57 protein-coding genes, 1 pseudogene and 1 riboswitch (1 of these 59 running past the window's edge) are annotated in these 57,671 nt (G+C 32.6%); of the genes and pseudogenes, 13 read left to right on the forward strand and 45 right to left on the reverse strand.

The annotated features are described in order from the left end of the window. Positions 1 to 88 precede the first annotated feature (88 nt). The 6 genes from K292_RS17200 to K292_RS0112740 form a co-directional block, all read right to left on the reverse strand. Positions 89 to 661: a flagellar hook-basal body protein gene (locus K292_RS17200; RefSeq protein ID WP_051280734.1), complete on the reverse strand. Its 573-nt coding sequence runs from the start codon at positions 659 to 661 to the stop codon at positions 89 to 91. 13 nt (positions 662 to 674) lie between these two features. After that, positions 675 to 1,454 (reverse strand): sigma-70 family RNA polymerase sigma factor, encoded by a 780-nt coding sequence (locus K292_RS0112720; protein ID WP_027400135.1) that lies wholly within the window; start codon positions 1,452 to 1,454, stop codon positions 675 to 677. A gap of 17 nt (positions 1,455 to 1,471) precedes the next feature. Continuing rightward, positions 1,472 to 3,526, reverse strand: coding sequence for a flagellar biosynthesis protein FlhA (flhA, locus tag K292_RS0112725; RefSeq protein WP_027400136.1), 2,055 nt, complete (start codon positions 3,524 to 3,526; stop codon positions 1,472 to 1,474). Positions 3,527 to 3,538: 12 nt separating this feature from the next. Then, positions 3,539 to 3,931 (reverse strand): flagellar basal body rod protein FlgB, encoded by a 393-nt coding sequence (flgB, locus tag K292_RS0112730; RefSeq protein ID WP_027400137.1) that lies wholly within the window; start codon positions 3,929 to 3,931, stop codon positions 3,539 to 3,541. A gap of 292 nt (positions 3,932 to 4,223) precedes the next feature. Beyond that, positions 4,224 to 7,835 (reverse strand): S-layer homology domain-containing protein, encoded by a 3,612-nt coding sequence (locus K292_RS0112735; protein WP_027400138.1) that lies wholly within the window; start codon positions 7,833 to 7,835, stop codon positions 4,224 to 4,226. A gap of 102 nt (positions 7,836 to 7,937) precedes the next feature. After that, on the reverse strand, positions 7,938 to 8,669 hold the full coding sequence (locus tag K292_RS0112740) for a flagellar brake protein (RefSeq protein ID WP_027400139.1): 732 nt from the start codon (positions 8,667 to 8,669) through the stop codon (positions 7,938 to 7,940). A gap of 102 nt (positions 8,670 to 8,771) precedes the next feature. On the opposite strand from K292_RS0112740, the gene K292_RS0112745 reads away from it, so the two are divergent. The 13 genes from K292_RS0112745 (at position 8,772) to fliB (ending at position 21,323) form a co-directional block, all read left to right on the forward strand. After that, on the forward strand, positions 8,772 to 10,823 hold the full coding sequence (locus K292_RS0112745) for a chemotaxis protein CheA (RefSeq protein ID WP_027400140.1): 2,052 nt from the start codon (positions 8,772 to 8,774) through the stop codon (positions 10,821 to 10,823). Between the two features lie 73 nt (positions 10,824 to 10,896). Further along, positions 10,897 to 11,367, forward strand: a complete 471-nt coding sequence (locus tag K292_RS0112750) for a chemotaxis protein CheW (RefSeq protein WP_027400141.1) — start codon at positions 10,897 to 10,899, stop codon at positions 11,365 to 11,367. A gap of 26 nt (positions 11,368 to 11,393) precedes the next feature. Beyond that, complete coding sequence (locus tag K292_RS0112755; protein ID WP_027400142.1) at positions 11,394 to 12,197, forward strand: CheR family methyltransferase; 804 nt, start codon at positions 11,394 to 11,396, stop codon at positions 12,195 to 12,197. Between the two features lie 47 nt (positions 12,198 to 12,244). After that, positions 12,245 to 13,279, forward strand: coding sequence for a protein-glutamate methylesterase/protein-glutamine glutaminase (locus K292_RS0112760; RefSeq protein ID WP_027400143.1), 1,035 nt, complete (start codon positions 12,245 to 12,247; stop codon positions 13,277 to 13,279). Positions 13,280 to 13,393: 114 nt separating this feature from the next. Beyond that, positions 13,394 to 13,702 carry a hypothetical protein gene (locus K292_RS0112765; RefSeq protein ID WP_027400144.1) on the forward strand — a complete coding sequence of 103 codons (309 nt, stop codon included), beginning with the start codon at positions 13,394 to 13,396 and terminating at the stop codon, positions 13,700 to 13,702. A gap of 2 nt (positions 13,703 to 13,704) precedes the next feature. Further along, positions 13,705 to 14,181 carry a flagellar export chaperone FlgN gene (gene flgN / locus K292_RS0112770; RefSeq protein ID WP_027400145.1) on the forward strand — a complete coding sequence of 159 codons (477 nt, stop codon included), beginning with the start codon at positions 13,705 to 13,707 and terminating at the stop codon, positions 14,179 to 14,181. A 37-nt stretch (positions 14,182 to 14,218) separates the two neighbouring features. After that, positions 14,219 to 15,769, forward strand: coding sequence for a flagellar hook-associated protein FlgK (gene flgK, locus K292_RS0112775; RefSeq protein WP_027400146.1), 1,551 nt, complete (start codon positions 14,219 to 14,221; stop codon positions 15,767 to 15,769). A gap of 19 nt (positions 15,770 to 15,788) precedes the next feature. Beyond that, positions 15,789 to 16,808: a flagellar hook-associated protein FlgL gene (gene flgL, locus K292_RS0112780; protein ID WP_027400147.1), complete on the forward strand. Its 1,020-nt coding sequence runs from the start codon at positions 15,789 to 15,791 to the stop codon at positions 16,806 to 16,808. Between the two features lie 45 nt (positions 16,809 to 16,853). Then, positions 16,854 to 17,456 carry a DUF6470 family protein gene (locus K292_RS0112785; RefSeq protein ID WP_027400148.1) on the forward strand — a complete coding sequence of 201 codons (603 nt, stop codon included), beginning with the start codon at positions 16,854 to 16,856 and terminating at the stop codon, positions 17,454 to 17,456. A gap of 11 nt (positions 17,457 to 17,467) precedes the next feature. After that, the gene (gene fliW, locus K292_RS0112790; RefSeq protein ID WP_027400149.1) at positions 17,468 to 17,908 is read left to right on the forward strand and encodes a flagellar assembly protein FliW; all 441 of its coding nucleotides are present in this window, start codon (positions 17,468 to 17,470) and stop codon (positions 17,906 to 17,908) included. A gap of 4 nt (positions 17,909 to 17,912) precedes the next feature. Continuing rightward, a complete protein-coding gene (gene csrA, locus K292_RS0112795) occupies positions 17,913 to 18,146 on the forward strand; it encodes a carbon storage regulator CsrA (RefSeq protein ID WP_027400150.1) in 234 nt (77 codons plus the stop codon). Between the two features lie 167 nt (positions 18,147 to 18,313). Continuing rightward, a complete protein-coding gene (locus tag K292_RS0112800) occupies positions 18,314 to 19,951 on the forward strand; it encodes a flagellin N-terminal helical domain-containing protein (RefSeq protein ID WP_027400151.1) in 1,638 nt (545 codons plus the stop codon). Positions 19,952 to 20,033: 82 nt separating this feature from the next. Continuing rightward, positions 20,034 to 21,323, forward strand: coding sequence for a flagellin lysine-N-methylase (gene fliB, locus K292_RS0112805; RefSeq protein WP_027400152.1), 1,290 nt, complete (start codon positions 20,034 to 20,036; stop codon positions 21,321 to 21,323). A 73-nt stretch (positions 21,324 to 21,396) separates the two neighbouring features. Here fliB and K292_RS0112810 read toward each other — a convergent pair whose 3' ends face one another. From K292_RS0112810 to ftsH, 39 genes and pseudogenes are all read right to left on the reverse strand, one after another. Continuing rightward, the gene (locus tag K292_RS0112810; protein WP_027400153.1) at positions 21,397 to 21,723 is read right to left on the reverse strand and encodes an EscU/YscU/HrcU family type III secretion system export apparatus switch protein; all 327 of its coding nucleotides are present in this window, start codon (positions 21,721 to 21,723) and stop codon (positions 21,397 to 21,399) included. Beyond that, on the reverse strand, positions 21,710 to 23,128 hold the full coding sequence (locus tag K292_RS0112815; protein ID WP_027400154.1) for a hypothetical protein: 1,419 nt from the start codon (positions 23,126 to 23,128) through the stop codon (positions 21,710 to 21,712). Before K292_RS0112815 ends, K292_RS0112810 begins: the two co-directional genes overlap by 14 nt. Positions 23,129 to 23,131: 3 nt before the next feature. Next, positions 23,132 to 24,196: a flagellar biosynthesis protein FlhB gene (gene flhB / locus K292_RS0112820; RefSeq protein ID WP_027400155.1), complete on the reverse strand. Its 1,065-nt coding sequence runs from the start codon at positions 24,194 to 24,196 to the stop codon at positions 23,132 to 23,134. A gap of 33 nt (positions 24,197 to 24,229) precedes the next feature. Then, on the reverse strand, positions 24,230 to 25,000 hold the full coding sequence (gene fliR / locus K292_RS0112825; RefSeq protein WP_027400156.1) for a flagellar biosynthetic protein FliR: 771 nt from the start codon (positions 24,998 to 25,000) through the stop codon (positions 24,230 to 24,232). Between the two features lie 6 nt (positions 25,001 to 25,006). After that, positions 25,007 to 25,267 carry a flagellar biosynthesis protein FliQ gene (gene fliQ / locus K292_RS0112830; protein WP_027400157.1) on the reverse strand — a complete coding sequence of 87 codons (261 nt, stop codon included), beginning with the start codon at positions 25,265 to 25,267 and terminating at the stop codon, positions 25,007 to 25,009. Positions 25,268 to 25,286: 19 nt separating this feature from the next. Next, positions 25,287 to 25,946, reverse strand: a complete 660-nt coding sequence (fliP, locus tag K292_RS0112835) for a flagellar type III secretion system pore protein FliP (RefSeq protein ID WP_027400158.1) — start codon at positions 25,944 to 25,946, stop codon at positions 25,287 to 25,289. Positions 25,947 to 26,067: 121 nt separating this feature from the next. Continuing rightward, a complete protein-coding gene (locus K292_RS18980; RefSeq protein ID WP_051280736.1) occupies positions 26,068 to 26,427 on the reverse strand; it encodes a FliO/MopB family protein in 360 nt (119 codons plus the stop codon). Positions 26,428 to 26,455: 28 nt separating this feature from the next. Beyond that, on the reverse strand, positions 26,456 to 26,815 hold the full coding sequence (locus K292_RS0112845) for a response regulator (RefSeq protein ID WP_027400159.1): 360 nt from the start codon (positions 26,813 to 26,815) through the stop codon (positions 26,456 to 26,458). 30 nt (positions 26,816 to 26,845) lie between these two features. Beyond that, complete coding sequence (fliN, locus tag K292_RS0112850; protein ID WP_027400160.1) at positions 26,846 to 28,147, reverse strand: flagellar motor switch protein FliN; 1,302 nt, start codon at positions 28,145 to 28,147, stop codon at positions 26,846 to 26,848. A 17-nt stretch (positions 28,148 to 28,164) separates the two neighbouring features. After that, the gene (gene fliM, locus K292_RS0112855; RefSeq protein ID WP_027400161.1) at positions 28,165 to 29,166 is read right to left on the reverse strand and encodes a flagellar motor switch protein FliM; all 1,002 of its coding nucleotides are present in this window, start codon (positions 29,164 to 29,166) and stop codon (positions 28,165 to 28,167) included. Positions 29,167 to 29,201: 35 nt separating this feature from the next. Next, a complete protein-coding gene (locus K292_RS17210) occupies positions 29,202 to 29,984 on the reverse strand; it encodes an OmpA/MotB family protein (RefSeq protein ID WP_037373214.1) in 783 nt (260 codons plus the stop codon). A gap of 54 nt (positions 29,985 to 30,038) precedes the next feature. After that, positions 30,039 to 30,890: a motility protein A gene (locus K292_RS0112865; protein ID WP_027400162.1), complete on the reverse strand. Its 852-nt coding sequence runs from the start codon at positions 30,888 to 30,890 to the stop codon at positions 30,039 to 30,041. Between the two features lie 13 nt (positions 30,891 to 30,903). Continuing rightward, on the reverse strand, positions 30,904 to 31,116 hold the full coding sequence (locus tag K292_RS0112870; RefSeq protein ID WP_027400163.1) for a flagellar FlbD family protein: 213 nt from the start codon (positions 31,114 to 31,116) through the stop codon (positions 30,904 to 30,906). Between the two features lie 75 nt (positions 31,117 to 31,191). Further along, positions 31,192 to 32,091, reverse strand: coding sequence for a flagellar hook-basal body complex protein (locus K292_RS19360; RefSeq protein ID WP_027400164.1), 900 nt, complete (start codon positions 32,089 to 32,091; stop codon positions 31,192 to 31,194). Between the two features lie 75 nt (positions 32,092 to 32,166). Continuing rightward, positions 32,167 to 32,559 (reverse strand): TIGR02530 family flagellar biosynthesis protein, encoded by a 393-nt coding sequence (locus tag K292_RS0112880; protein ID WP_330364996.1) that lies wholly within the window; start codon positions 32,557 to 32,559, stop codon positions 32,167 to 32,169. A gap of 75 nt (positions 32,560 to 32,634) precedes the next feature. Beyond that, entirely contained in the window at positions 32,635 to 33,099 is a 465-nt protein-coding gene (locus tag K292_RS0112885; protein WP_027400166.1) for a flagellar hook capping FlgD N-terminal domain-containing protein, read from the reverse strand. 28 nt (positions 33,100 to 33,127) lie between these two features. Next, positions 33,128 to 34,432 carry a flagellar hook-length control protein FliK gene (locus tag K292_RS0112890; RefSeq protein ID WP_027400167.1) on the reverse strand — a complete coding sequence of 435 codons (1,305 nt, stop codon included), beginning with the start codon at positions 34,430 to 34,432 and terminating at the stop codon, positions 33,128 to 33,130. 56 nt (positions 34,433 to 34,488) lie between these two features. Continuing rightward, positions 34,489 to 34,929 carry a flagellar export protein FliJ gene (fliJ, locus tag K292_RS0112895; protein ID WP_027400168.1) on the reverse strand — a complete coding sequence of 147 codons (441 nt, stop codon included), beginning with the start codon at positions 34,927 to 34,929 and terminating at the stop codon, positions 34,489 to 34,491. Positions 34,930 to 34,952: 23 nt separating this feature from the next. Then, positions 34,953 to 36,290: a flagellar protein export ATPase FliI gene (gene fliI / locus K292_RS0112900; RefSeq protein ID WP_245570869.1), complete on the reverse strand. Its 1,338-nt coding sequence runs from the start codon at positions 36,288 to 36,290 to the stop codon at positions 34,953 to 34,955. After that, complete coding sequence (locus K292_RS17215; protein ID WP_051280738.1) at positions 36,262 to 37,059, reverse strand: FliH/SctL family protein; 798 nt, start codon at positions 37,057 to 37,059, stop codon at positions 36,262 to 36,264. Before K292_RS17215 ends, fliI begins: the two co-directional genes overlap by 29 nt. Continuing rightward, positions 37,043 to 38,053, reverse strand: coding sequence for a flagellar motor switch protein FliG (fliG, locus tag K292_RS0112910; protein WP_027400170.1), 1,011 nt, complete (start codon positions 38,051 to 38,053; stop codon positions 37,043 to 37,045). The genes K292_RS17215 and fliG overlap by 17 nt, the downstream gene beginning before the upstream one ends. Continuing rightward, positions 38,046 to 39,620, reverse strand: coding sequence for a flagellar basal-body MS-ring/collar protein FliF (gene fliF, locus K292_RS0112915; protein ID WP_051280740.1), 1,575 nt, complete (start codon positions 39,618 to 39,620; stop codon positions 38,046 to 38,048). Before fliF ends, fliG begins: the two co-directional genes overlap by 8 nt. 82 nt (positions 39,621 to 39,702) lie before the next feature. Then, positions 39,703 to 40,005: a flagellar hook-basal body complex protein FliE gene (fliE, locus tag K292_RS0112920; RefSeq protein ID WP_027400172.1), complete on the reverse strand. Its 303-nt coding sequence runs from the start codon at positions 40,003 to 40,005 to the stop codon at positions 39,703 to 39,705. A 21-nt stretch (positions 40,006 to 40,026) separates the two neighbouring features. Further along, entirely contained in the window at positions 40,027 to 40,464 is a 438-nt protein-coding gene (gene flgC, locus K292_RS0112925; RefSeq protein ID WP_027400173.1) for a flagellar basal body rod protein FlgC, read from the reverse strand. Between the two features lie 273 nt (positions 40,465 to 40,737). After that, positions 40,738 to 40,822, reverse strand: a riboswitch (cyclic di-GMP riboswitch). A 194-nt stretch (positions 40,823 to 41,016) separates the two neighbouring features. Next, positions 41,017 to 42,981 (reverse strand): elongation factor G, encoded by a 1,965-nt coding sequence (locus K292_RS0112930; RefSeq protein WP_027400174.1) that lies wholly within the window; start codon positions 42,979 to 42,981, stop codon positions 41,017 to 41,019. 173 nt (positions 42,982 to 43,154) lie between these two features. After that, positions 43,155 to 44,321, reverse strand: a complete 1,167-nt coding sequence (locus K292_RS0112935; RefSeq protein ID WP_027400175.1) for an RNA-guided endonuclease InsQ/TnpB family protein — start codon at positions 44,319 to 44,321, stop codon at positions 43,155 to 43,157. Next, a pseudogene (locus tag K292_RS18390) lies at positions 44,281 to 44,487 on the reverse strand (IS607 family transposase); the annotation flags it as partial. The pseudogene K292_RS18390 and the gene K292_RS0112935, both read right to left, overlap by 41 nt. Positions 44,488 to 45,093: 606 nt before the next feature. Further along, a complete protein-coding gene (gene sdaAA, locus K292_RS0112950; protein ID WP_027400176.1) occupies positions 45,094 to 45,966 on the reverse strand; it encodes an L-serine ammonia-lyase, iron-sulfur-dependent, subunit alpha in 873 nt (290 codons plus the stop codon). 51 nt (positions 45,967 to 46,017) lie between these two features. After that, on the reverse strand, positions 46,018 to 46,680 hold the full coding sequence (gene sdaAB, locus K292_RS17220) for an L-serine ammonia-lyase, iron-sulfur-dependent subunit beta (protein ID WP_037373215.1): 663 nt from the start codon (positions 46,678 to 46,680) through the stop codon (positions 46,018 to 46,020). Positions 46,681 to 46,781: 101 nt separating this feature from the next. After that, positions 46,782 to 48,176 (reverse strand): asparagine--tRNA ligase, encoded by a 1,395-nt coding sequence (asnS, locus tag K292_RS0112960; RefSeq protein WP_027400177.1) that lies wholly within the window; start codon positions 48,174 to 48,176, stop codon positions 46,782 to 46,784. 67 nt (positions 48,177 to 48,243) lie between these two features. After that, complete coding sequence (gene lysS / locus K292_RS0112965; RefSeq protein ID WP_051280742.1) at positions 48,244 to 49,794, reverse strand: lysine--tRNA ligase; 1,551 nt, start codon at positions 49,792 to 49,794, stop codon at positions 48,244 to 48,246. Positions 49,795 to 49,839: 45 nt separating this feature from the next. Beyond that, a complete protein-coding gene (gene greA, locus K292_RS0112970) occupies positions 49,840 to 50,313 on the reverse strand; it encodes a transcription elongation factor GreA (RefSeq protein WP_027400179.1) in 474 nt (157 codons plus the stop codon). 119 nt (positions 50,314 to 50,432) lie between these two features. Beyond that, positions 50,433 to 51,398 (reverse strand): tRNA dihydrouridine synthase DusB, encoded by a 966-nt coding sequence (dusB, locus tag K292_RS0112975; protein ID WP_037373216.1) that lies wholly within the window; start codon positions 51,396 to 51,398, stop codon positions 50,433 to 50,435. A gap of 18 nt (positions 51,399 to 51,416) precedes the next feature. Further along, a complete protein-coding gene (locus K292_RS0112980) occupies positions 51,417 to 52,226 on the reverse strand; it encodes a type III pantothenate kinase (protein WP_027400181.1) in 810 nt (269 codons plus the stop codon). Positions 52,227 to 52,323: 97 nt separating this feature from the next. Further along, the gene (locus K292_RS0112985; protein ID WP_027400182.1) at positions 52,324 to 52,734 is read right to left on the reverse strand and encodes a biotin/lipoyl-containing protein; all 411 of its coding nucleotides are present in this window, start codon (positions 52,732 to 52,734) and stop codon (positions 52,324 to 52,326) included. A 19-nt stretch (positions 52,735 to 52,753) separates the two neighbouring features. After that, on the reverse strand, positions 52,754 to 53,200 hold the full coding sequence (locus tag K292_RS0112990) for an OadG family protein (protein ID WP_027400183.1): 447 nt from the start codon (positions 53,198 to 53,200) through the stop codon (positions 52,754 to 52,756). Between the two features lie 17 nt (positions 53,201 to 53,217). Next, positions 53,218 to 54,759 carry an acyl-CoA carboxylase subunit beta gene (locus K292_RS0112995; RefSeq protein WP_027400184.1) on the reverse strand — a complete coding sequence of 514 codons (1,542 nt, stop codon included), beginning with the start codon at positions 54,757 to 54,759 and terminating at the stop codon, positions 53,218 to 53,220. 151 nt (positions 54,760 to 54,910) lie between these two features. Continuing rightward, positions 54,911 to 56,629: a glycerophosphodiester phosphodiesterase family protein gene (locus tag K292_RS0113000; RefSeq protein WP_207637178.1), complete on the reverse strand. Its 1,719-nt coding sequence runs from the start codon at positions 56,627 to 56,629 to the stop codon at positions 54,911 to 54,913. Positions 56,630 to 56,854: 225 nt separating this feature from the next. Beyond that, positions 56,855 to 57,671, reverse strand: partial view of an ATP-dependent zinc metalloprotease FtsH gene (gene ftsH, locus K292_RS0113005; RefSeq protein ID WP_027400186.1) — the final stretch only. Its footprint extends 1,259 nt past the window's final position; the window shows 817 of its 2,076 coding nt (coding positions 1,260–2,076); its start codon lies off the right edge, out of view — the gene reads right to left on this strand; the stop codon is at positions 56,855 to 56,857.

Genomic DNA, 57,671 nt, shown 5'->3' on the forward strand with positions numbered 1-57,671 from the left:
TGTGTACGCGAGGTGTACAAACTCCAATTTTTTTAATATTTATTTATTAAACATTATTGATTTTTCAACGTTAATAAGCATACTGTTTCTATATGTCATTATTTCGAAACATCCCTTCATTAATTTTCGAAAGTTGATTGTAATCATTAAAATCTACCACCTTAATTATACCTAATTCTTCACCTTCTTCTGAATATATAGTACCTGTACTGTCAACATTTATTTTATCCGTGTTAAGTAAAATAGGTCCGTTTTCTCCCATTACCCTACCCACATGCTGCAGGCTAAGATACCCTTCATCATCTAAAGTAAACGACCCATTTCTAGTATATAAGCTTCCTTCATCAGTTTGGATTTCAAAAAAACCCTTATCCACAATTGCGAAATCCAAAGGTCTGTCTGTTTCTTCAAAAACACCTTGTGTATAATTTGTTACCGATTCATCTATTGTTCTAATCATTGAAGAAGTATTTAACGGCTTACTGCCGCTCTTATCTTTATTCCCTGTTCTATATAAAAGTTCCTCCTGAAATGTTTTGGACACCAGAGTATCTCTTTTGTATCCAGGTGTTGATACATTTGCCATGTTATTACTTATAGTATTTAAATTCCTGTTCTGCGAAAGCATACCCGATGCAAGGGTATAAAAACCTTTTAACATTTTATTTTCCCTTCTAATCTTTAAAATAATTTTCTACATACAATCTTAACTTTCTCAACGCTGCAGCATGAATTTGTGAGATACGCGGCTCACTAACATCCATAACCCTTGAAATTTCTTTCATGCTTAGCTCTTTCCTGTAATATAAAGAAACAACCAATTGTTCCTTTTCCCTTAACGATTTTACTGCTTCATTCAATATTTCTGAAAGCTCATTTCTTTCTAAGTTTCGAGCCGGAATATGATCAGTCTGAGATTCTATAAGCTGATCTGAAATAAAATTTGTTTGAAGACTATCCATTAAAGTATCTAATGACAATAAATGATATAGATTTGTATCACCCAATGCTTTTAAATACTTGTCAAGGCTCATTCCTAAATAATCAGCAATTTCTTTATCCTTAGGATATCTGGCAAGCTTAGAAAACAATTCATTATATGCTTTGTCAATATCTTTACCTATCTTGCGCACACTCCTGGGAACCCAATCCTGCTTTCTTGCAATATCAATAATAGTTCCTCTTATTCTTAGAGAAGCATAACTTTCAAACTTTACATTTTTAGAGGCATCAAATTTATCTATTGCCCCCATTAAAGCTATAATTCCTTCATTAATCATATCTTCTATATCAGTAAAACTTACATAAACCCCTCTCATCTGCATAGCAATAGTTTTTACAATATAGCTATATCTAATTACTAGCTCTTGCTTAAGCTTTTCTTCTTTGGTCTCCCTATAAATCGAAAATAATTCCTCATTTGTTTTAGACTCTAATTCACTGGATAGAAGCATAAATCACCCTCACATTTTTAAACAACAATATTTCCTACTGCTTGAATTTGTATATTGTTTGCAATCTCTCCAAAAGATAGGACATACAAATTTGGATAAAATTGTTCAATCATTCTATAAAAATAAAGACGTATTACATTACTTGTTAAAATAATCGGAGCCTGTGATAGTTCGGTGAACTTAGGTAATTGCTCTTTCAATTGTCCGATAATGCTCTGCATCACATCAGGACTCATGGCTAAATATACTCCTTGTTCATTTCTTGTCAAACTTGATAAAATCGTTTTTTCTAATTCAGTATCAAGGGTCAATACTCTTAGCTGACCATTTTCACAAAATTTTCTCGTAATAGTACGTTTTAATGCCATTCTTACATTTTCTATCATAACATCCACATCATTAGTTGCTGCCGAAGAATCTATCAAACTCTCTAAAATTGTAACCAAATCCTTTATCGGTACGCCTTCTTTCAGCAGATTAAATAATACCTTTTGAAAATTTCCATAAGAAATTATATTAGGAATTGCTTCCTCAACTAACTCCGGAGAAATTTTCTTTGTATTTTCTATTAATTGCATAACTTCCGCCCTGGTAAGCAGCTCATGTACATTGCGCTTAATAGTCTCAGACAAATGGGTAAGCATAACAGATAATGGATCAATTACGGTATATCCGTATATTTCAGCCAAATCCTTTTTGTCCGATGTAATCCATTTGCTTGGAATACCATATGCAGGCTCTATCGTATCGATACCATCAATTTCACCAGTAGGATTAGGCGGTTCAAGGGCCAAATAATAGTCTACTAAAATCTCACCACTGCTTATTTCTTCTCCCTTAATTTTAATTACATATTCATTAGTGTTTAAAACTGCACTGTCTCTTAATCTGACAGATGGAACTACGAATCCCATTTCCTGCGCAAACTGTCTTCTGAATATAACAATTCTGTTTATTAAACTTCCTCCACTATTTTCATCTACTAAAGGTATTAGACTATAACCAAATTCCATTTCTATAGGTTCTACATTTAGCAACGAGTAAATATTGTTTACATCTTTAAAATATGAATCTTCATCAAATTCTTCCTGCTCATATTCTTGATTCACAATTTCATCTTCAACATTTTGCTTCTTCTCAGCACTTATTAACCTTATACCCAAAGAAATTAATATTACAGCAAGTATTATCGGCTGTACAGGAGGTGCTCCCGGAATGAATACCAAAAGTCCGATTATAACGCCCGATATTACCAAAACTCTAGGCTGTGATAAAAACTGTTTTGTTACATCCTGATTTAAATTACTCTCTGATACAGACCTTGTTACTATCATACCTGTTGCGGTGGATATAAGCAGTGCCGGTATTTGTGAAACAAGTCCATCTCCAATTGTAGCAATGGAATATACTTGCAGAACTTCAGAAAATGGCATATTACTTTGCACAATACCTATGATTGTACCTGCAACAAAATTAATCAAAGTAATTACGATTGCCATAATAGCATCGCCCTTTACAATCTTTGTTGCACCATCCATAGCCCCGTAAAAATCTGCTTCTTTTTCAATTTTATGTCTTCGTTCTCTAGCTTGTTCTTCTGTAATCAATCCGGAACTAAGGTCTGCGTCAATTGCCATCTGCTTTCCTGGCATAGCATCTAAAGTAAATCTGGCTGCTACTTCTGCAACACGTTCAGCTCCTTTAGTAATTACTATAAATTGTACCAATACAATTATTAGAAATATAATAACACCAACTACTACATTCCCCTGAAGTACAAAACTTCCAAAAGTTTTAATAACTTGACCCGCTTCACCCTGCTTAGTCAAAATCAATCTGGTTGAAGAAACATTAAGCGCAAGCCTAAACAAAGTGGTAATCAAAAGAAGCGATGGGAATATGGAAAATTCCAACGTTTCACTTATGTACATTGTAGTCAATAATATTATTAAAGATATTGTGATGCTAATAATAAACATCATATCTAATGCAAAAGGGTTAAGAGGAATTATTAATAACAAAACGACAATAATTACAAATATAGCCACAGTGTTACTAAATATTTTTTTCATTTATATCTCCGTTTATTCTCCTGTAATAACCATTCTAAGTCTTGTAAACTGATCAGAGATCTGATTTGCCATATATTGATACTGCAATTGGGTTCTGGCCAGTTCTACATTTTCCACATCAACATTTACATTGTTTCCATCCATTCTGATACTCTCATCGTCACTTTGATGTATCATCATTTTAGAATTTTGAATTTCCTTTGCAATATCACTGGATTTTGCAAATTGTCCGTTACCAAATTTTGAAAGATTACTTCTCAGTTCATCTTCAAACGTTACGTACTTTGCTTTGTATCCAGGAGTATCACCATTCGCCACATTTTCTGATATAACTCTTTGTTTCTGCCATAAAAAATCTAAGCTTTTTTGGCTTAAATTAATTGCATTATTGTTTAGCCAATCCATTAAGTTAACTCCCCTTCTTTTTTATATTTATAAATTTATATATAATTAATTAATTATACTATTTTTTTGACAAATAAACAACTGATTTTACATTATATTACTTTATTTTTCAAAATTTTTTTATAATTCTCATTAAAAAAGACCGAGATTATGAACTGACCCTCATAGGTTGGATTTTTAGGTCTAACCTACGGGGTTACATCATTGATCTGGTCTTTTTCATTTGAATATAAATATTCAAAATATTATATTATCGTATTTAAAACATTAAACATATACAAGTATTGATTTTCTATAAGAATCCAACCTCAAAATGTGCACTGTTAGGATCTTCCGTATCTATAGTAAAGTTCATAACTAATGGTCCTGCTTTATTTCCCGACTTGTCATAAATAGAATAATTAAAGCGAATACTTCCATTATTCACCATGTCAGTAAATTTAATAATTACACCTTTTACAGCACCATTTATATCAGTTGTGCTCTCTATACTATAACTACCTCCGGAAACTTGAAGTTTACTGTTTAATACAGCTTCCGTCAACGGCAGCAAATCTCCATTTTCAGTTTCTGTATAATATAAAGGTTTATTAAATGTAAGAGAAAGCTCACCGTCACACTTGTAAATACCTGAAGGAGAAGTTATATTCGTAATAATTGTATTTGCATATAATCCTAACGGTGTCTTATCAAGTGGTGTCATACTGGAAATAGAAACCACGTCGGAAGGATCTCCGAATTCTTTTTCAGCTACTGCATAAAAAGTATAGTATTTTTCAGTTTCCAATGAGCTGCATGAAATTTTCACCGATTTATATTTAGTTGATGTGACTTCTCCATAAGATACAGCTTTTGCATCTTCACTATTGTATTTATCCTTTATCTGCTGTGCCGTTGGCTCTGCTTTTCCTCCAGGGAAAGTTGTACCCTTAGGGTATACAATCCAATATATGGTTGCATCACTGTCAATGGTTGTAGACACTGTTACCGATCCATCATCCGAGCTGGCTACTCTTGGCCCATCAACAAATTCAGGAGTTGTAACAACAGTAGTGGAAACATCTTCTTTTTGCACATCAGAGAATTCCGGAGGATTTCCCTTTATAAGATAATATACTTCATAGTCCGTTGCCGGCTCCAACCCTTCTATGGATGTAACATACTTACTGTTTCCATACGGAATTTCTAAATTACCTATTTTACTTCCTGAAGGTCTGTAACTTCCGTTGATTATACTCAAAGCGCTTGGCGTAGATGAAACAGTACCTTTTTTAACTGCTAAATAATATAATGTTGCACTTTTATCTGCACTGGCAGTCAATTCAACTGAAGTTTCCTCGCCGCTGCAGTCAAAGAATTTCAAAGTAGGAACTACCGTATCTATAAAGTAAGCAGTACATTTAAAATTATCAGGTTTATTGATTTGATAAATCTTTCCTTCTTTTATCATTGAATCTAAATTTTCTTTTACACCTTTAACTATTACAGTAAGATTTTTATTAGTTCCTGCAATTCCTTTAGCACTTATATTAACATTCCGATTCCATGTATCTCTTTTTGTATTTCCTTCAACTTCTGTAAATGAAATATAGTATTCCTTTTCACTTAAGGAATTAAAATCATCAAATGAATAATTGCTGCCACCTCCTGCTTTATTTATAAAATATGCTATAGTATAAGGTTTCTCTTTCGGTAAGAAAAAGTTCCCTAATAATTTTTTACCGTTCTTGTCTTTCACATATAGATTAAAATAAACATCTGTATCTGATTCTAAAACAGTATCATAACATAATTCATCATTATCTGATTTTTCTTTTGGCTTTATTTGAAATGCTATATCTAAATTAGGATATGTGTCAGGGGCTTCTATCTCATTAAAAGTTATACTCGGTACCAATTCCGTAGTGGTAAATGTAAGTTTTTGTAATTTTGATTTATTGCCAGCGCTATCCTTCATAGCTATATAAAAATCATATGTGGTTTTATTTGATAAGCCGCTGATATTAAAAGTTGTTTCACTGCTTCCGCTGCATGATACAGTATTACCTTGCAAAGAACCCGAAACATTTTGTGCTAAGAGTTTATCAATTGTAGGTGCACTGGATTTTTCCGGCAAAAGTGCCCAATATGCAGTACAATTTTTTGATGGCAGAACACTTATTGTAGCACTATTCTTTGAAATGGATTTAGTCTTAGGGTATCCATTTTCAAAACTAAGAGGACTATTGTCTACAGTTTCAAAAGTATTTTTTTCTATATCTGAATCATCTTCTCTTAGATCTACTAATACTGCATATAATTTATATTCTACGCCTCCTTTAAGTCCTGATAGTTTAACGGTAACTTCCTTATCGTTTAAAATTCCCATATTACCGGATTTTGCAGCATTACTGCTGTTCAATTTAGTTAGATCATCTAATGAAACCGATCCATCTGTGGACTCTTTTAACATCCAATATACCTTCCCCGGCTTATTTACCTCAAACAGTACATCCGCAGAAGTGGCAGTGATTTCTTTAATTTTTGGATATCCGCTTTTAAATTTTGGTTTTAATGAATCTAATTCTGCATCCTGATTTGTCATTTTTTTCCCATTGATTGTTGTCGTAATTCCCGGTCTTATAATAATATTTTCAGGCAGCATAGAAATGTTTACATTATCTGAGTTTACTACTACTGAATCAACTTCTCCTTCACCTGTTACAGTAGTATTTGTATCAATAAACATCTCTTCTGTATCTGTATCTTTTTCAAGAAATACCTTTGATCCTGCACCAAGCTCATCTACAGTCAATCTGGAAATATAGCCTTTATGTAAGGAAAGAGAATTTCCTTCTCCCATAATTTTAATATCTTCAAAATCTCCTGAAAGTTCTAATTTTGTTCCGCTTTCCCCTTTTAAAATTATATCATTGAATGCAGAATCTCTGACATTTCCTTCTTCTAAATATGCATTGCTTTTTATTGTAGTCGTATTAATTGTAGTATCCCCTTCTGCTCTGAAGCTGATTTTCTTGCCAAAAACGGAATCTATAATAAGATGATTAATATTACAATCAGTGAGGACAACACTGTTTTCACCTACATTGCTTTCTCCTGTTCCGCTTACAATCAAGTCTCCTTCAACAGTAACATTTTCTAAACTAGTATATCCTAATCCAACTCCTGCTGTTATATACAAGTCACCTGCAACGTTTGTGTTTTTCAAACTTGCCCCAGACTGTATAACTGAAACATTTCCTTTAGTATACCCATAGCTGTTATATCCCCTATCTTTTACAATATATCCTGCAACTTCCGATAATACCTTAGCCATTTCACCACGCTTCATCTGGCCATTTGGTCTGAATGTATTATCAGGGTAACCTTTTATATAGTTCTTTTCTGCAGCAGCATTTATGTAATCCTTACTCCAGTTGCTGAAATTTCTGCTATCCTCAAATTCAAAGTTATCTTCATTTATTCCTTCAATTTTCAAAGCTTTGCAAAGTAATACAACAGCTTCCTCTCTTTTTAATAGTCCATCAGGATTTGCCTTATTTTTCCCCGAACCTTCAAAATATCCTTGTTTTGCGGCAATTGAAATATCATCAGCATACCATGCATTTTTATCTACATCTTTAAACTTCTTTACACCTTTTTCGGTATACCCAAAAGCTCTGTTAATCATAGCCACAAACTCAGCTCTTGTAATGGCGTTTTCCGGATAAAGTCTTCCATACGAATCACCCTTCATTACGTCTTGATTTACCAAGTTGTTTAAATACGTGCTTGCCCAGTGTTCAGAAGAAGCATAACTCTCCGAATCCCTGCCCATGTCAACAAATATCATACTTGTAAAAAAAACAACGGATAGAGTTACTGCCCCTATTTTTTTCATACATTCTTTGACTGTAATTTTCATTTTTTCTCACCCATCCTATTTGAAATTTAATATATTTACCTGATCAACACTATTACTAACATGTAATGTATCTACATTTATTATAATAACAATTTATTATAGTTACAATTTATTTTTTTCTTCATCTTTATTTTCTTCTTCTTTATTTTTTCCTTCATTTTCTTTTTCTTTATTTTTTTTCTTTTTATTTCCTAATTGAGTTTGAAATACAAACTGTCTTATAATGCTTTCCTGAGAAGCTTTCATATCAATAAATTGGCATCCATAAGAATATACATTATTTTTTTCCTTTGTTTCTCTTAGTATTTTCATTTCCAATATTATAGGAAAACGGCCTAAAGTAAAATCTGTTATTATATGATCCCCCACCTCTAAGTTTTCATTTTTACCCTCCGTTATAAAACATGCACCCCCTGCGCTGATATCTTTAAATCTAACAGGTATTTTAACAATAGCTCCATTATCCTTCGGTTCTTTTGAAACAGCTTCTACCACTTCAACATAATTAATACTCACTTTAAAATCTTTACGCCTTTGAACATGCTCCAAAAATTTTAAATGTTCAATATGTACACGTCCTTTTAATATATATCCTGCTCTTCCTGTATATAAAAGTATACCTTTATCATCATTGATTATATTTAATCTCACAGGACGGCCTTCTGTAAGAGTACCTTTTTTAGCCTCTGTAATATCAATATATATAATAGCTCTGTTTTTTTCTTCTTCAATTTTTAATAATTTTCCGGGGATTTTTTGAGTATCTGCATCATCAAGAATTAGTATTATCTGAGCCCCATCTAATTTATCCGTGTTCCTATTGCTTTCGTTCATTTAGTTTAATCCTTTTTTTTAAATTCTTTAAGCAGTAACGTTATTTTATTTTCCATTTTGTCGATATACTATTTGAGATAATTTTTAAGGTGGTGTAAAAATATGGATAATAGTATGGAAAATATGTTAGATATGTATCTCTTTGAAACAAACACTCTAATTGAACAATTGGATGAAATATTGCTAAATGCAGAAAAGGCTGAAAGTTTTACTGATGATGATATAAATGAAATATTCAGAATCATGCATACAATAAAAGGTTCTTCTGCAATGATGCAGTTTTCATCATTAATGAACATTGCTCACAGAATAGAGGATTTGTTCTTTTTCATTCGTGAAAATGGAATTCCTGAGAAACATCGTCTCGCATTGTTTGATCTAATGTTTCGTTCTAATGATAAATTAAAATCACAGATCAGTAAAATTGAAAACGACGAACCTCTCAATGATAATATCGACGATTTTATACAAGAAGTTAATACTTTTCTTGAAATATTTAAAGGCGATATTGAAAATCAAGAATCTGACTCTGAAAGTTCGTCCTTACCTGTCAGTAATGAAAACAACGATACACAGAATCAGTCTGATTCAAATAAACATTCTATTACAATTTTCTTTGACGAAGGAAGCGGCATGGAAAATTTAAGAGCTTTTATGTTGATAACTTCAATAAAAGAATGTTATTCAGATTTCAGTTATTATCCTGAAAATGTTGAAACTGATTCTTCTACCAGCGAATATATTTCAGAACATGGTTTTAAAATCAGTTTTTCAAATGATAAAAGCTTAGATGATGCAATTGCTATTATTAAGAGTTCCTTGAATATAAGAACATATGAAGTCTCAGAAATTGCTGAAGACAAAACGGAAGATATTAAAGAAGAAAAAGCAGCAGTTCCTTCTGTCAACAATACTGCAAATACATCAAAACAGAAGGTAAATACAAACACAAACAACGAATCAGCTCATAAAAAACAAAGTCTTATAAGCGTTAACCTATCAAAATTAGATAAATTGATGGATATTGTGGGAGAAATCGTTATTACCGAATCTATGGTAACTTCATCTCCTGAACTGCAGGATATAAAACTTGATAACTTTACCAAATCTGCACGTCAATTAAGGAAATTAACAGATGAACTTCAAGACACAGTTATGTCAATAAGAATGGTTCCTGTTTCCGGTGCATTTCAAAAAATGAACAGAATTGTTAGAGATATGGGACAAAGCCTTGGGAAAAATGCAAAACTTACTATTATAGGTGCGGATACTGAAGTGGATAAAACAATTGTGGACAGCATAGGAGATCCTATTATGCATATGGTAAGGAATTCCATGGATCACGGTCTGGAATCCAGTGAATCTGAAAGAACTGCTTTAGGCAAAGACCCTCAAGGTGAAATAACTTTGATGGCAGAGCATACTGGCAGTGAAGTTTTAATTTCCATAAGTGATGACGGCAAAGGAATCAATACAGAAAAAGTTCTTTCAAAAGCTAAGGAAAATCAACTGCTTGTAAAACCGGAAAATGAATATACAAAAAAAGAAATATTACAGCTTCTATTATTACCGGGCTTTTCCACAAAAGATCAAGTTACAGAATATTCCGGAAGAGGCGTAGGTATGGACGTTGTTAAAAAAAATATAGAAAAGGTAGGTGGGGTGGTAACCATTTCCAGCGAAGAAGGTCAAGGTACATGTACTACCTTTAAAATACCTCTTACATTAGCTATTGTAGACGGTATGGAAGTATCTGTAGGTTCATCTATTTTCACCATACCGATTATGAATATAAGACAATCATTTAAAGTATCACCTGAAGAAATTGTTTATGACGTGGACAGAGGAGCTATGATCCGCAAGATGGACAATTATTATCCTATTATTCGCATACATGAACTTTATCAATTAGAAACGAATATAACGGATATAACCGATGGAATAATGATTTGGGTTGAATCAGGAGATAAATCCTACTGCTTATTCGTGGACGAATTGAAAGGTGAACAACAAGTAGTAGTTAAACCTCTTCCTTCTTATTTGAATCAATTTAACATAAAAAATTCAGGTATTGCCGGCTGTACCATATTAGGTGACGGTAACATCAGTATTATTTTAGATATTTCAAATCTATATGATGCTGCGGTTTTCTAAAAGTCAGCAAATAATGTAAATTTAACTGTTTAATAAATATTTTTGTTAAACTTTTTATAGGAGGTTAATTGATATGGCAAATGAAATAGAAAGAGATACTTTGGACATTACAGATAATTCAGAGGCTCTAAACGATAACACAAAAAAATTCTTAACATTTCTTTCCGACGAACTCTACTTTGCAGTTGATATTGGATATGTAATAGAAATTATAACTTCATACAATATCACTCATCTGCCAAGAGTACCCGAATATGTAACAGGTATTATAAATCTCAGAGGGCAGATTATACCTATTGTTGATATTAGAATCCGTACAGGAAGGCCCCTTATTGAATATACTGATAAATCATGCATTATTGTCTTAGAAATAAACTCTATGATGATTGGAATAATAGTTGATGAAGTATCTCATGTTGTGGATGTTAAAACTGAAAATATTTCTCCATCACCTTCCAAAAATAAGCAAGAGCTCGTAAACGGAATCGCACGTGTGGATAGTACAGTAAACTTAATTTTAGATTGTGAAAGTCTAGTACAATAGTCAATTTTAATTTAGAGAGGTAGTATATGCTTGAAATAACACAAACAGATTTTTTGCGTCTTGTTAAATTTGTAGAAAAAAATTACGGAATTGACCTAAGCAAGAAAAAGCATTTAATTGAAGGCAGGTTGTCAAATTTTATAACAGACAAAGGCTTTGCCGATTTCAGCAGTTATGTTGATCATATTCTTAAAAAAAATACTGCTGATGTTCAGGAATTATTAAACCGTTTAACAACAAATCATACTTTCTTTATGAGAGAAAGTACGCACTTTGATTTCTTTAAAAATACAATTTTACCGCAATTTGAGCAAAAAAATAAAAATAAAGTACTAAGTATTTGGAGTGCAGGATGTTCTTCCGGTGAAGAACCTTATACCCTTTCAATGATTTTAGCCGACTACTTTGGGCCAAAATTTAGCCAATGGGATACACGTATACTAGCTACAGATATTTCGCAGAAAGTTCTTTCTCAAGCTAAAGAAGCAGCATACAGCGAAAACTCTATTGCAAATGTACCTGACAGCTGGAAAAAAAATTATTTTATGAAGTCTGGCACAAAATATACTATAGTTCCTAAAATAAAAGATAATGTAATATTTCGTATGTTTAATTTAATGGATCCTATTAAGTTTAAAATGAAATTTGACATTATTTTCTGTAGAAATGTAATGATCTATTTTGATCAGCCTACAAAAGATGCTTTAATAAACCGTTTTTATCATGCTACAAATAATGGAGGATACCTGCTGATTGGTCATTCAGAAACACTGAATCGTGAAAGTACACCTTATCAATATCTTATGCCCGCCACTTATAAAAAACTTTAATACGTTTAGCGCTTTTTAATTACAACTTTTAAAGGAGATAACTAGATATGAAAAAAGTTAAAGTTTTAGTCGTTGACGACTCAATTTTATTTAGAAAAGTTTTAATAGATCGTCTTTCCCAATATGATCATATAGAAGTGGTTGGGTATGCTACTGATGCTTTCGATGCTCAAGATAAAATTCCAAAATTAGACCCCCATGTTGTAACTCTTGATGTGGAAATGCCAAAGCTCAACGGTATTGAATTTCTAAAAAAAATGATGCCAAAAAGGCCCTTGCCTGTTGTCCTTGTCAGCTCTTTAAACATCAGTGTATTTGAAGCTTTGTCAGCAGGCGCTGTTGACTTTGTAAGAAAACCTTCAATGCAGGCACAAAATGCTGTAGATTTATTTATTTCAGAATTAGTAAGAAAAATTTCAATAGCTTCAGTTGCCAGAGTAAAAACCTCCAATACTGTAAAAGCTCAAACGATTATAACAAGCGATGCACTTAAAAGTACTGCGAAGTCCAACTCTATTGTAATTGCTATAGGAGCTTCCACAGGGGGAACAGAAGCTACTCTTACAGTTTTAAAAAATCTACCTGCAAATACACCAGGGATTCTTGTTACTCAGCATATGCCACCGGGTTTTACGAAAATGTATGCAGAAAGATTAAATAAACTTTGCGCTATGGAAGTAAAAGAAGCACAAAATGGTGATAAAGTCATACCAGGCAGAGTTTTAATTGCTCCGGGAGATGCTCATATGCGTTTAACCCGTACAGGAAATGAATATTTCGTAAGATGTGCACCGGGTGAAAAAGTAAGTGGTCACTGCCCTTCTGTAGATGTACTTTTTGATTCTGTAGCAAGTGTGGCTAGAGGTAATTCCGTTGGAATAATTATGACAGGTATGGGTAAGGACGGAGCAGCCGGACTTTTAAATATGAAAAAACAAGGTGCATATACCATCGGGCAAAGTAAAGAATCTTGTGTTGTATACGGAATGCCAATGGTAGCAAAAAATATAGGTGCAGTTGCAACTGAAGCACCTTGTGAAGAAATAGCTTCTATTCTAAAGCAGCATTTAAATAAATTATAATATAAAAATTTTTTTATATTATGCATAATGCTTTTAATATATATGACGATATATATTGTAGTAAGTTAAATATAAGTCAATAAAATATTACAATAACCTAAAGGGGTATTAACTATGAAAATTACATTAAATAATATTGTTTCTTCAAATAATGGAGAACATATAAAATCAAAAGCAATAGAAAAAAAAGAAACTGAGCAAAAGCAAAGTTATGATAAAATCACTATCGGAAATACAAGTGTGTGTGATTTACCTAAAAATCAATTTGTCAGTGTATTAAAAAACCATATTATGACGGAAGTAAAAACAGGTGCTTCCTCATATAAGCTAAATGATCTTTCTAATCAAATTGCTCTTGGAGAATACGACACTAATATTAATTCTGTAGTAAAAAGAATGATGCTTGACAGCGGGAAGGATTAGTTATGGATCAATTTGTACAATTTAAAAAGATTATAACGGAATATATTAAAATCTTAGATCAAATTATTATTTTAGAAAATAACAAGCTGAAAACTATTGCTGAAAACGATGTAAATTCATTAGATAAACTCATAAAGGACGAACAGGTTTATATTCTAAAACTTAAAGGCATAGATATAAAAAGAGAAAAACTTCAAAAAGAGATGAATATGGAAGATTTCTCCTTCAGTGAAATAATATCTGCAGCAGATGGTGATGAAAAGCAATTATTAAAATCTGATTATGAAGTACTTTTACGAAAAGCCGAAGAATTAAAAGCTGCTTCAGACAATTCGAAACTATCTATCGAATTAAATTTACATAAGATTGATTTGTTATTATCTAGTCTAAACAGTAATGCAGATTGTCAATATGTTTATGATAAGAACGGAACAAAACCAAATTTAAACACAAGCCATTTTGCATCAAAGAAGGTATAATACACTTACTAAAAACACAAGGAAATGGAGAAAGAAAATGATTAGATCAACTTTTTTTGGATTTACAACAGCCTTGAGTGGGCTAAGAGTCAGTCAGAGATCACTTGATGTCACAGGGCAGAACATAAGTAATATCAATACAGAAGGATATACAAGACAAAGACTGGATCTTTACAGCCAAATATCCGGAGGCATTGATGATAAATATACAACAAGACCTAACAATTCAATTGGTCAAGGAGTTGGCATTACTAAAGTAGAACAAATACGTAATCCATTTTTAGATGTAAGGTTCCGTCGTGAAGCATGCAAAGTAGGCGAAATAGATTCTAAACTTGCTACATTGAAAGATTTGGAATATGTTTTTGATGAAACAATGACGAAAGGTCTTGATAATCAAGTATCTGATTTTATAAAACAACTTCAATCCCTTTCCTCCAATACAGGCAATTCAGAATTCGACGGTATTGCAAAGGCTTCTGCAGAAGTATTGACAAAGCTTTTTAATCAATATGCAAATCAAGTAGAAACAGTTCGAAACCAACAAGAATATCAGCTTGACAAAGTTGATATTCCAAAGATAAACGATTTATTAAAAAACATTGCTGAAATAAATAAAAGCATCCGAAATAGTCAGCTACAAGGCAATCCAGCTTTGGAACTTATGGATACGAGAAATTTATATATTGATGAACTCTCCAATTATATGAAAATTGATGTTACATATACGCCTAATGAAATAGCACCCGGTGTTATTGTTGATGATATAAATATTGACCTTATCAGTGATAGTTACTCCCCTACTAAACTTATTGATAATGAAAAATACGGTATAGTAAGTTCCACTAGAGATGCAACAACAGGAAAAATCGGTATAAATCTTGACTTTAACGGCGGCGGCCCTGTTGCCATAGGAGATCACTTAGATACGGGGGTTCTAAAAGGGAATCTGGATATGCTAAACAATTCAGGAGAATTTGATTCTCCTACAACTACAAGAGGTATCGGATATTACGAAAAGATGCTTGATACCATTGCTTCAAAATTTGCAGAAGAATTTAACGAATCAAATAAATTATCGGACGGAACGCTTCAACCTCTTTTTGGGAAAAAAGATGGTACTCCGGCCACAGATCCAATCACTGCAAAAAATTTATGTATTGCCGAAGGCTGGGCTAATTGTACATATGGTATTACAGCCTCAAAAAATGAAAATCCCGGCGGTAATAATGATGGCGCTGCTGATAATATTTTATATATGATTTCTTTATTTTCAAAAAAGCTAGATTTTAAAACAACTCCGGGGAATAAGGTTCTTTTTACCGGTACTTTTCAGGAATGTTTAGGAGAAACAAAAAATATACTTGCCCTTGATAAAAGCTCTACAGAAAAAATCTTTAAGAATTATTATTCTGTGTTAACACAAGTTGACGACTCGCGGCAGGGTATATCTGCAGTATCATTAGATGAAGAAGGAGTAAATCTATTAAAATTCCAAAAATCATATAATGCAGCGGCAAGATTAATGACAACATTAGACGAAGCTATTGATACAGTCATTAACAAAATGGGTGTTGTAGGAAGGTAATGAAGGGGGTAAATTGAAAATGAGAATTACAAGCGGAATTATGATGAGACAATATAACAGAAGACTGAATACTATTATCAGTGATTTAAACAAAGCAAATGAAACAATTACAACCAGACGTAAGTTTACGAAAGCTTCTGAGAATCCTTCTGAATCAGTAAAATCACAACAATTGCGTAGAGAAATACTCCAGAATGAAAACTATCAGACTAACCTAAGAGATGTTCAGTCAAAATTTGACTCGATAGAAAGTAATATGATGAATATTTCCAAAATAGGAGAAACTGCATATGTAGATATTTTAAAAGTTATAAATGGAACTAATAGTATTGATGAGCGTAAAATCGTTGCCGCAGAACTTCGTGAAATGCAAGAATCTATAATTATGAATTGCAATTCTCAATTTAATGACCAATATATTTTCGGAGGAAGCAGTACAAAAGAAGCTCCTTTCGCCATAGACAAAACTACAGGAGCTGTTACATTCCGTGGTATAAATGTAAACACTACAGATCCAACAGAACTGGCTACCTTAAAAAAAATGGCAGAAGAAAACACCTACATTGATTTGGGATTTGGAATGACTTTTGATAGCAGTGATCCAAATAATCCTAATACTATAAAAAACAACAGTGCTTATAATACTGCAATGCCAGGTATTAGTTTTTTAGGATATGGTCACGATTCATCTGGAAATTCCAATAATTTAGTTGTACACCTTGGAGAAATCGCTGATATGCTTGAAAGTCCAACTTATTCACCTGAAAATATAGAACCATTAAGTAAAAAACTTGATGTTCAAAGAAAAGATCTCCTAATTGGAATTACCAAATTAGGAAGTAATACCAAATTTCTGGATTACACTGAAAAAAGACTTGAAGATAATGAATATAATATAAATGAAAAAATCGAGAACACTGAATTTGTAGATTTAGCAGAAGCAATATCAGCTTTTAAAATGCAGGATATGACATATCGTGCAGCTTTAAAAACAGGGATGGATATTTTATCTGTTTCATTTATAGATTTTATGAAATAAAATTTTTCCTTTATAATCAAATAATTCAACAAGGAGGGTTGTAAAATGAAACCGCTTATTGAAATCAAAACAATTCCGATTTCTATAGAGTTCAAAGTAACACCAAGTAAAATTCAACGTTCACAAGGTATGGCAGAATTAGAAATTTCCAGAGAGAAAAAAGGATTAAGTATTAAAAGCAGACCAATTAAACTAAACGTGGACAGTTTTGAAGCAAGAAATTCCGTTGTACCTTCCACTGCAACAAGTTCAAGGCAATTTGGCGAGAACGGAATCACAGCTGCATATGAAGCAACTGCACAATTTGCAGAGGAGGGAAATATGCTGTTAAATATTCATTTAAATCAAGATACTTTAGGACAAATAGCAGACTCAAGAATGTCTCAGCCCGCGGATTTTAATATTGGATTTATACCCGAATATCCTGCAGATATCAGCTGGGAACCCGGAGATTTAAGTATTCAATATGAAATGGATAAATTAAATTTCGATTGGAAAATCGGTCAAGGAAATTATGAATTTATTCCGGGTAACATTGAATTTATAGTAAAAGAATATCCTAAAGTTATTATTGAATATGTAGGAGGCCCTATTTATGCACCACCAAGTGCAGATCCTGATTACGAACCTATTGATATAAAAGCATAGCTGAGGTAATTATGAATATAGATACAAAATATTTTGGAAATATTGAAATAGACGAAGATGAGAAGCTAATATTCCCTAATGGTCTTTTTGGCTTTGAAAACAATAAATCATTTTTTATCCTTGCTTTTGATGATTCTGATAAGGATATTTTATGTTTACAGTCAGCAGATGAGCCTTATCTTGCCTTTGTAATTATAAATCCTTACAGTATTGTTTCCACATATGAGCCTGTTTTATCAAAATATGATTTAAAGGATCTTAAAGCTGATAATAATATATCTCTTATATATTATTCCTTAGCTGTAGTGCATGACGAATTTAAAAATACTACTATTAATCTTAAATGTCCTATAGTTCTAAACGTTGAAAAAAAATTAGCAAAGCAAGTTATCTTAGAAGATAGCACTTATTCCCTTCGTCATCCTATAATGACACCAAATAAGGAGGAATAGTGTTATGCTTATTTTAACAAGGAAACAAGGAGAAACCTTCACCATAGGAGATAATATTGAGATAACTCTTTTAGAGATAAAAGGAGATAAAGTTAAAATTTCCATAGATGCACCAAAAGAGATTAAAATTCTGAGAAAAGAACTGGAAGAAGCACAGAAGCTTAACCATGAATCCCTGCTGTCAGATTTATCTAATATTACAGCATTAAAAGATATATTAAAAAAAGAAAAAAAATAATAGTAAATTTATATATTTACTATTATTTTTTTTTATAAATTAACGATATATTAAATGAAAGGTAAATAACACTATAGCGTACGAATAGTGTTTATGATTTTACTTATAAGTATAATTTATAAAGGAGCAAGGATTGCTCAAATGAAACATTCAAGGAGGAATGAAAAATGAGAATACAACATAATTTAGCTGCGGTTAACGCACACAGACAACTTACAAGCAACAATAGCATGGTATCTAAAAACTTAGAAAAGTTATCTTCCGGTTATAAAATCAACAGAGCCGGCGACGATGCCGCAGGTCTTGCAATTTCCGAAAAGATGAGAGCTCAGATTAAAGGTCTTGAAACTGCACAAGCAAATGCTAATGATGGTATTTCCCTTGTACAGACTGCTGAAGGTGCATTAACAGAAGTACACTCAATGCTTAACCGTATGACAGAGCTTGCTACAAAATCAGCAAACGGAACTCTTAAAGATGAAGTAGACCGTGAAGCAATCCAAAGCGAAGTAAAATCTCTAAGCGATGAAATTGACAGAATTGCTAAGAGCACAAACTTCAATGGAATTACATTACTAGACGGTAAATTGGGTAGCACTTCCGGTGGATCCATTGTTAGTTTTTCAGTAGAAAGCGATTTGTCTTCTAGTTTTACTGATGCAACTGCTCAAATCAGTAAAACAAATGATTTTAAAAACCTTACTACTGCTCAGGAAGCAGGTGATACAGTATCTTATTCTCTAACATTTAAGGATGCTGCAGGTACAGAACAAAATGTAAGTGTTAATTTTACTGTTAGCTCAGATCAAAAACAACTTATCTCTGATAGTGGTAAAAAATATGATATCACCGATTCTGGTGCTCAATTAGGTGAGTTACAAGATGCTGTTTTAGCTGAACTTCAAGAAAATGGCGACATAGCTAATAATTTTGATGTAACGAAAACTGGTGATGCTCTTACTTTTACTTCAAAGGAAAAAGGAGCAGATGCACCAGTTGTTACTAATATTGCATTAAATCACACTATTAAAACATCTGGCGACGTTGAGCAAGAAGTAACAGGTGTGGCTATTACAGCAGGTAAAGATGCTTTTGATTCTATAGAATTTAAAGATATTGGAGCATTAAATGATATTACAAAGATAAATGAAGCTCCAATTTTTGAAGTTAAAGGGGAAAGATTCTTATTTGTAGGTGATGGCGTTACAGATGAAGATCTTAAAAAAATTGACAGCGATATAAATATTGTTAGAACAGCAACAGATGATATTACTGTATCAAGTGCTAATGTTACAAATATGATAAGTGCGATTAAAAATGCTACAGGTGCAGAGGTAAGAGCAGATTCAACTGGTACTATTATTGAATTTGGCCGTCCTTCCAATGTAGCCGGTGCTTCTACTGAAGGTGGTTTACAGCTTCAGGTTGGTGACAGCGCAGAATCTTTCCAAAAGGTTAGTGTAAAAGTTGGTGATATGAGTACAGCAGGATTGAGGATTAAGGGTCTTGATGTATCTTCAGCTGATGCTGCCAATGCTGCAATAGATAAGATTAAAAATGCTATAAATATTGTTTCCAGCAACAGAGCCGGTCTTGGTGCTGTTCAGAACCGTTTGGAACATACCGTTAACAACTTAGGTGTAACATCTGAAAACTTAACTGCTGCTGAAAGCAGAATCAGAGACGTTGATATGGCAAAGGAAATGATGAACTTTACGAAAAACAACATCTTAACTCAAGCAGCTCAAGGTATGCTTGCTCAAGCTAATCAGCTTCCACAGGGTGTATTACAATTATTAAGATAATAAAATCTTATATAATAAAAAAAGTGGGTCATCCCACTTTTTTTATTATAATTACATGACTTATTAAAAAGGAGTTTTCTATATGGATACTATAATGCTAAAGCCTTCATATTATGATAGTTTTTCTTGTCTGGGTGATAAATGTAAATTTACTTGTTGCCAAGTATGGGATATATATCTAACAAAAAATGAATATACACATATTAAAAATTTGCGAAAACCTAAGGAATTGGAAGAACTAACATCTAAAACCTTTTATCGTATAAAAAAGGGAGAAACAAAAAAGAAATATGCTTTTGTAAAGTTTGATGAAAATAAGCTATGCCCTCTTTTAACAAAAGGTAAATTTTGTTCCCTGCAGCTCTCCTGTGGTCATAAGTCTCTACCCTACACCTGCCGAGCTTTTCCAAGATGTACCACTATTAATTCTATTAAAGACAATATGTCTGAACAACATCTGTCCTTAGGATGCGAGGCTGTATTAAAAATTATTATGAAACTTCAAGGCGGTATTACTTTTGAAAGTTATGATAAAAACTATTCTAATATGGATTTAGACCATATAAATCACCTTATTACTTCATCTCATGCCGAAACTCGTCCTGTTTTCAATTACGCTTGGGATATAAAAACTTTAGGATGTGATATTTTACAAAATAGAAGATTCTCACTTGAGGATAGAATGTTGCTCATGGGTATGGCATTTCAATCCATAGATAAACTGGAAAAAAGTAAAAATGAAAATGAAATTCCTGCTTTTCTAAATAAGTTTTCTACTATGATGGAGGATTCCTCTTTGCTAAAAAGTTTTGAAAATATTCAAGGAAATTCATACTTTAAATCAATGAATGCCATTGCTTTTTTAGACTTTTTAAATATTAAACAAAATATGACTAAATTTATAAATGATATTTTTAATAACTTGGGAATTATTAAAAATAAGGAAAACGTTACCGGTGAAAAACCAGAGGTGGATACTGACGAGTTTATAATAAAATTTGAAAAAGAATTATCCTTTGATGAATCCAAATATATGGAAGCTTCCAAAAGATTTGATGAATTTTTTAAAGGAAGAAAATATATATGGGAAAATATTATGGTCACTTATTTCTTTTATAACAATCAGCCCTTTTTCAATAAAGATAAAAGTATATGGCAAAATTTTATATTCTTCGCAAATATATATAATTTACTAAAATTCAGCATTATGGGTTATTTGACTGATGAAAGCACAGACGATGATTTTATTTATGCCACAACTCTTTGCTCACGTACTTTAACACACTCGCAGTTTTTATTTGATATAGTAGTTAATAAATTTGAAGAAAATGAGAGTGATACTTTAGCTCATATGGCTATCTTAATAAAATAGATAACAATAAAACAATAAATTTTTTTATAAATCAATATTTTCTACACAATAATAAAAGTGGGCACACCCACTTTTATTTATTGTCAGGCAGACCCACTTCTTTTATCTCCTCGATTTTTTTATCTTTATTTAAATCTTCTTCACTTGGTACATATTTTAAAAAATATAAATAAATATCTACTACGGCTTGATAAAGGTTTTCCGGTATATTTGAGCCTAATTCCAGCTGTGACAACACTGTTGTCAATGAGTTGTCCTCATATACAGGAACATTATTTTCATTTGCCACTTCTACCATCTTTTCTGCCATATGTCCCAGACCTGAAGCCACTATAACAGGAGAAGTATCATTACTATCATATTTTAAAGCTACTGCCTTACTTGAACTAAATTGTGACATTTACAACATTCCTCCCCTCATATATTTTAGGAAATACTTCTGATATGGTCTTTGGTTCTGTACACTTTTCCAAGAAAAAGGTTTTGAAAGAAAAGTCATTGCTTTCTACTATATTTGTAATTTCTTCTCTTATTTCCTTTTCAGCTGACTGCAGCTTTTCAGGGTAATATAGTTCCATAAATAAGCTATTTCCCTTTGCTAATAATACCATTTCAAAATATCCCAGATTTTTAATATCAAACTTTATAAGCATCTTTATTGATTCTGTATCATTATCCCTGCCATTGTCTTGTTCATGGTTAGGATCAACCCACAGCTCTGAAAAGAATAATTTTCCGTTGATATCAGCAGGAATCATAAGGTGTACAAGAGGCATATATACACTTTCGTTTATTAAAGCAGAGCTTAATATATTTTGGAAAATCTGTTTATTTTCATAACCTGCTTCACCACCCATACCCCTTGTAATAATACTGATAAGCTTATCTGCTATTTCCGTTTTCCCTTCGTAATTATTCCCTTTGGAGGATAATAAAAACTGTTCTAGCTCCGCAATGGGCACGCCTTCCAGTTGACTTTTTATTTCACTGAAACCAACTAAAGTTTTGAATGACTTTAAAAATGTTTCCTTTGATCCCATTTCATATTTAGCCAAATTTAAAACAAGCATATTTATTATATCTCTTGCAGGGCCAAAATCCTTGGTTTGTGAGATATATCTTGATAAATAAGGGATTATCTCTTCTTTTAAGACATTAAGATTTTCTTTAATTTCTCCGTTTTCATTTCCTACTACGAGTTTATCAATTAAAGCATTTAATGCAACTGATACTTGCCGCGGTATTCTTGTACTTATATTTTTTAAATTGGAAATCATATTGTTTAATATATGGTTTCCTCCTGTCAAGCTGTCATATTTTTTCAAAAAATCCGAGACAGCACCTTTCAAATCACTTGAGGTACTATTCTTTAATACAAATCTCAGCATATCAAAGAATACTCCATTAAATTTGTTTGCCGTACTCTGGGTATTTTTTACAAAATTTAGGAGTTCAGGTTCTGACATTTTAAGCATATCCATATATGCTGCCATTTCATCTGCTATTCCCTCACCCATACCTGAATTGACAATACTGCCTAATCTTGAGAAAAAAATCTTGCTGTAGCTTTCTGTCATTCCCGGTGTGCTTTTTATCATCTGCAAAAACTTATCAAAATTAGATTGCAGATTAGGTGAAAATTTACCCGGTTCTCTGTCACTATACACATTTTGAGAATTGGGTTTCGTTACTCTTGAAGGGTCCGGTATATTTTGTATATTGGGTTCATTTTGTGAAAGGGGTCTTGCTTTCCCTAAAGTTTCCTGCCCCGGTAAGGGAGTCGTTACTTTTAATATATCTGACATAGCTTATCCTCTTTTATTTTTCATACCATAAATTACAGCAAGAATTTCTGCAACAGCTGCATAATATGCCGCAGGTATTTCCATATTTAGTTCTGACGAAGAGAAAATAGCCCTCGCTAACGGCTTATTTTCCACAACGTCCACTCCATTTGATTCTGCTACTTTTATTATTCTCAAAGCCATCTCATCTTGTCCCTTTGCCACAACTACAGGTGCCCTATCTTTTTCTATATCGTATCTTAACGCTACGGCAAAATGGGTTGGATTTTTAATAACCACATCAGCTGTGGGAACTTCCTGCATCATTCTTGACATGGCAAATTTTCTTTGCTGCTCTTTTATTTTTCCCTTTATTTTAGGGTCTCCTTCAAGCTGTTTATATTCTTCTTTTACTTCATGCTTTGACATTTTTATCTGTTTTTCATAATCCCATCTTTGATAAAGGTAATCAAGACCTGCAACAAAAACAAATATAATGCTTATGCGGTAAACTAAATCAACAACTGATTCTAATAAATAGGCAGCAGATTGAGATATATCCATAAAGGGGCTTTGAGAAAAATTATAAATTCTGCTCTTAAAAAAATTATATATTATAACGCAAATAATAGCAATTTTTATTGAACCTTTTACCACTTCTACAAAACTCTTTAAAGACAATAATCTCTTAAATCCTTCTATGGGATTCATACGATTGAACTTAGGTTTAAGGCTTTCCATTGAAAACAGGAATTTTGTCTGAAATCCTGTGGCAACAACTGCAACTAATATGCTTATAAGAGAAATAGGAAGTGCAATATAAACAAAAGCCCAAATGCAGTCTACTAATATTTGAAAGGAAAAAGCATCTGTTATGCTGTCTACACTAGAAGCATATCCCATATATTTTTCTACAAATATTGAAAGTCTGCTATACGAAAAGGGGAACATAATTTTTAGTAATGTATATAGAACTAAAATGGAAGCCACATTTACAATATCTTTACTGGAATAGGCATGTCCCTTTTTTCTCTCATCTTTTCGTTTTTTGGGCGTGGCCTTTTCGGTTTTTGATCCGCTATCTGCCAACTCTATTCCCCCCTATTACATTTTATTATATTCTCACCCTTGTCCCATAATAATTACCATTTGTTCCATAGAATCAAAGAGTAATTCTATTAAATATTCCATAAAGGATACCATAGGCGAAAATAATATAACTAATAGTATAAGACCAATAAAAAGCTTTGCTTGAATATTTATTACAAATACATTTATCTGCGGTATAGCCTTCATGAGAATACCTACGGCTATTTCAAGCAGAAACTCTATTGCAACAATTGGCATGGCAAGCTTAACAGCAAGTACCGTACATTGACAAAATACATCTAATATAAGGGATGGCACTTTTGTATTAATTATAACTTTTCCATAAGGTATAAACTCACCCAAGTTTAAAAAAAGCTTAATAAGTGTCAAATGACCATTTCCCACAAAGAATAGAAATGTAAATAATATATTATAATATGTACCCGTAAGTGACATGGATATATTACTTTGAGGATCATATATCTTTGACATTGCAATACCCATCTGTAAATCAATCAATTCACCGCCAAATATTATTATATAAGCAAAAAGGCTTACTATAAAGCCTAATACATAACCTATAAAGAATTCTTTTAACAATAATATTATATATTCTACCGTAGTACTGAATTCTGTAATTGAAATATCTGAGTATGTATATATTACAAGAGAAAGTACCAATGTAAGTCCTATTTTAAACATAGCGGGAAAGTTTCTCCTGCCTAAAATAGGGTTGAATAAAATACACCCTGCCATCCTCATTAAAACTAATGTAAAAATTATCCAATCTTCTATTCCAAACATATCTTATTATCCCAGCATCATTCTAAAAATATCTTTTGTAAAATCTGACATTGTTTGAAGCATCCATGATCCTGCCAATAAAAGAATCAGTGCTATCAAAAAAAGTTTAGGCACAAAAGTAATGGTTTGTTCATTTATTTGTGTCGCTGCCTGAATAATAGAAATAATCAAACCTATAATCATACTTAGAAGTAAAATAGGTGCAGCCAGTTTAGTTGCAACCAGAATTGATGATTGCATGACTGAAAGTACTTCCATTTCTGTCATTTTTATTCACCGCCTTAACTCACATATTAAAACTACTAACCAAAGTAGTGAAAAGTAACTCCCATCCATTTATAACTACAAACAATAGTATCTTAAATGGCAGAGAAATCATCACCGGAGGCAGCATTATCATTCCCATAGACATGAGTGTACTTGAAACAATAATGTCTATTAATAAAAATGGAATAAACAATAAAAATCCCATTACAAAAGCTCTGCTAAGCTCACTTGTCATAAAAGCAGGAATAATAATATGTATAGGTATTTCTTCTAAGTTCTTTGGTTTATCCATCTTTGCAAAGTCCAAATATACTTCTAAAGACTCTACCTTTGTCTGCTTAAGCATGAATTCTTTTATAGGTACACTTGCTTTTTCTAAAGCTTGCTGCTGGGTTATTTCTTCATTTTTATACGGCTGATAAGCATTTTCATTGATATCTGTTATAACCGGTGACATAATAAACAATGTTAAAAATAATGCTATACCTATTAACACCGTATTCGGCGGTGTCTGCTGCAAGCCAAGGGCATTTCTCAAAAGTGACAGTACAATGATAATCCTCGTAAATGAGGTCATCATAATCAATATAGACGGCAATAGGGTTATAACTGTAAGTAACGCCAATATTTCAAGCGTCTGTACCCCATTCCCGTTAATGGAAACAAGTGCATCATTCATAGCTTTATTCCTCTTATAATCAGTAACCTTAAAAGTTTTTCTATCTGTTAAATAAATTCATACAACTAAAGAAGTTGAGAACTTTTAACCTGCTATAATTTGAAAAGAAAATTATAGCAGGCTATTTTTTGATTTTAGACATATATTTTTGCAATATATTTTTAAATGCTGACTTAGCTTGAAATTGATTCATTGGATTTTGTCTGATTTCAACTAAATCATCTTCTTTCAGTTTTTTTATAAATTGTATGGATTGGGAAGTGACACTAGCCAAAAAATAATCTTGACCTATTTGTACTATCACAAGTAATTTGTCCTGTCCCAAAGCCAATCTGTCTACAATTTTCATGTGTTTTGCCGAGTTAAATTTTGATGCACCCAAAGCAACATATTTACTAAATAAATAGCTTAAATAAATAACGACGATAATTGCCACAATAGCTAAGAGTAAAGGAGTTATATCTTTAAAAATAATAATCACCCTCTATTAAATAATTAACTGCATAGCTTTATCCAAGGATAGAAGTTACAGTTTTTATAATTCTGTCAGGTTTAAAAGGTTTAACTATAAAATCTTTTGCCCCTGATTTTATAGCTTCAATAACCATAGCTTCCTGACCCATAGCTGAACACATAACTACTACTGAATTTGGATTTATTGATTTAATGGTTTTCAGTGCTTCCAACCCATCCATATTAGGCATTGTAATATCCAGAATAACCAAATCAGGCTGCACCTCTTTATATTTTTCAACAGCCTGAAGACCATCAGCTGCCTCATATAAATCTGTATAACCATTCTTTGACAATGTATCCTTTAACATCATTCTCATAAATGCCGCATCATCAACCAACAAAATTTTTGCCATTTTAATTACCTCTCTTTACTAAATTTTTCTTTACTTATTAAATAACATATCTGATTTCTTGATTATCTCAGTAATTTTTACTCCAAATGAATCATCTACTACTACAACATCCCCCTTTGCAATACATTGACCGTTAACATATAAATCCACCTGCTCACCAGCCATCTTATCTAAAACCACCAGTGTGCCTTGATTAAATTCTAAAATTTCTTTAACTAATTTACGGGTTCTTCCAATTTCCACTGAAATCTCTAGTGGGACAGACATAATCAAATCTAAATTTGATTCCTGTTCCTTAGTAAGCTGATTACCATCTGCATCAAAGTTCGTATACTGTGGCTGAACATTAATAATTCTAGGCTGCTCATTATATACTTGCTGCTGCATATTCACCGCAGGTTGAGAAGGTGCTGCTGCAGGAGCTTGAGGCTGCACAGGTATTTGAGGCTGCACAGAAACCTGAGGTTGTACTGCTGCAGGCGACGGTGCTTGTGTAGGTGGTGGTGTTGATACCTGCTGTGTGTCAGTTTGCTGCAACGCAGGTTGTGAAGCTTGCTGTGGCGCTCCCTCATTAGAGGCCTGTGCTTCTGCTTCCATAGATTTCATCAATTCCATTATTTCTTCTTGTGACATAGACTTTGAATCATTACCTACTGTATTTGGTATTTCTTCAGGTGCACTCTCTGCAATTTCAGGCTCAGAATTGGTCTCTGCAAGAGTTGCATCATGCAGTGAGGTAACCGATCCAATGAGTTTTTTTGCCAGATCTATTGACATAAGTGTCATGAATTCACTGTTTACACTGCTTTCAATATCTAAATTAAATTTAACTACTATCATAGGTTCTTCAGTAGAAAAATATTTTTGTTTAAAATTCTCTGTATCACTAATCTCAAAAGATACAGGAGTTGAAATATTTACAGGTTCTCCAATAAAATCCGCTAACGCCGTTGCCGAAGCTCCCATCATTTGATTCATTACTTCACAAACTGCACTCAAACTTAATTCATCTAATGTAAATTCCTCATCAGGTATTTCTGTGCTCATTAAAATTTCTAAAATCTTTTTTACATCAGAACGTTTCAGCAGCATAATGTTGCTGCCCTCCATACCTTGCACATAGGTAATTTCTACTCCAATAGCCGGCTCTAATGATTTAAAATCAAAGTCTTCAAAGGATACAACACTGACATTGGGCGTTGTAATTAATACCTTTCTGTCCAGCATATCTGACATAGCTGTTGCAGAGGAGCCTAGACTAATATTAAGAATTTCTCCTATTGCATCAATTTCCATTGGACTAAATAGGTCCGCATATTTTTCTTCGTTCATAAATCTCCTCCGCTATTTTACTGATTATTTACTGATCCATTAATCTTTACTGCCATACTTCCTCTATGAGTACCCATTTTTCCCCGGAACCAAGGTTTTTTTTCAATATATAAATAAATATCTGAATCTTGAGGTTTTTTTAAGTTTATCACATCTCCTGCTTTTAACTGATAAATATCTTTCATTAAAACTTGTGCTTCTCCCAGTTTCGCTGTGATTTCCAAGGTAGAATCTTTAATGCTGCTTAAAATTTCCTCTGGGGATGCTTCATCTTGGAAGGTTTTTCTTTTGTTATTTACTTCCCGCATTTTTTCAAAGAAAGTAAATACGTTGTCAAGAAGTCTCCCCGGCAAACAAATATTTATTTGCCCCGTTGTTTCATTTAACTCTATACTTAATATTACAATTACAACAATTTCATCTGAACCTATAGTCTGAACTAATCTTGGATTGCTTTCAATCTTCGCAAATTCTAAGTTAAGGTCCAGATAATTTTGCCAAGCATCTTTCATAATAGGCAAAATATGCTTTAAAAGTACTTCATAAATAGATAATTCAATATCTGTAAATCCATGAGTTGCACTTTCTTCTTCATAATCACCTACTCCACCTAACATTCTATCAATCATTGTATACATAGTATGATTGGAAATCTGAACCATAATTTGTTCGTTTTCCTCGCTGTCGCTTAATTTAGTATCTACCAATGCAATCAGATCATCATCATTCAACGCATTGTTAAATTCATAATATCTTTGTTCTTCAACATCCATTAATTCAACATTAAAATTTAAGCGCAATAAACTCGTTAAATATGATGAAATTACTCTAGCATAATTTTCATAAATACTGAAAATTAATTTTAATCTATCCTTTGTATATTTTTTAGGAGTATGAAAATCATATTTTCTTATTTTCTTTGATGAAACCTCATCATCTAGCTGTTCTTCGTTCATTGCTCCTTCTTTTACAGAGTTGAGTAATTCATCTATTTGACTTTGGGTTAGTATATTGCTCATATATGTCTCTCCTGTTTGAAATCTATTTTATATTTCTATTCATCTAATATGGGGGTACCAATTGTTTTATATACTTCTTCCAGCGTAATGCTTACTGCATTACTTTTAGTAATTAATATCTCAACACGCCTGTTTCTTGCACGATCCTCCGGAGTTACAAAAGATGCAATGGGATAATTTTGACCATATTCCATTGAGACAAGCTTCTTAGGCTCTATAATATTTTTTTTCTGAATATAAACAAGTACCGTTGTAGCCCTGTTCGATGCGAGAAATCTATCTCCCTCAGCTTCATTTGGTTTATTAGGATCCGCTTGATTTGTATGACCCAAAATACGGACTTGACCAACCTTTTCTTTTACTTCTCCTATTCCTCCGCAAAGGACATTTAATACACCTATTCCTTCTTGCTTCAAAATATAACTATCACCATCAAATAAGATATTATTTCTAAAAACAATAAATGTAAAATCATCACCCTTTGCAAGACCCACATCACATTCTAAATCATTATCTTCCACATATTTTTTAAGCTGTTTATAAATATCATCAAATTCTTTATTCTGAGTAAGCAACCCACTTCCGCTTGATGTAATGGCATTTTCGCCGTTTGGAGGCTCTTCCTCCATTATTATCTGAGAAACTTTATCCGCATCCGGATTCATACTTTTTACAAGCATTTCCCATTTTGCAGCATCAATTGTTGACATGGAAAATAACATTACAAAAAAACACAGCAGCAAAGTAACCATATCACTATATGTATTAAGCCAAGAAGATGATTCATCTGATTTTTGTTTATTATTTTGTTTTCGCATTATTTTCCACCTTATTTTATTACTTTAAATAATAATATTAATCCGTTTATTAACCTAACCCTTTGCTTTTTTTTCTTTTTTCGGTTTTTTCTCTTTTTTTGCTTTATTGCCTGATCCTTCTTCCCCTCCTTCATCCATAATTAAAGCTCTTTCCTTTTGAGGTAAGAAGGAGATAAGCTTTTCTCTTATAAATTTAGGATTTTCACCTGATTGTATAGATAAAATTCCTTCTACAACAATCTCTTTGCAAAGCATTTCTTCTTCATGTCTTAATTTTAATTTATTAGCTATAGGTGCAAAAAACAAGTTGGCTAATATTGTACCATAAAAAGTCGTAATCAACGCCAGTGACATACCTTCGCCTAATTGATCACTTCCGCTGCCATCACTGAAACTTAAAGCTTTTAACATATTTATTAATCCTATCAATGTACCTATCATACCAAATGCAGGAGCAAAAGCAGCACCTTTTTCATAAATAGATGTGGATTCTTGATGTCTGGCATCTAAATAGGCCATATCATCTTCAAGCATTTGTTTTACTTTGTCAGGATCTATGGCATCAACGATAAGTAAAATGCTGTCCTTTAAAAAAGGATCACTTTGTTCATTTGCCTTTTCTTCTAGTGCTAATAAGCCGTTTTTCCTTGCAATCTGAGCAAATTCTGCTATAGTGTCTATGTAATCTATTGGATTGTATTTTCTTCCTGATACTACAATTTTAAGATGTTTTAACACGCCCTTTAACGTACTTAAAGGGAAAGATGCCGTAATAGCCGCTAAAGTACCACCTAATGTCATTACGATACTTGATGCACTCAAAAAGTTACCAAAATTCCCCAAACCAATTCCATAACCTACCAGTAATATTCCTGACACAATTCCCAATAAAGTTGTTAAATCCATAATTTCCTCCGTGTTATAACGTTTCTACCTTAATTAATTTATGTTTATCCCATATTCTAGCATTAAATTCTATTACTTTATCAATAATTTCATCAGCACTCTCTTTTACAACAAAAAATTCCTTGTTCATTAATATTACTTTGGATTCGGGTATAATTTCTATGGATTGAATTTGATTACAGTTAACAATAAACTCTTCATTATTCAACTTTGTAAGCCTAATCATAAGATCAATCTCCTTTTTATATAGTAGGACCAAAAGGTCCTACTAAACATAATTTAAATTAAGACATATAGTTTACTATCTCTTAAGATTTACCAGTTCTTGTAACATTTCATCAGTTACAGTAATAATTCTTGTGTTTGCCTGGAAACCTCTCTGTGTTGTAATCATATCTGTAAACTCTTTTGAAAGGTCAACATTAGCCATTTCAAGGCACCCTGTTTTAAGCTGGCCCGTAGCACCTTCACCCGGTACTTCTGCCGTTAAGTCTCCTGTATTATCCTTTGCTTGATAATATGAATTTTCTGTACTCATTAAAGCATTAGGATTAGGTACATTTGCAATCGCAATATTCCCAATAAGAACTGGCTTATTATCGGCATCTATTCCTGAAACAGTACCATCAGGACCAATGCTAATACCTGTAAGCTTAATAGGTTTGGAATTTGAGTCTAAAGGTTTTTGAATAGGTACTAACTTTGACTTATCAACTTTACCTGTTCCATCATATTTAAACCCATACACACAGTTTCTGTTAGCATCAACTAAGTTCCCATTACCATCAAAATTAAAAATACCAACACGTGTAAGCTTTGCTTTTTTTAAATCATCTGATTTCGCCGGATCCAATTCTACATCAGTAGCATCAGAATTTTTTTTTGGTCCAACCATAAAATATCCATTTCCAATAATCATTGCATCCATAGGATTATCTGTTGGTGCAATACCTCCCGAAGTATGCATAACATCAACGGATCCAATCTGCGACCCATAGCCTATTTGTGAAGGATTTCCCCCACCATATACATCCCCCGGGGCACTTGATGATGTTAAATTCTGATAGAATACATCTTTAAAAGTAGCACGTCCTGCTTTAAATCCATATGTGTTTACATTTGCAATATTATTACCGATAACATCCATCTTCGTCTGATGAGCACGAAGACCTGCTACAGCGGCAAACATTGATTTAACCATTTATTTTCTCCTTTCATCAACCGTTTTTAAGATATATCATTCACATATACCCCATAGCCTCCATAAATGGTCCGGCTATATAATTACGGCACTGTCAATATTAGTAAATACGTTTTCTTTCATTTCATTTCCTGCCATGGTAGTGACCACAGTATTGTTTGGAACATTCACTATAAAAGCATAATTTGAGTCTATTATTACAACATCCTTTGCGCCCTTGTCTCTTGCTTTAGATACTGCATTGTTTAAATCATTTAAGAGAGTTGGTGTTAATTCAATACCTCTTTGATTCACCCTTTGCTGAGCATGCTTGGAAAATTGAACCTTACTGTTTTTATCAAGCTGCTCCTTTAATATTCTTTCAAAATCAGATCCTATGGCATTTTGATTGATTGGACGCTTTACTTCTTTTGTAGATATGGAATTAATATTATTTGAATAATTATTTCCAATTCTTATGTCTGCCAAATTCTTTACCCCCAATCTTCTTTTATTTTACGGATTTATATTTCTCCTGTTAAATCAGTTCTCCCATATACTTTTTTAATCTTTTGAGCCATTTCCATCTTCAGGATCAGTCTCTTTTGCTGTTGGCAGCTTCCCCACTGCCATTATTTCAGGCAATTTAAAACTGTGCTCGTTATCAATATATACTATAGGTTCTCCCTCAAACAAGCTTACACCTGTAACAACACCGGTCTTTGTGTTCAACTCTCCACGTGAAGTAATTGATGCAGCTGTAATTTCTTTACCAATCAAAGATGCCGCATATGACGTCATACTTGTATCAACAAGATTGTTTATCGCTTCAAGTTGTGTAAACTGTGCAAGCTGAGACATAAATTCAGTATCTTTCATAGGATTCATCATATCTTGATTTGAAAGTTGTGATGCTAATAATTGTAGAAAATCATTTACATCAAGTCCTGTATTTAAGCTCTTATTACTAGTTGTTCTGGTATTTTCTGTACTTGTGGTATTATTACTATTAACTCCATCAACTGGCAATATTATCACCCTTTCTGTTATTTGTAAATTACAACAATGCTTGTTGTTCCAATAATCCAAATTTCAATTGATTAATAAAAGAAAGATTTTCTTCATCTTGCGACCTCTGGAAATTAAAGTTTTCCTGCTGCTGTCTGTTTTGTCTTTCTCCTCTTCCGTCATCATAAGTTCCTCTGTTGTTTTGCCCCATAAATTTGCTGTCATCTTCTACCGTTACTGTGGTATGAAGTCCCGTATTATTTTCTAAAATACCTCTTAAGCTTTCAGTATTCATAGATAAAAGGCTGTGGGTTTTAGCATTACTGCAATTCAATATAATTTGTGCACCAGAGCTTTCAGCAATAATTTTAATTCCTATTTTACCAAGTTCTTTTGGATTTAATTGTATATCAAATTCCTGTTTGCCATCCTTAAGATTATACATAATTTTTTCAGCAATTTGATTTGTAAATGCTTGATTTGTTGTATTATTGCTGTTTGCAACTTTAATATTTAACTTACTCAAATCTAAATTCTGTGTTTTTAATGCAACAGGTACTTCTTCTGATGTTTTTGTCTCTGCTGTCTCTGTTTTTTGAGTTATCTTTCCAAAGTTTTCTTCAGATTGATTTAATCCAATAATTTTATTTTGTTTCACACCTTCTGCATTTTTTTCTGAGATATTTAAATTCTTTACTGTATTATTGCTGCTTTCAGTGGTATTGCTTTTGCTGTTATTAAGTTGTACTTTTGCAGATTTAGGAACTTCTTGTTTTGTTGCTTTTTGATTACTTGTCTCATTATTATTTAAAACAGTAACTTTATCTGCCTTTGTATCTTGATTTTTCTTAGGCATCTGTTCTGCAGTCAATACTTGTGAAGCCTGATTTGCTGATAATGTTTTACCAGAAGAAACATCTGTTGAAGTTTCAGCTATTGGATTTAATACTGTATTATTAGGTACTACGCCTTTATTTAAATTTTGATTATTGTCAGATACCACATCAGTTGACAATTTCTGTCCCGCTGGTGCTTTATCAGAGGATATATCTACTTGTCCAATAATCTTATCTTTAAGGACTGCATCAGTAAGATTTTTTTCTAGATTATCTACTTTGTCTTGACCGGTATTATTTACCTCTAATTGCGAATTTACATTTTCATTATTTGTTTTATGATCTTCTAAATGAGTGTCCTTATTTTTTGGCTCTTTTTTATCTGTTTTCTGACTTTTCTTTACAGTATCATTAAGAATACTTTTAAATTCATTCCTTGAATCCTTTGCAAAAGATTTACCTTCTGTTTTACTATTGTCAGCTTTTATTTTAACAAAATTAATTGCAACACCTTCCATTTTATTTTCACCTCCTTCCAGTTGATATTTTATTAAAATTAATTTAATAATCCATATTAATTACAAGTAAACCTGTTGGAAACAAACTCTTCTACTGATTGTTCTTCTTTTTTTTGCAATGCTTTATTATATTCATCAAGTCTTTTTTCCTTTAATTTGTCTAAAGAGGCAACTTCTTTCCTTGCTTCAATAACTTGAGTTTTCTTTTCAGATTCTGTTTCTTTTAAAGAATTTAATTTATCTTTTTCTTCTTTTATTTTATTTTCCAGTATCTTTAAATATCTTTTATACCCTATTGCTTCTATTAAAATAAGGCCTTGCTTATTTTTACTGTTGAATTCATTATTTATATTTTTGTGCTTATCTTCTAATTTCAAAAGTATATTTTCTTGATCTTTAAGTGCAGCAAGAATAGTTGCATGTTGACTTTTCAAATTATCCAATATTTGATTTTTATATTTATGCACTGTACTTAGTGAAAAGTTAAATTTTTTCATAAATTTGTCCTCTTTTTAATAAACTACGTACTTAAAATATCTATCATTTCTTTGACAATTTCATCATATTCAAAAGTCTCATCTTTTCCTTGCTTTAAAAAATTATTCACTGTATCTATCTTAGAAATAGCAAAATCCAATTTTTTATTTCCTCCCGATTTGTATGCTCCAATTGAAATCAAATCTGCATTTTCTTCATATTTAGCTAAAATATCTCTTAACTTTGATGAAGCTTCCAAATGTTCTTTTGAAACAATTGCATCCATTAATCTTGATATACTTGAGCTTACATCTATTGCGGGAAAATGATTTTTATGTGCCAATTTTCTGGATAGAATTATATGTCCATCCAAAATCCCTCTCGCTGTATCTGAAATTGGCTCATTTGTATCATCACCTTCTACCAAAACGGTATATATTCCTGTAATGGAACCGCTGTCAAAGTTACCGCTTCTCTCAAGCAATTTAGGCATTTCTGAATAAATAGATGGTGTATAACCCCTTGCTACAGGAGGCTCTCCTACAGCAAGTCCTATTTCTCTTTGCGCCATGGCAAATCTTGTAAGTGAATCCATCATTAAAAGGACATCGTTACCCTGATCTTTAAAGTATTCTGCAATGGCTGTTGCTACAATAGGACATTTCATTCTAAGCATGGCAGGCTGATCTGATGTTGCAACAACTACTATTGATCTTTTTAATCCTTCCTCACCTAAATCTCTTTGTATAAATTCTCTTACTTCTCTTCCTCTTTCACCCACCAACGCTATTACATTAATATCGGCACAAGAATGTCTTGCAATCATACCAAGCAAAGTACTTTTTCCAACACCGCTTCCTGCAAATATACCAATTCTTTGACCTTTTCCAATTGTTATCATACCATCTATTGCTTTTACACCAAAATCTAATCTTTGTGTAATAGGTGGTCTGGAAAGAGGATTGATATAATTACTTTCAACACTGTAATAACTTTTAGCTATAAATTCATCAAGTCCATCTATAGGCTTTCCCATTGCATTAATAATGCGACCTCTTAGGAAGTCTCCAACGGGGATTTTTAATCTCCTGTTTGTGTTCTTTATAAAATTACCTGCCCCGATACCATTTGTGGAGTCATAAGGCATAAGTATAGTTCTGTCTGATTTAAATCCTACTACCTCAGCAATAATTTCTTTTTTTCCATCTTGAGTAGAAATAATATTAATATCTCCTATATTAGCCTTTATACCAGATGCTTCAATAGTCATTCCCACAATATTTTCAATTTTTCCAATATGCTTTACTGTCTCTGTTGTTTTAATCAAATCGGCTAAATCACTGAAATTCAACTTATTCTCCTCCATGATGCTTGCTTTCATCTAATATTTCTTTTATATTTTCAAGCTGTGTATCCACACTAGCATCAATAATTTGATCGGGTAATTCTATAATACATGTTCCCGGCTGTTCATTTTCCATAAATACAACCTTTACATGAGGTGAAATTTGCCCAATGGCCTCTAAAAATTCACTTTCACCCTCTACATTCAAACTTGCTTCATAATTTGAAATATGAATCCTTGCCCATTCCTTATTTTTAAATTTTTCTGTAGCCGATATAATCATCTTCGTAATAACTTCTGAACTGGATTTCAAACTAATTTTTATAATTTTTTCAGCTATTATCAAAACAAGGTTACAAAGCTCATCATACTGCTTATCTATAAGTTCTTCTTTTTTTCTTTCTAAATCTGCAATAACTTGTTTTAGCTCTTGCAAAAACTTCTCGGACTCTTTTTCAAGCCTTAATTTATTTTCTTTAACAGCAATTTCTTCTCCTTGAATTCTTCCTTTAGCAAGCCCCTCTTTATAGCCCTTTTCTTCTGCCTCTAATAGAATTTTCTCCGCTTTTTTTTCTGCTTCTTCTAATATTTCAGCAGCTTTTTTCTTGCTGTCTTCTATTATTTGATCTGCTAATTTTAAATTATCTTCACTATCTTCATTTTTTTCCTCATTTGTATTAGAATTTTCTTCATCCAATGCTTCTTCACTGCTTTCCATGTCACTGGTTAAATCAGAAGAAAAAGAATAGGGCACTACTCTTGGTGTTCCAGTTTTTGAATCTATAAAACTAGGCAATAATATCATCCTTTCCACCTTTTGTAATCACAAGTTCCCCTTCATCTTCAAGACGTCTTATGATTGCCACAATTCTCTGTTGTGCTTCCTCAACATCTCGAATACGTACATTATATGTGTATTCAAGATCAGACTTAACAGTTTCAGCCATACGGCTGGACATATTAGCAAAGAATACTTCTGAAACTTCTTGGTTTGCACCTTTTAATGCATATACCAAATCTTGTGAGTCCACCTCGCGCAGGAATTTCTGAATAGCTCTGTTATCCAAAATAGTAATATCTTCAAATACAAACATCTTCTTACGTATTTCGTCTGCAAGTTTAACATCTGTTTTACTAAGTTCATCAAAGATAAATTTCTCATTTCCTCTGTCCATATTATTCATAACATCTGCGATATAATCTACACCGCCAATTTGAGTGAAATCTACAGACAGAACAGAAGCAAATTTCTTTTCCAATGTTTGTTCAACAGTTTTAATTGTTTCAGGCGAAGCACTATCCATTTTTGCAATACATTCAACTACTTTTATTCTCTTTGATTTAGGAAGCTCCGAAATTACATCTGAAGCTTGATCGGCTCTTGCATATGATAAAATCAGTGCAATAGTCTGGGGTCTTTCATGCTGTATGATTGCCAAAAGATGCTTGCTGTCTGTTTTCCTTATAAACTCAAACGCTCTTGTCTTTAAAGATTTTGTAATTCTATCTAAAAGTGAAGTTGCTGTTTGAAGTCCAAAGGCTTTTTCAAGTACACTTTTAGCATACTCTAAGCCCCCATCTGTAATAACTTTCTTAGTTAAACATAATTTATAAAAATCATCCAAAACACTTTCATTTTGTTCTGAAGGAACACGCTTTAATTTCGCCACTTCAAGTGTAAGTGTTTCTAAATCTTCTTCATTAAGATATTTATATATTTTAGAAGCATTTTCAGCCCCTAAGGCAATAACAACTGTAGCAGCTTTTTGAGCTGGCGTTAATGCAGGAGTATTACTCATTTTCCTCTTCTCCTCTTAACCATGATTTAATCAGTTGAGCTGATATTTCCGGATTATTGCTTGCAAAGTCTCTGATTTCATCTCTGAGCTCTGACTCTCTTGTAGGCTTTATGTCTTCAACATTGATACTTAATACACCTTCTTCAAGGCTTTCTTCTTCCGTTTCTTCTTTAGCTTTTTTCCTCTTCTTAGAAATAATTACAGCTAAAGCAATTATAATTATAAGTAATAAAATTATACCTAGCAAAATAAATTTCCCATATTTAGATTCTTTAACAAAATCACTTATATCATTCCAAACACTGGAAGCTTCTTGTTTATCTTCTGAATAGAAAGCAGTATTAAAAATAGATATTTTATCATCAGCAGCATTTACATCTATACCTGCTGCATGAGCAATAAGTTTCTTCAATTCTGCCGTTTTTGTGGCAGTCAGATCTTGACTGTCCACTGCCACGGAAACGGTTAAGTCTGTTAAAACCCCCGAATCACTTTCCACTTGTTCTTTTACTTGGTTTACAAGATAATCCAATGCTTTCTCATCTTTAAAATATATTTCATTCCCATCGGTAGTAATTCCCGGATAAATAGGAACATCTGCATTAGTTTCCGATCCCGGAATTCCGCCTACTTCATCTTTATCTCCTATAACTTCCTGGGAGGTAACCTCTTTTGATGGAATACCTTTATTATCTTCTGTAGTAGGCAAGTAATTTGTAATCTCTTTTATTTTCTTATCTATATCCACTGTAGCATTCACTGTAACACGCACATTGTCTTCACCATAAATTGTTCTTAGAAGATGTAAAACTTTAACCTTAGTACTATTTTCGATCTCTTTTTCTAAGTTTAATTTTAGTCTGGCAGAACCTTCCTGTGTATTATTTTCTGATGTAGAAACTTCCATTCCGTCTCCGTCAACAATTACTACATTCTCCATATCCATACCGGGGATACTTTTTGCCACGAGCCTTTGAATACCCTTTACTTGTTCAGCAGATGGAGAACCTCCATCCTCTGTAATTACCACAACAGAAGCACTGCTTTCCACCTTATCTTTTTCCAAAACATATTTCTTATCACTGCCTATGGCAATAGTTACTGTAGCATCTTTTACATTATCAAAAAGCCTTATGGTAGATGCTAGTCTCTCTTGTAAATCGTATATTTTATAGCTGTTTTTCTCGAAATCCGTTGACATTAGATCTACGTTATTTTTAAATATATCATATGTCAATCCGCTTTTAGGATATCCTTCGGATACTAAAGTAGCTTTCAGCTCTTGTTCCTGATCTTCAGGAACTAAAATAGTGCCGTCTTCGTATTTATAATCAACTTGGCTTTCCTGCAATTTACCCATAATTTCTGTAGCTTCTTGATCATTTAAGTTTGCAAATAAGGTTGCATATTCCTTATTATTTAAAATAGCCGTAATAACAAAAGCCAAAACAATCACAATAACCAAGATTGCTGCTGCTATAACCTTGGTTTTTCTGCTGTATTTGGCATTTATTTCCACAATTTGCTTTTTTAAATTTTGAAAGTTTTCTTCAATTTTTTCTCGCAACTTTTAAGTTCACCTCAAATCTTATATTTTAGTGTCTTTTAATTGTTCAGATATGGCATATTTTAATACAGATTTAAAAATGCTATAGATTAATTCTCATAATTTCACTATATGCATCCATTGCTCTGTTTCTCAATTGTACCATCATCTGTAATGAAAGCTGCGCTTTTGTTATATCAATTTGAAGATTATGTAAATCATCACTCTGACCTGTTGCTAAAAGTGCTACATCAGAGTTTACTTTTTCATCAGTCTCAGCTACATTTTTTATTGCATCCTCAAAAACAGATTTAAAAGGAACTTGTGCTCCTTCACTGCTATAGTCTTTTTCGTTAAATTTTGTATTTTGAATTCCATCAATTTTATTAATGTCTGTAATAAACATCTAACTTTCCTCCACACACTTTTATCTTCCTATTTCAAGAGCTCTACCTGCCATTAATTTTATTGCATTTAAAGCTGTAACATTTGCATCGTATGCTCTGGTTGCTGACATACTATCAATAGTCTCTTTTAATATATCCACATTAGGCATCATAACGTAACCCTGCTCATTTGCATCAGGATGATCCGGATTATAAACGCTTTTAAATGGTCTTTCATCTTCTACAATCTCGCTGATTCTAACACCTGCATTCGAATTTTTATTCATTGCCGTTACTAATTGAGATCTAAAGCTTCCTGAACCAATTGGCTCAAAAACCACCATTTTCCTACGATAAGGCCCTCCGCCTTCTGTTCTAGTGGTATCAATATTTGCTATATTCTCTGAAATAATATCTAATCTTGTTCTTTGTGCTGTCAATGCTGAAGCACTGATGTTCATTGAGTTTAAAAAGGACACTTATCACACACCCTGCCTTTCGTTACATTTTATATTATTCAATTACCAAAATAGTTAAATATATTTTACATTTATCGACAATGTTTTGCAAGCATTTTGTAAAAGTTCTGAATACTTTAGAAACAATTTACACAAATTTAACTTAATATTGTTCATATTTTTACAAAATATTAATCCATTTGTTTAATTTAAATAATCTTTCAGTTAAAAGCTTTCAAAATTTGCACAAAAAATATTCTCGCACACCTATGCACAAGAATATATTCCTGTATCATTGGCGGCATGGCAATCATAGCATAATAGCCTTAGACCCATTGCTTTGCGTCCTAATTTTTCAATTAGTTTGCCTTTTTCAATTTATAAAATATAATATCTATTTTAACGCTTTATTACTTTACTATTATATAAATTAATGAATAAATGTCAATAGTTTATGCACAAAATGACATATATCTGCACAAGTTGACAAACTGCACATGTTTTTTACAGCAAAAAAAGTACCTTCCATTAAATCAAAGGTACTTTTTAAGTATTAATATTTATTCATTTTAATTAACGATTAGACTCAATTTCATCTTTATGTTCTTCAATAATTTTTTCTGCCAGAAAAGCAGGTACTTCTTGATATCTTTCAAACTTCATGTTAAAACTTCCTCTTGCTTGAGTCATTGAACGAAGAATAATTGCATATTTAAACATTTCTTTTTGGGGTACTTCTGCCAAAACTTTCTGACCGCCCGATTGTAATGGCTCCATGCCTAAAATTTTACCCCTTCTTTTATTCATATCGCCCATAATATCACCCATGTATTCATCCGGTACTAAAATTTCCACATGCATTACGGGTTCAAGAAGAACTGGTTTTGCTTCTACTATTCCTTTTTTAAAAGCTAACGATGCGGCAATTTTAAACGCCATTTCATTTGAATCAACATCATGATATGAACCATCATATAGTTCAGCTTTTATATTTACAACTTTATATCCTGCTAAGGGACCTTTTTCCATAGACTCCCTTAAACCTTTTTCTATTGCAGGTACATAGTTCTTTGGTATTGATCCACCAAATAAGCTCTCCACAAATTCAAAATCCTGATCTGATGGGGAAAATCTAATATGTACATCTCCATATTGTCCGGCACCTCCGGATTGTTTCTTATGTTTACCTTGAACATCCGATTTCCCTTTAATGGTTTCTCTATATGGAATTTTTTGATCCATAAGCTTTACATTAACGCCAAATCTATCTTTTAATTTCGCAATTATAATCCCAATTTGGATTTCTCCTTGACCACCTATTAAAGTTTGGTGGGTTTCATTATTTCTTTCAATTACAAACGATGGATCTTCTTCCTTTAACTTAGATAAACCTGTGGCAATTTTCTCTTCATCACCTTTATCCACAGCTTCTATTGCCATATATAATGAAGGTTCCGGAAAGTCAAGAGGCAGATATCTGATCTCATCACTTTTATCACATAAAGTATCCCCAGACAGAGTATGCTGCAGTTTTGAAATAGCAACAATATCTCCAGCTTCTGCATAATCTAATTCAAGCTGTGTTCTTCCTCTTACAAAAAATAACTTGCCTAGTTTCTCCGGTTTGCCTGTCCTTTCATTTAATACTTCTGTCCCTGAATTAATTTTCCCTGTAATAACTTTCATCAATGAAATTTTCCCAACAAAAGGGTCTGCAATTGTTTTAAATACAAAAGCGGACATAGGTGCATCTACAACAGAGAGTTTCTCAACTTTTTCATTCTTATCATTGAATCCATAGTATGGACCATGTTGATATGGGGTTGGAACATATGTAATGAGAATATCCAAAAGGCCTTCTATTCCATGACCTAAAGAAACAGCTGAAGAGCATACAGGTACAATACCTCCATCCGAGATACCTTTTACAAGACCTTCTTTAAACTCTTCATCTGTAAACTCTTCACCACTGAAATATTTTTCCATTAATGAATCATCAGTCATAGCAATGGCTTCTTTTAGTGCTTCATCTATTTCTGCCGAAACAGGATAACTAAAAGGAATCAAAGTATCTCCAAACTTTTCTTTTAATTCTGCAAAAGTTTTATGAAAATCAAATTCATCTTTATCCCTTTTATTTATAACTATAAATCTTGGCATTTTATATCTTTCACAAGCTTTCCAAGCATGCTCTGTTCCTACCTGAACACCTGCCCCGGCATCCACTAAGATTACTGCAGCCTCAGAGGCTCTAAGAGCAGCATTTACTTCTCCTATAAAGTCAAAGTAACCTGGGGTATCAATAAAATTAATTTTGCTGTCTTTCCATTCTACGGGAACAACTGAGGTATTGATTGAATACCCTTTTTCAATTTCCATCTTATCATAATCGGAAACTGTATTCCCATCTTCAACTTTGCCAATACGGTTTATTACACCTGTGGCAAGTAAAGCGGCTTCTAGTAATGTAGTTTTCCCACAACCGCCGTGTCCAATAAGTGCAACGTTTCTAATTGTTTCGCTAGTATAGCCTTTCATGTTTTGACCTGCTACTCAAAATATGGACAAATATATACCCATATCGAGAATTTTGTTGCTTCGACCTATATGCTTTCGTATTAGATTTTTCTAATTACTACTCACAAGTTCTTGTATAGTCCACAACCGTAAATTCCGACCTAGCCAGCCGTACATACTTATAATTTGCTTGATTATGCAATTTTATAAGTTTTAGCATCTCTCAAATTAAGACTTGCATTATAATCCCTATCCCTTGTATATCCACATTTATCACAAATATAAACTCTATCTGAAAGTTTTAAATCCTTCTTAATACTTCCGCATTGATGGCATATTTTAGATGATGAATACCATCTGTCTACAATTCTTAATTCAATTCCTAATTCTTTGCATTTTACTTCTAATTTAGTTCTAAATTCATAAAACTTTTGTGAAGCAACTGCTTTTGAAAGATGTCTATTCTTCATCATACCCTTTATATTTAAATCTTCTATTGTAATATAAGATGGCTTGATTTTTACTATCTCATTAACAATTTTATTAATATAATCAGTACGAATATTTTCAATTCTTTGATGAAGTTTTTGTACTTTTAGCTTTTGTTTGAATATATTTTGTCTAGCAGCTTCTCCTTTCAATTTTTTATTTCTTTGTTTCAAACTTTCATATTTCCTCGAAAGTTTTCTTTGTTCTCTTTTTAATTGCTTCTCTAATTTAATCAATTGTTGTGTTTTATTAATATTTTTCTTAATTAAACCATTACTGCAGATTGCAAAATCTTTTAAACCTAAATCAATACCTATACCCTCTTTATCAAGAGTAGTTTGATTTATATCATTTTCTTCTATCAAAACTGACACATAGTATCTACCAGCTTTATAAGAAACCATTCCACTCTTAATAATTTTATTTGTTGGTATATATCCTTTTTCTTTTAATCTAACCCAGCCTAATGTAGGAATTTTTATTCTATGTCTTTCACAAGGAATAATTACTTTTGCATCGGTTTTAACAAAATACATTTTAACATCGGATTTATTTTTCTTTTTAAATCTCGGAAATTCACTCTCGTGTTTAAAAAACCTTTTAAATGCTCTATCTGCATTCATAATAGATTGTTTTACTGATTTACTACTAACTTCTTTAATCCAAGAATATTCTTGATTCCTTGGAATAAACTCATTATTCAACCATTTTGAAAAATCCATACCTGATACAAACTTCTTTTCTTTTTCATAAATTTCTTTGTTGTGAGCTAAATAAAAATTATAAACATATCTGCAAACACCAATTGTTTTATGGATAATTATTTTCTGCTTATTTATTGGATTTATTTCTGTTTTGTAAGCTTTTAACAATTTCCTTATCTTCCTTTGTCTGTTTTTTATACTTTCTAAGCCCGTAAATCTCACAAGAAAAAACATGTATTATTGATATTAAATCGTTTACTAATTCTTCTTGCAGTGGTAGTTTTTAATTATTAACAATAATAATTTCTACTCCGTTAAACATTAAAAACCTTTCACTTTACCTTCGTTATCCCATCACTGACGTGTTTTAGCAGATACACCTATCATTTCTTCAAACTCTTGTGGTTTATATATATTCATAAATTCATCTTCTTTATGTGTATCACTTTTGTCTATTTTTATCAATGTATTTATTAATTATTTATTTCTCCCAAAATATTTTTTTCAGATAGTTGATTTAAGTATATCATTTGATAGATTAAATATCAATTCTTTATTCAAATTATTCTGATAATTACTTTGCTGTAAAAAATAAACAAAGTAATTAGAAATTTATTACTTTGTTTATTTTTTTATCCATTATATTATTTTTTGCTTTTTAAATTTAGTGATTCTGAAATAAATTATAGCAAAATTTTTATAGATAAACTCTAATCTATACCTCCACTTTTTCAGCAGGCTCATTCTCCTTTGAAAAAGCATAAACAGATTTGTCAATAACGATCATAATATCCGTCCTTCCTTTTTTCTAAAAAATAATATTAATATTATATATTAAATAATATCACGAATCTAATAAAGTACACTTGCCAATTTCTGCAAAATTTGCAATTTAAAACAGCTTCCGTCAAAAAGCTGTTTCAATAATAAATTTAATTTATTAATACTTATCACAAAAGTTTCCAAGCATTTTTCCTGTTTTTGTAGCTGCTATTCCTCCCAGTGCTGTTTCTCTTAGTTCCATAGGAAGCTTTTTCCCTACTCTATACATAGCTTCTATAATTTCATCTGTTGGTATTCTGCATTTCATCCCTGCCAATGCTAAGTCCGCACTTAAAAGGGCATTTACTGCTTGTGAAGCATTTCTCTGTGCACAGGGAATTTGTACCAATCCACCAATAGGATCGCAAATCAATCCCATAACATTGATTAAAGCAAGTCCACATGCTTCTGCTGCCATTTGCGGCGTCCCTCCATAGAGTTCCACCGCTCCAGCTGCTGCCATTGCAGCCGCCACACCACATTCAGCTTGGCAACCGCCTTCTGCTCCTGAAACTGTAGCATTTTTAGTAATAACAGCACCGATACCTGAAGATACTAAAAGCGCTTTTAAAATTTCTTCTTTTGTCTTATTTTTTTCTTCGGCAACAGAGATAATAACTGCCGGAACAATGCCGCATGAACCAGCAGTAGGCATAGCACATATTTTCCCCATAGAAGCATTTACTTCACTACAAGATAGTGCTCTAGCCATTGCCATATTAATTAAACTTCCGCAAATGCTTTCACTTTTCTTTATATAATTGTAATGATTAGAAGCTATACCTGCAATTAAATTTCCTTCTGAGTCAGCACTTTCAAATAAAGCCTTATTTGCTGAATTTACCATTACTTCATATCGTAACCACATATCATCTAAAATTTCTTCTTTATTTCTTTCAGAAAGCTCTATCTCATTTAATAATATAATTTCTGATAAAGATTTATTTTCCTTTTCGGTCAAAATAAGCAATTCTTTTATATTGCTGTACATTTTTTTCCTCTTTTCAATAATATAATTCAAAATTTTATTATCATTTATTAGTTACATATTAATAGTATTTACAGAATAAATATCCCTATTTTGTTCTAATCTATATATAATTTCTTCAGGTATTTTTTCATCCAGTTCAATTACACATGCTGCATTTTCTTTCTTTTTCATTCTGCTTACTTTCATAGTAGCAATATTAATTTTATATTCAGATAGTATACTCGTAATAAAACTTATTATACCTTCCTTATCTCTCTGCCTGATAAAAAGAGTTGGATATTCATCTCTGATTTCAGTTTTATATCCATCAATTTGATTAATTGTAATTTCTCCGCCACCTATTGATGAACCGCAAACAATTCCCAGTTGTTTATCTCCTTTATAAAAGGTTATTTTAACGGAATTTTCATGCATGCCTTCTAAATTAATTTTATAAAACTTATATCGGAGATTCCTTTTATCAGCAAGATAAAAGGCATTTATAATATTTTCATCATCCTCCATAAGACCGAGTACACCTGCAACCAAAGCTTTGTCAGTACCATGTCCTGTTCCTGTTTCAGCAAAAGAAGCATGCAAACCAAAGGTAACATAATCAAATTCATAATTTACAAGCCTACTTGCCGTTCTTGCCAATCTTACCGCTCCTGCTGTGTGAGAGCTTGAAGGACCAATCATAACAGGTCCTGCGACTTGAAAAATACTTATATTCATCCTTCCATCCTTTTAACATAATCTTAATGCAATTACAGTAACTATAAATGCAATTAGCAGCCTTACTGCTGAAACAAATACTGACTCTAATAATTATAAGGTTAAAACTCTGCTGTCTTAGGTGTACGAGGGAATGGTAATACATCTCTAATATTACTCATACCTGTAATATACATGATAATTCTTTCAAAACCAAGACCATACCCTGCATGCTTTACACCACCGTATTTTCTTAAATCTAAATACCACCAGTAATCTTCTTCTCTCAAGCCTAATTCTTTAATACGGTCAACAAGTCTTTCATAACGTTCTTCTCTTTGACTTCCTCCGATAATCTCACCTACTCCCGGTACAAGAAGATCCATTGCGGCAACAGTATTATTATCTTCGTTCATTCTCATATAAAAAGCTTTGATCTCTTTTGGATAATCTGTTACAAATACAGGTTTTTTGAATATTTCTTCAGTAATATATCTTTCATGCTCTGTCTGCAAATCAATACCCCATTCCACAGGATATTGGAAATCATGATTAGACTTTTTAAGCAAATCTACCGCTTCAGTATATGTTATCTTTGCAAAATCTGAATTTACAATATTATTTAATCTGTCTAATAATCCTTTGTCTATAAAACTGTTAAAGAATTTCATTTCCTCATGGGCATTTTCTAAGATATAATTAATAATATATTTAATCATGCTTTCTGCAAGTTCCATATTATCATTTAGATCAGCAAATGCCACTTCCGGTTCTATCATCCAAAACTCCGATGCATGTCTTGCAGTATTTGAATTTTCAGCTCTGAAAGTAGGTCCAAAGGTATATACATTTCTAAAAGCCAAGGCAAAAGTCTCAGCTTCAAGCTGCCCACTAACTGTAAGGCTTGTCTCTTTGCCAAAAAAATCTTCACTATAATCAATACTGCCATCTTTTGTTTTAGGTAAATTATTCAAATCTAAAGTTGTTATGCGAAACATCTCTCCTGCACCTTCGCAGTCACTTCCCGTAACTATAGGCGTGTGTACGTAAACAAAATTATTCTCCTGAAAAAATTGATGAATAGCATAAGCAGCTAATGAACGTACTCTGAATACTGCTGAGAAAGTATTACTCCTTGGTCTTAAATGTGCAATTTCTCTTAAAAATTCTAAACTATGTCTCTTTTTTTGAAGTGGATAATCCGCAGTTGATCCAGCTTCTACAATAATCTCTTTTGCTTTTATTTCGAATGGTTGTTTTGCTTCAGGAGTTAATGTCAGCACACCTCTTACACATAAAGCTGCAGCAATAGGTGCTTTGGAAATTTCCTCGAAGTTTTCTATAAATTCACTTTCATAAACTATTTGAACGGATTTAAAATAGCTACCATCATTTAACTCTATAAATCCAAACTTATTTGAGCTTCTGTTGGTTCTTATCCATCCTCTCACAATTACTTCTTTTTCTTTATAAGATTCTGTGTTTTTGTATAATGCTCTCAACTGAATATCTTTCATAACTTTTCTCCTGTTTAGGAAAAGAAGTTTGCCTTATGGCAAACTCTTCTTATCCTTTATATACATTTTATTTTTCTAATGGTTTCATTGTTGGGAATAAAATAACATCTCTTATGGACGGAGCATCTGTGATAAGCATAATAACTCTATCAATACCAATCCCAAGACCGCCGGTGGGAGGAAGTCCTACTTCAAGAGCGTTTACAAAATCTAAATCCATTGGATGCGCTTCATCGTCTGTTCCATCATCAAGCTGACTCTGTTGTTCCTTAAACCTTTCAAATTGGTCAATCGGATCATTTAACTCAGAAAACGCATTTGCAATTTCCCAGCAATTTATATAAGCTTCAAATCTTCTTGTAATTCTAGGATCCTTAGGATCTCTCTTCGCTAATGGTGAAATTTCAACTGGATGTCCTGTAACAAATACTGGCCCATCAAGATATCCCGGTACATCTTCACAAAATTCTTCAAACATTTCTGCTAAGATCTTACCTCTTGTCATATCTTTAACTTCGTCCTTGTCCATCCCTTGTTTAATTGCTGCTGCCCTTGCTTCTTCATCTGTTACAATAGTTGCAAAATCTACACTTGTAATTTCTTTTATAGCATCAGCCATATCTAATCTTCTCCAAGGTGGAGTTAGGTCAAATGTCTTTCCTTGGTATTCAATAACCATGCTTCCAGTTGCAGCTAAAGCTGCCTTTGAAACGACCTGCTCAGTAACCTCCATCATAGTCTCCATATCAGCATAAGCCATATAACATTCCATGGAAGTAAACTCAGGATTATGGTTTCTATCCATTCCCTCGTTTCTGAACATCTTGCCCATTTCATATACTCTGTCAAGACCTCCAACAATTAATCTCTTCAAAAACAATTCGTTAGAAATACGCAACTTCATATCTATGTCAAGAGTATTGTGATGAGTATCAAAAGGTCGAGCATTTGCTCCACCAGCAATGGTTGTCAAAATAGGTGTATCTACTTCAAGATATCCATAATCAGTTTCAAGAACACCCTTTATTGCGTGAATAATCTTTGAACGCTGTACAAAAGTATTTTTTACTTCGGGATTTACAATAAGGTCAACATATCTTTGACGATATCTCTGATCCTGATCTTTTAGACCTTGAAATTTATTAGGAAGAATCTGCAATGATTTAGATAATAATTTAATTTCAGAAGCTTTTATGGAAATCTCTCCATGTCTTGTTTTAAATATTTGTCCCTTTAAACCTATAATATCCCCAATATCATAAGTTTTAAACACTTCATATTCTTCAGGTGTAATAGCATCTTGTCTTACATATACTTGAATTCTACCTTGCTTATCTTGAATATCAATAAATGATGCTTTTCCCATGTGGCGGTTTGCCATAATTCTGCCAGCACAAGAAACGGATTTTCCTTCCATTTCTTCAAAATTGTTTTTAATATCCATGCTGTAAGCATCTACGTCCCATGTTTCTTCCGTAAAAGGATTTCTTCCCATATCCTGAAGTTTTTTTAGCTTATCACGTCTGACTTGTCTAAGCTCATTTAGACTCTCTTCTGTAATTTCCGCTTCAGATTCTATTAAATTATCATTCGCCTTATTCTTTTCTTCTGTACTCATTATCTATCCTCTTTTCTTGAACACTGAATAATCTTATATTATTTTTTATACTAAAATGTTCAGTACTTCATATTTTACAATTCCATCGGGAACTTGAATTTCCGCAACTTCTCCAATTTTTTTACCAAGCAAACCAGATCCAACCGCTGATTCATTTGAGATTTTGCCTTCATAAGGATCCGCTTCTGTAGAACCTACAATAGTTATTTCCATTTCCTCATTAGAATCTAGTTCTTTAACCTTAACTTTTAGCCCTATTCCTACTATATCTTTACGCTGATTTTTTTCATCTATAATTCTTGCTTTACGTATCATATTTTCAAGCTTGTTGATTCTTTCTTCTAATTCAGCCTGTTCATTTTTAGCCGAATCATACTCGGAATTTTCCGATAAGTCTCCGTATGATATTGCTTCCTTTAATCTTTCAGCAACTTCTTTTCTTCTAACTGAAACTAATTCCTCATGCTCTTCAACAACTTTTTCATATCCCTCTTTGGTTAACAGTATTTCCTCTGCCATATCTCTATCTCCTTTATTGATTACCTTAAATTTTAAGATTATATTGTGCGCTCATATTCGCAATATTATAAACTATTATGTCTAAAAAGTCAAGAAATCCCAATTGTTTTAGATTGTTATTATCTCACACAATTAATAGTTTTCATCAGCAAATCAGCGTCATTAATATTATTAACTTTTCTTCTTATTTCAGCGGCTCCATGTACACCCTTTAAATACCAGCCAATGTGTTTGCGCATTTCCCTCACTGCGGCATATTCCCCTTTTTCTTTAAGTAAGTAATCAAAATGCTTATTTATTATATTTAATTTTTCTTCTAATGTAGGCTCCTTAGATATTTCATCACCATTCCAAAGAGCTAATGCTTCTTTAAAAATCCAAGGATTTCCCATTGCGCCTCTTGCAATCATAACAAAGTCACAATTAGTTTCTTTCATCATATCCAAAGCATTTTGACCATTAAACACATCTCCGTTTCCTATAACAGGAATTTTTATTGCCTTTTTTACATTTGAAATAACAGACCAGTCTGCTTTTCCATTATAAAACTGTTCTCTTGTGCGTCCATGTACACAAACAGCAGATGCACCTGCTGCTTCTATAGCCTTTGCAGTTTCCACTGCATTAATACTTTTTTCATCCCATCCAATTCTTATCTTTGCTGTAACAGGTTTTTCTGCATTTAAAACTACCGCTTTTACTATTTCATACACCTTATCTATTGACTTTAATAAGGCTGAGCCTTCACCGTTTTTAACTACTTTAGGCACAGGGCAGCCCATGTTAATATCAAGAAGACAATTATCTTTTTTTGCTAAGGTTTTAGCAGTATAAGCCATAATTTCTGGTTCTGATCCAAAAATTTGGTATGCTACAGGTTTTTCATCTTCATATATTTTTAACAATCTTTCTGTATTTTTGTCATTATAATATAATCCTTTTCCGCTTACCATTTCCGAATATACCAATGCAGCCCCTTGTTGTTTGCAAATTCTTCGAAAAGGCGCATCGGTAACTCCTGCTAACGGAGCTAATAAAAATGGGCTTTCAATTTTAATATTGCCAATCTGTAATTTATTTTTCATCTTAATCCTTTATTTTATTTATGCCTTATCACATTTATGTCCATGAAATTTATTCTTTTCATAAATTAATCTTAAACCTTCTAAAGTAAGAAGCTTGTCCACGTGGTCAATACAGTCAATGCCGGATTCTATAAGAGTTGCAAGACCTCCTGTAGCTACTACTGTTGGTGTTTTCCCTGAAGGACAAGCCTTTTCTAATTCTTTTTTCATTTTTTTTACAATATAATCTACCATACCCATATGTCCGTAAACCAGTCCTGACTGCATACTTTCTATTGTATTTCTGCAAATAGTATGTCCCGGCTCTTCTAATTCAACTTTTGGTAGTTTAGCTGTTTTTTCAAATAAAGCATCTGATGAAATTTTAATCCCCGGCGAAATTGTGCCACCTAGATATTCGGCCTTTTCAGTTACCGCACAAAAAGTAGTTGCCGTACCAAAATCAACTAACACTAAAGGACCACCATATTTTGCAAGTGCCGCAACTGCATTTACAATTCTGTCAGCACCTACTTGTTTTGGATTATCATATTTAATAATAAGACCGGTTTTTACACCAGGACCCACAACTATAGCTCTTTTTTTAAAATATTTCATAGATAAATGCTGTAATGTGAAAAGAACTGACGGAACAACCGTTGAGACTATTACATCTTTTACCTCTTTGGTCTTTAATCCTTCATAAGCAAAAAGTTGATTTATAATCATACCATATTCATCAGCACTTTTATTGTTGTCTGTTTCCATTCTCCAGTTTTGAATCAATTTGCCGTCTTTAAAGACTCCTAAAACTATGTTGGTATTTCCAACGTCGAATGCAAGTAACATATATGTTCTCCCTTCAGTTGTTCAAATTTGCTACTTTATTATAAATGAAACCCTGCATCATTGCAATGCAGGGTTTTATTTAATAACATATCATTTACTATTTTAATGAAATTAATACATCGCCGGCGTTTACAGCTGCACCCTTTGTAACTTGTATTGTATCTACAGTACCTGCTGCAGGTGCTGCTATTTCATTTTCCATCTTCATTGCTTCTAAAATTAACAGCACTTGTCCTTCTGTTACTGTATCTCCCACGTTAACTTTAATATCTAAAACTGTTCCAGGCATTGGACAATCTACAGTTTGTGCACCTGCAGACGGAGCTGCTGCAGGAGCCTTTTTCGCTGGAGCTGGCGCAGGCGCAGGAGCTGCTGCCTTAGCTGGAGCTGCTGCAGGAGTCTGTGCCGGAGCTGCTGCAGGAGTCTGTGTTGCTGCTGAACCAGTTCCTAATTCTTCTACTTCTACTGCATATGCAGTACCGTTAACAACAATGTTATATTTTTTCATATATTCGTCCTCCAATTAATTAAAATTTTCTGCTCTCTATGCAATCTATACCTCCAGCTTTAGCCCAAACTGGCGGATTACCTGCAATTCTATTAATTTTTCTTATAACTAAATTATTTTTAAAATCACTGCCTTCACTTGCTGCAATAGCTGCCATTATAACAGCCACAAGCTCTGGATTTTCACCCTTAATATCACTTTTGTTTTCTAAATCAGCAGTATTTGTTGAAGCCTTCGCTTCAGCTACTGCTTGAGCTGATGTAAGATTAACAGTCTCAGGTTTTTTTTGCAAGCTGTCTAAAATTTTAGTCATAATAGCTATCATTGCCCATAAAAGAATAAGTACTATGAATGTAATACCCATTCCCATAATAGTAGTGATTAATGCAGCAACAGCCTTATCTCCGTTACTAAGCTGATCAAAAAGTGTAGGATCTGCAAATTTTTGCATTAAACTAAGTTCCATATGCCAAACCTTCCTTTCTACAGAGGAATATTACCATGCTTCTTAGCAGGCAATGACTGTCTCTTTGATGCCAGCATATCAAATCCGCTGATAATTCTCTGCCTTGCCGTCTGAGGTTCAATAATATCATCAACATAACCCATTTCCGCTGCTCTGTATGGATTATTAAACTTTTCTTCGTACTCTGCAACTTTTTCCTGCCTCTTGGCAATTGGATCATCTGCATTCTTAATATCTTTTCTAAATACAATATTGGCTGCACCTTCTGCACCCATTACTGCAATTTGGGCAGTAGGCCAAGCCATAACAAGATCTGCCCCTAATTCCTTATTACACATACCAATATAAGCTCCGCCATATGCTTTCCTTAAAATCATTGTAATTTTAGGAACAGTAGCTTCGCAATAAGCATAAAGCATCTTTGCTCCATGTCTTATAATACCACCGGTTTCCTGATCTACACCAGGTAAAAACCCTGGTACGTCTTCTATAGTTAAAAGAGGAATATTAAAAGCATCACATCTTCTTATAAATCTGGCTGCCTTATCTGAAGCGTTTATATCCAGACATCCTGCGGCAAATTTAGGCTGGTTAGCTATTACTCCCACTGTAGAACCATCCATTCTAATAAAACATGTAATCATATTCTTCGCATAATGAGGCATTACATCATAAAATACGCCGTTATCAGCAATTTTTTTAATAACATCATACATGTCATAAGCTTTATTTGGATTTTCCGGAATAATTTCATCGAACTCGGGGATGAGTCTGTTAGCATCATCATCTGTAGCATAAACAGGTGCGGTTTCCAAGTTATTTGAAGGCATGTAGCTTAAAAGTTCTCTTACTTGCGCAAGAGTTTCTTCATCATCTTTACCTATAAAGTGTGCAACTCCACTCTGTGAATTATGTGTCATTGCTCCGCCGAGTTTCTCTGCTGAAATATCTTCTCCTGTTACTGTTTTTATAACCTGCGGTCCTGTAATAAACATTTGGCTTGTTTTATCAACCATAAAAATGAAATCTGTAATAGCCGGTGAATATACTGCACCGCCTGCACAAGGTCCCATTATAACTGAAATCTGTGGAATAACGCCAGATGAAATAGTATTGTTGTAAAAAATCTTTCCAAATCCGGAAAGAGCATTTACACCCTCTTGGATTCTAGCACCACCGGAATCGTTAAGTCCAACTATAGGGGCCCCCATTTTAAGTGCCATTTCCTGAGCCTTTACAATTTTTTCTGCATGATATTCACCAAGAGACCCTCCTAGAACAGTAAAGTCCTGAGCATAAGCAAATACCAATCTTCCATCAACAGTACCATATCCGGTTACCACACCATCTCCCGGTGCTTTTTTATCAGCCATATCAAAATTATGACATCTGTGAGATACGAACACATCCATTTCCACAAAGCTGCCTTCATCGAAAAGAATATTAATTCTTTCTCTTGCAGTCAATTTGCCCTGTGCATGCTGAGCTTCAATTCTCTTTTCACCTCCGCCAAGAGCAATAGCTGCTTTTCTTTCACGAAGATCTTCAAGCTTGTTCATACATTATTCCTCCTATAATTAAATTTGCATATTATATCGATTTATTTATCTTTATCGCCTTACTCTTATGAACATATAAATTCATTAAAATATACCAACCTTAATATAACTTAAATATTGTGAAATTTCAATAAAATTTCCCTTGTATACATTATTTTTTTGTATTGCCGTAAAGAATATCCATAGATTTAAACAGCTCTTTTTTTATACTGTTATTAACAGTTGTTTTAAGGGGAAGAATTATAATATAATCATTATCTTGTAGATATGATCTGCCAGTAATGACTTTGTAAACTTCTCCTGATGCCATAGATTTATTAAGATATAAAGATACTGGGTTTTTTATCCATATGACCTTAAATCCATTTCTTATACTATAGCTGTCTATCATAATTCTTGAGCTTTCTCCCAGATAGCTTATAACTAAATCATTTCCCTTTGTCATAGTAATTTTATCTGCTCCAAGAGCATAAAAAGTATCACTCAAAGGAAGCAGCAATACATCATTTGTTCCTTTCTGTACAGGTAAAAATTCTTTATTAATTTTATAATAGTAAATTTGTCCATTATTATAATACCAATACTCTCCGCATTTTGCAAAAAATGAATTTTTTAATATTTCTTTTGCTTCATCTGAAATAGACAGATTGTCCATAACTTCTTTTAAATCATTTGGTTTCTTAACTGTTTCTAATCTATATTCATATTTTTTATGTAGGATTCTAATATTTTCTCCATCTAAACTAAGAATATAATCAATATTTCCAATAAAGCCTTGATTTTTTTCATATATTTTAACCGTGAAAATATTTTCTGTTTCCTGTATATCATTAAATGCTGATTTGTCTAATTGAATTTGTCTATCGCCCAGAAAAAATTTTGCAGACTCCCCTTCTTTTAATCCATGTATTTGCAATTTTTGAAAATCATCAATATATGAATCCAATAATTTTTTCTGTTTTCCATCTTCACCTTCAATAGTTAGATAATAATCTCTTTCTATTCCATCTAATTCTTGCGGCAGTATGGTTGATGTATAAATTCCGGCAGCACCCATATCAAATAATTTATCTGCGTATTCAATATCATTTATAGGATGCACATATACTTTAATGCCATTATTGGAAATTTCTTTACATAAGCCTTTTTCTGCATAATAGGACTGCATTGTAACCGCATATAAATCATTCTTTTTTGCAAAATCTATAATTTCATCAGCTTTTGGATTCTCCTGTAAATATAAAGTTAATATTATATTCTTAAACCCCAAGGATTTTACTTCATCATATTCTTCAAAGCTATATATTTGAGGAACCATTCTATCAATATAATCAGGATAAGATTCTGCAATTATATTCAGAAGCTTTAAATTATCTCCTTTAGTATCTGTTACAATTCTCACATCAGGAGCATTATCTAGTATCTTTGTAAGTTTATCAAAGGTAAGCACTTCCAATTGTCCGAATATTTTTAGTCTTAGGAAGCTGTCTTCACGTAATTTATCATCGAACTTTGAGCCTAAATAATGCTCAATAGTTCTGTCCCAATCATGAAGCATTATTATTTTATTATCTTTTGAAATTTCCATATCAAGTTCTATCATTTTATAGCCATTGATTATAGCATCATTTACTGCTTCTACGGAATTGCTTGTTTCATAACCTTTATATATTCCTCCCCCATGAGCAATGGCTTTTTCATAATTTCTTACTTCAGTTTCATTTTCTTGTTCAACTTTTTCAAGTGCAAAGCTGTAAACAGATGTTAGCTGTAACAATATTACTGTAATTATTAATACCCAAGAAGCCTTTATGTATAATATTTTTCTAGCTCTAAAAGAACACCTTTGTTTTATATCTATGCTATACATATACCCTAATTTAACCTTTCTACATTTAAAACATAAATTATACTGCAATTGTAATTTTATAAAAATTTCAATATTAAAGTTTTTATTTACACTTTCAATATCGTAATCCATCAGATATTTAAATTATTTATACTCTTTGCTGTATTTCTTATGATAAAAAATTTCAGCAAACTAATAATGATATATTAATTTGCTGAATGTTAATTTTAAAAAGTATAAAATTATTTAATTTTTTTCATCATTATCTGATTCCTTGTCTAGCATAGTTTTATCTTCTAAAATTTCGTCATTACTATCTAATATAGTTTCATCTTCTGAAATTTCATCTTTACTATCTAATACGTTTTCATCATCTGTGGAAATTTCATTATTTTCTTTAATACTTTCTAAACGCATAAGGTTTTCTGATTCAGCAGCTTCCTCAGCATTAGCTTTTTCGAGAACCTTTTCCATATCTCTAACTTCAGCAATAAGCTGTTCACTGGTTTTTTCACCGGTAAATAAAGCTTCAAACTGTTCTCCATCTAATGTTTCTATTTCAAGAAGAGTATTTGCCACTAAATGAAGTTTATCTATATTTTCAGATAATAACTTTTCGGCTTGATCAAAAGCATCTTGTATAATCCTTCGAACTTCTTCATCTATTTCAGAAGCCATTTCTTCTGAGTGATTTTTTCTTGTGGAAAAATCTTTTCCTAAAAAGACTTCATCTGATGAACTATAGTTTACAGTTCCTATCTTTTCACTGAATCCATATTTTGTAACCATATCTCTTGCAATATCAGTAGCTCTCTCAATATCATTGCTTGCACCAGTACTAATATCGTTTAAAGTAAGTTTTTCAGCAACTCTGCCTCCTAACAAGTGTACAATCTGTTCTTCCATCGTTGTCTTTGTGGCATAATATTTATCTTCTTTTGGAAGAATCATAGTAAATCCACCAGCTCTACCCCTCGGAATAATAGTTACTTGATGTACAGGGTCTGTATTTGGCATCATTCTAGCAATAAGGGCATGACCGGCTTCATGAAATGCCGTAAGC

Source organism: Anaerovorax odorimutans DSM 5092 (assembly GCF_000426305.1).
Lineage (GTDB): Bacteria > Bacillota > Clostridia > Peptostreptococcales > Anaerovoracaceae > Anaerovorax > Anaerovorax odorimutans.

Coding starts and splice junctions, on each gene's coding strand:
- K292_RS17200 (WP_051280734.1), bottom strand. CDS start 661: ATGTTAAAAGGTTTTTATACCCTTGCATCGGGTATGCTTTCGCAGAAC.
- K292_RS0112720 (WP_027400135.1), bottom strand. CDS start 1,454: ATGCTTCTATCCAGTGAATTAGAGTCTAAAACAAATGAGGAATTATTT.
- flhA (WP_027400136.1), bottom strand. CDS start 3,526: ATGAAAAAAATATTTAGTAACACTGTGGCTATATTTGTAATTATTGTC.
- flgB (WP_027400137.1), bottom strand. CDS start 3,931: ATGGATTGGCTAAACAATAATGCAATTAATTTAAGCCAAAAAAGCTTA.
- K292_RS0112735 (WP_027400138.1), bottom strand. CDS start 7,835: ATGAAAATTACAGTCAAAGAATGTATGAAAAAAATAGGGGCAGTAACT.
- K292_RS0112740 (WP_027400139.1), bottom strand. CDS start 8,669: ATGAACGAAAGCAATAGGAACACGGATAAATTAGATGGGGCTCAGATA.
- K292_RS0112745 (WP_027400140.1), top strand. CDS start 8,772: ATGGATAATAGTATGGAAAATATGTTAGATATGTATCTCTTTGAAACA.
- K292_RS0112750 (WP_027400141.1), top strand. CDS start 10,897: ATGGCAAATGAAATAGAAAGAGATACTTTGGACATTACAGATAATTCA.
- K292_RS0112755 (WP_027400142.1), top strand. CDS start 11,394: ATGCTTGAAATAACACAAACAGATTTTTTGCGTCTTGTTAAATTTGTA.
- K292_RS0112760 (WP_027400143.1), top strand. CDS start 12,245: ATGAAAAAAGTTAAAGTTTTAGTCGTTGACGACTCAATTTTATTTAGA.
- K292_RS0112765 (WP_027400144.1), top strand. CDS start 13,394: ATGAAAATTACATTAAATAATATTGTTTCTTCAAATAATGGAGAACAT.
- flgN (WP_027400145.1), top strand. CDS start 13,705: ATGGATCAATTTGTACAATTTAAAAAGATTATAACGGAATATATTAAA.
- flgK (WP_027400146.1), top strand. CDS start 14,219: ATGATTAGATCAACTTTTTTTGGATTTACAACAGCCTTGAGTGGGCTA.
- flgL (WP_027400147.1), top strand. CDS start 15,789: ATGAGAATTACAAGCGGAATTATGATGAGACAATATAACAGAAGACTG.
- K292_RS0112785 (WP_027400148.1), top strand. CDS start 16,854: ATGAAACCGCTTATTGAAATCAAAACAATTCCGATTTCTATAGAGTTC.
- fliW (WP_027400149.1), top strand. CDS start 17,468: ATGAATATAGATACAAAATATTTTGGAAATATTGAAATAGACGAAGAT.
- csrA (WP_027400150.1), top strand. CDS start 17,913: ATGCTTATTTTAACAAGGAAACAAGGAGAAACCTTCACCATAGGAGAT.
- K292_RS0112800 (WP_027400151.1), top strand. CDS start 18,314: ATGAGAATACAACATAATTTAGCTGCGGTTAACGCACACAGACAACTT.
- fliB (WP_027400152.1), top strand. CDS start 20,034: ATGGATACTATAATGCTAAAGCCTTCATATTATGATAGTTTTTCTTGT.
- K292_RS0112810 (WP_027400153.1), bottom strand. CDS start 21,723: ATGTCACAATTTAGTTCAAGTAAGGCAGTAGCTTTAAAATATGATAGT.
- K292_RS0112815 (WP_027400154.1), bottom strand. CDS start 23,128: ATGTCAGATATATTAAAAGTAACGACTCCCTTACCGGGGCAGGAAACT.
- fliR (WP_027400156.1), bottom strand. CDS start 25,000: ATGTTTGGAATAGAAGATTGGATAATTTTTACATTAGTTTTAATGAGG.
- fliQ (WP_027400157.1), bottom strand. CDS start 25,267: ATGACAGAAATGGAAGTACTTTCAGTCATGCAATCATCAATTCTGGTT.
- fliP (WP_027400158.1), bottom strand. CDS start 25,946: ATGAATGATGCACTTGTTTCCATTAACGGGAATGGGGTACAGACGCTT.
- K292_RS0112845 (WP_027400159.1), bottom strand. CDS start 26,815: ATGGCAAAAATTTTGTTGGTTGATGATGCGGCATTTATGAGAATGATG.
- fliN (WP_027400160.1), bottom strand. CDS start 28,147: ATGAACGAAGAAAAATATGCGGACCTATTTAGTCCAATGGAAATTGAT.
- fliM (WP_027400161.1), bottom strand. CDS start 29,166: ATGAGCAATATACTAACCCAAAGTCAAATAGATGAATTACTCAACTCT.
- K292_RS17210 (WP_037373214.1), bottom strand. CDS start 29,984: ATGCGAAAACAAAATAATAAACAAAAATCAGATGAATCATCTTCTTGG.
- K292_RS0112865 (WP_027400162.1), bottom strand. CDS start 30,890: ATGGATTTAACAACTTTATTGGGAATTGTGTCAGGAATATTACTGGTA.
- K292_RS0112870 (WP_027400163.1), bottom strand. CDS start 31,116: ATGATTAGGCTTACAAAGTTGAATAATGAAGAGTTTATTGTTAACTGT.
- K292_RS19360 (WP_027400164.1), bottom strand. CDS start 32,091: ATGGTTAAATCAATGTTTGCCGCTGTAGCAGGTCTTCGTGCTCATCAG.
- K292_RS0112890 (WP_027400167.1), bottom strand. CDS start 34,432: ATGGAAGGTGTTGCAATTAATTTTGTTAAAATAAAAGCTGACAATAGT.
- fliJ (WP_027400168.1), bottom strand. CDS start 34,929: ATGAAAAAATTTAACTTTTCACTAAGTACAGTGCATAAATATAAAAAT.
- fliI (WP_245570869.1), bottom strand. CDS start 36,290: ATGAAAGCAAGCATCATGGAGGAGAATAAGTTGAATTTCAGTGATTTA.
- K292_RS17215 (WP_051280738.1), bottom strand. CDS start 37,059: ATGATATTATTGCCTAGTTTTATAGATTCAAAAACTGGAACACCAAGA.
- fliG (WP_027400170.1), bottom strand. CDS start 38,053: ATGAGTAATACTCCTGCATTAACGCCAGCTCAAAAAGCTGCTACAGTT.
- fliE (WP_027400172.1), bottom strand. CDS start 40,005: ATGTTTATTACAGACATTAATAAAATTGATGGAATTCAAAATACAAAA.
- K292_RS0112930 (WP_027400174.1), bottom strand. CDS start 42,981: ATGAAAGGCTATACTAGCGAAACAATTAGAAACGTTGCACTTATTGGA.
- sdaAA (WP_027400176.1), bottom strand. CDS start 45,966: ATGTACAGCAATATAAAAGAATTGCTTATTTTGACCGAAAAGGAAAAT.
- sdaAB (WP_037373215.1), bottom strand. CDS start 46,680: ATGAATATAAGTATTTTTCAAGTCGCAGGACCTGTTATGATTGGTCCT.
- asnS (WP_027400177.1), bottom strand. CDS start 48,176: ATGAAAGATATTCAGTTGAGAGCATTATACAAAAACACAGAATCTTAT.
- lysS (WP_051280742.1), bottom strand. CDS start 49,794: ATGAGTACAGAAGAAAAGAATAAGGCGAATGATAATTTAATAGAATCT.
- greA (WP_027400179.1), bottom strand. CDS start 50,313: ATGGCAGAGGAAATACTGTTAACCAAAGAGGGATATGAAAAAGTTGTT.
- dusB (WP_037373216.1), bottom strand. CDS start 51,398: ATGAAAAATAAATTACAGATTGGCAATATTAAAATTGAAAGCCCATTT.
- K292_RS0112980 (WP_027400181.1), bottom strand. CDS start 52,226: ATGTTACTTGCATTCGACGTTGGAAATACCAACATAGTTTTAGGAGTC.
- K292_RS0112985 (WP_027400182.1), bottom strand. CDS start 52,734: ATGAAAAAATATAACATTGTTGTTAACGGTACTGCATATGCAGTAGAA.
- K292_RS0112990 (WP_027400183.1), bottom strand. CDS start 53,200: ATGGAACTTAGTTTAATGCAAAAATTTGCAGATCCTACACTTTTTGAT.
- K292_RS0112995 (WP_027400184.1), bottom strand. CDS start 54,759: ATGAACAAGCTTGAAGATCTTCGTGAAAGAAAAGCAGCTATTGCTCTT.
- K292_RS0113000 (WP_207637178.1), bottom strand. CDS start 56,629: ATGTATAGCATAGATATAAAACAAAGGTGTTCTTTTAGAGCTAGAAAA.